This window comes from Nonomuraea ceibae, from assembly GCF_019396325.1.
Taxonomy (GTDB): Bacteria; Actinomycetota; Actinomycetes; order Streptosporangiales; family Streptosporangiaceae; genus Nonomuraea; species Nonomuraea ceibae.
This window is the reverse complement of the sequence record NZ_JAHKRO010000010.1, coordinates 1-53,890: the sequence shown is the minus strand read 5'-3', so window position 1 is coordinate 53,890 and position 53,890 is coordinate 1. Positions and strand designations below refer to the sequence as shown.

The window sequence follows — 53,890 nt, the reverse complement described above, 5'->3', positions numbered from 1 at the left end:
CCGACGCAGAAGCCGGCGCCGAGCTCGGCCCGGACCGCGGCCACCGCCTCGGCCGTCAGCCGGACCCGGTTCGCGACCGGGCCGCCGTAGGAGTCGGCGCGCCGGTTGGTGTAATCGGTGAGGAACTGGTCCAGCAGGTAGCCGTTGGCTCCGTGAAGTTCGACCCCGTCGAAGCCGGCATCCCGGGCCCGGACCGCCGAGGCCACGAAGCCGCCGATCGCCGCCTCGATGTCGGCCCCGGTCATCTCCCGGGGCGTGGGCCAGCGTCCGGACCCGCCGTACTCGGGCAGCATCTCCCCACGCGGCCGCACGGCGGACGGCCCGGCCGTGCCGGCGCGGTACGGGTTGCCCTGCGACAGCGCGCCGGCGTGCATGAGCTGGAGCACGACACGGCTCCCGGCGGCCCGCACTCTGCCGGTGACGTCCTGCCAGGCCGACACGTGCCGGGCGGAGACGATGCCCGGCTGGTTGAGGTAACCCTGGCTGTGGACGGTGTCGGTATAGGTGCCTTCCGTGATCACCAGCCCGAAGCCGCCCGCCGCGTACCGCTCGTAGTATTCGGCCATCTCCAGGGTCGGCGTGCCGTCGGGGTCGGCGGACACCCGGGTCATCGGCGCGACGGCGAGCCGGTTGGGCAGGTCGAGACCGCCGACCCGGACGGGCAGCAGCGCGTGGTGGTTCGTCATGGAGGTACTCCCTTGATGGGTCGGAGGTCTGTTGCGGATCGGCGGCGTCAGCGCGCGGTCGCCACGGCGGTCGCGTCGACCTCGATCTGCCAGTCGGCCTGGGCGAGGCGGGAGATCTGGATCAGGGTGTCGGCGGGGTAGGGCTCGGTGAAGAACTCTTTGCGCAGCTTGATGATGGTGTCGAGGTTGGGTTCGAGGTCGGTGACGAGGATGGTGACCTTGACGGCGTCGGCGAGGCTGGATCCGGCTTCTTTGAGGACGCGGTCGAGGTTGGTGAAGGCTTGGCGGGCCTGGGTCTCGAAGTCGTGGCTGACGGTGACGCCGTTGTCGTCGAAGCCGGCCTGGCCGGAGGCGAAGACGAGGTCGCCGACTTTGATGGCTTGTGAGATGGCGTAGGGCTCGTACCAGTCGGGGGTGGTGCTGATGCGTTCGCGCTTCACGACATCTCCTTGCATGTACGTACATGTTTTGTCCGTGCAAGAAGATGTTGCATGTACATGTATGCACTTGTCAAGCCGCGATCAAGCGGGAGGTGTGCCGAAGGCGTGGGTGCCCGGCGCCGCAGGGTCGTCGCCTGCCCAGAACTCGCCCCAGTGGAGGACGAACTCCGCCCGGTGAGATCCGGCCGTCGCTGTCCTCGTCGATGGCGTCGAACATGGCCTCGGCGGTGGCGTCCACGACGGTGAGCACGTCGTCGAGCGTGACCGACTCGGGGTTGCGGCCATGCGCGGCGAGCGTCCGCCCGCCGCGCATGGCCGCGGTGAGGCGCTCCGCGTCGCCCGCCCTGCGGATGGCCGCCCAGCGGCGTGCCAGGTCGTCGAAGTCGCTCTCGCGCAGTGCGCCGTCGCCGTCGGCGTCCATCGCGCTGAATACGAGCTGGACTCTGCCCCGCTGGAATGTGCTCGCCATGCCCCGATGGTCTCCAGCGTCGCAACCGGCAACTACTGTCGCTATGGTGCCCTCCTTTCGTCGGACCGTGACAGTAGTGTCACTGTGGGTTACGGCCAGGATGTTGCGCAGCACGGCCACATGTGTGGTAGCTTGGGGTCAGTTGCAGTTGTGGTACCCATAAAAACTTGTGTGCACCTGACGGTATGTAGCCTCAGGTGCATTTTTGTTTGCCGGTCATCTCCGGGTGTGTGGTCCTATCGCGGCGACGCGAAATCCGTTCGTTGCGGATTTCGGCTTTGCACCCCATCAAAAGGAGATCAATATGGCTTCCGGCACCGTGAAGTGGTTCAACGCGGAAAAGGGCTTCGGCTTCATCGAGCAGGACGGCGGCGGCGCCGACGTCTTCGCGCACTACTCCAACATCGTCTCCCAGGGCGGTTACCGCGAGCTGCGCGAGGGCCAGAAGGTCGCCTTCGACATCACCCAGGGCCAGAAGGGCCCGCAGGCCGAGAACATCGTTTCCGCCTGACATCGACGCACCACGTAGCTGGGGCCCGCGCTGTACGGCGCGGGCCCCAGCTACGTTGCTCCGGGGCATCCGGTCCTGTCCGGTCATAAGCCGGCTCCAGCCCCGACCGGCATCGCAGCCGCCGTTCTTTCGGCGCATGCCGACCATTTCGACGCACCAGGCCAGGTGGCTTTCCGCCGGCCCGGCTCGTCTTTCTTCGGCTCGTGCTCGCCATTCTTGTGCCGCCCGTCGCGCCTGAGAATCACTTGACACGTGCCGCATCGAGGAAGGTTCTGCGTGAACCACGCAACTCGCAAGCACGACCGCTTCTCCTCCACCCGCACGGGCGGCTCCGCCGGCTCCGGCAGAGGCAGCCGATCCGGCTCGTCGGCTCCGGGCCGTTCCGGCAACCCCCGGCGGTCCGGTGGCCACGGACGGCGTCCCGCCGCGCTCCAGGGCGAGTTCGCCCTGCCGGTCACCGTCACCCCCGGCCTGCCCGCGGCCGCGACGTTCGCAGAGCTGAACATGCCGCCCGCGCTGATGAAGACGCTCACCGGCCTGGGCATGAACGAGCCGTTCCCGATCCAGTCGGCCACCCTGCCGAACTCCCTGGCCGGCCGGGACGTCCTCGGCCGGGGACGCACCGGATCGGGCAAGACGCTCGCCTTCGGCCTGGCCCTGCTCGTCCGCACCGCAGGGCAGCGTGCCGAATCGCGCCGGCCGCTGGCCATGATCCTCGTGCCCACCCGGGAACTGGCCCAGCAGGTCACCGACGCGCTCACCCCGTACGCCCAGTCGCTGAAGCTGCGACTGGCCACCGTCGTCGGCGGCATGTCGATCAGCCGGCAGGCCAAGGCGCTGCGCGACGGCGCCGAGGTCGTCGTCGCGACCCCTGGACGGCTCAGGGACCTCATCGAGCGCGGCGACTGCCGCCTGGATCAGGTCGAGATCACCGTGCTGGACGAGGCTGACCAGATGGCCGACATGGGGTTCATGCCGCAGATCACCCACCTGCTCGACCAGGTGCGCCCCGGGGGCCAGCGGATGCTGTTCTCCGCCACGCTGGACCGCAACGTCGACCTGCTGGTACGCCGCTACCTGACCGACCCGGTGGTCCATTCGGTCGACCCCTCGGCGGGCGCGGTCACCACGATGGAGCACCACGTGCTGCACATCCACGACGCCGACAAGCATGCCACCACCGTGGAGATCGCCGCGCGCGACGGCAAGGTGATCATGTTCCTGGACACCAAGCACGCCGTGGACCGGCTCACCCAGGACCTGCTGCACAGCGGCGTCCGCGCCGCCGCGCTGCACGGGGGCAAGTCCCAGCCCCAGCGCACCCGCACCCTCGCCCAGTTCAAGACCGGGCACGTCACGGTGCTGGTGGCGACCAACGTCGCGGCCCGCGGCATCCACGTCGACAACCTCGACCTCGTCGTCAACGTCGACCCGCCGAGCGACCACAAGGACTACCTGCACCGCGGCGGCCGCACCGCCCGCGCAGGGGAGTCCGGCAGCGTCGTCACCCTCGTCCTGCCGAACCAGCGCCGTGACATGTCCCGCCTGATGGCCGCCGCCGGCATCGTCCCGCAGACCAGCCAGGTCCGCTCGGGCGAGACCGAGCTCCGGCGCATCACCGGCGCCCAGGCTCCCTCGGGGATACCCGTGACCATCACGGCCCCGGCGGCCGGCCGCCGAACGGGCCGGAACGGCCGCCGCTTCAGGTAGCGACGGCTGCCCCGCCCACCGGCCTCGGCTGGGAGCGACCACGGCCAGGACCGTGACCATGCGGTGGACGGCGAGCTACAGTGCTCCGTGTGGGGAGTGACTCCGCGGTGGGGCTGGGCGTGCTGGACTACACGGCGCTGCTGCGCCACATCACCGCACGCGCCGCCGACCTCCCGGGCCCGATGCCGCGCGATCCGGCGGGGGAGCGCACGTGACGGGTGGGGCGGTCGTGTTCGACCTTGACGGCACCCTGGTCGACACCATGACCGTGGTGCCCGACGCGTACGCCGGCACCGTCCGCGCGCTCGGCGGTCCCGACGTCACACCGGAGCAGGTCGTGGCCGCGTGGCGGCTGGGCTCGACCCCGGCGGTGCTGGCCCATTTTCTCGGCCGCCCGCCCACGGCCGAAGACCTGGAGCACTTCCACCGCCGCCTCGACGCCGCCGCGGCGACCGTCCGGCCGTTCCCCGGCGTCGTGGAGCTGCTCGGCGACCTCGCCCGAGCGGGCCGGCCGCTCGGCGTCTTCACCGGCGCCACGCGGCGCGCGGCCACGATGATGCTGGACGCCGCCGGCCTGACCGGTCTGTTCGCGGTCGTGGTGTGCGGCGACGAGGTCGGCCGGGCCAAACCGGCGCCCGACGGGCTGGAGCTCGCCTGCCGCCTCCTCGGCGTACGCGCCGCCGACGCCGTCTACGTGGGCGACGCCGAGACCGACCTCCAGTGCGCCCGGCGGGCGGGAGCCCGAGCCGTCCACGCGTCCTGGGGCCTGCCCACCGGCCCGTACCCCGGCCCGGTGGCCCGGCACCCGAGAGACGTGCTGGCCCTGGTCTGAGGACCGCGCGCACCGGATCGGCCCGGGTGGCGTCGGCTCGATCAGGGTTCGCGCACCTCGACGCGGAGGATGCGGTCGTCGCCCGGGCGCGGGGCGGTGCCGCCCCAGGTGGCGCGGTCGGTGTTCGACGTGACGAGCCAGAGGGCTCCGTCGGGGGCCACCTCGACGGTGCGGATCCGCCCGTACTCGCCGGCGAAGTGGTCGATCGGCTCGGCCGTCGCGGCGCCGCCCTCGACGGGAAGCTGCCAGAGTCGCCGGCCGCCCAGCGCGCCGATCCACAGCGACCCCTCGGCGTACGCGACGCCGGAAGGGCTCGCCTCGTCGGGGTGGATCGTGGCGATCGGAGCCTGCCCGGTGGACCCGGCGATCCCCTCGGTCTCCGGCCAGCCGTAGTCCGCGCCCGCGCGAAGGACGTTCACCTCGTCCCAGGTGCGATGACCGAGCTCCGACGCGTACGGGGTGCCGTCGGGCCCGAACGCGATGCCCTGGACGTTGCGGTGGCCGCTGGAGTAGATCGGCGACGAGCCGGGATTGTCCTCGGGTACGGAGCCGTCGACCGCGATGCGCAGGATCTTGCCGTTGAGCGAGTCGTCGGCGGCGGCGTTCCCGGGCTCGAAGGCGTCACCCGTGCCGATCCACAGGTGCCCGTCCGGCCCGACGGCGATGCGGCCGCCGTGGTGCCGGTCGGCGGTCCGGATGCCGTCGAGCAGCACCCGGTCGACGGAGAGGGAGCCGTGGTCGCCGGCGATGGTGAGCGCGACGATGCGGTTCTGGTCCTGCCCGGAGGCGGAGGCGTAGACGGTGCGGTCGGTCGCGAACCGGGGGGAGACGGCGATGCCGAGCAGCCCGCCTTCCGAGCTCACGTGCACACCGGGGACGACGCCGACCGTACGCGGGTCGCCGCCCTTCGCGGGGATGCGGACGATCTCGCCGGAGATCCGCTCCGAGACGAGCGCCGACCCGTCGGGCAGGAAGGCGAGCCCCCAGGGGGCCTCCAGCCCCGTCGTCAGCTCGACCGGCTCACCGAGGGTCGCGACCGGACCGGCCGGTGCGGTGCCCGGGGGCGCGGACGGGGAGGACACGGACGGGGAGGGCGCGGACGGGGAGGGCCCGGGCGGGGAGGGCGCGGTCACCGGCTCGTCGGGCGGGCCCGAACACCCGCTCAGCGCGACGGCGAGCGAGGCCGCGACGGCCGCCGCGCGTGATCGTGAACGTCGGGTCACCGGCCGTTTCGTGGTCAAGCCGCGCCGCCGTTGACATGGAGAACCTGGCCGTTCACCCAGCGCGCGGGCCCCGCGAGGAAGGCGACGGCCTCCGCGACGTCCTCCGGTGCGCCGAGCCGGCCCATCGGGTTCATGGAGGCGATCCGGTCGATCGTCTCCTGGCTCTTGCCCTCGAAGAACAGCGGCGTCGCGGTGGGGCCGGGCGCGACGGCGTTGACCGTGATGTCCCGGCCGCGCAGCTCGCGCGCGAGGATCAGCGTCAGCGCCTCGACGGCTCCCTTGGACGCGGCGTAGGCGCCGTAGCCCGGGATCTGCAGCCGGGTGACCGACGTGGAGAAGTTGATGATCGCGCCCCCGTCGCGCAGGCGGCGGGCGGCGAGCTGGTCGACGACGAACGTCCCGCGAACATTGGTGCGCTGGACGCGGTCGAAGGTGTCGAGATCCATCTGGGCCACGGGTGCGAGCGGCATGATGCCCGCGGTGTGGACGACGACGTCGAGTCCGCCGAACTCGCGATCCGCGACGTCGAACACCGCGGTCATCGCGTTCTCGTCCGCCACGTCCCCACCGGCGACGGCCGCGCGGCCCCCGGCGCGGGTGACCGCCTTCGCCGTCTCCTCGGCGCGGTCCCTGCTGCCCGCGTAGTGCACCACGACGGCGAAGCCGTCGGCGGCCAGGCGCTCCGCGCTCACCCTGCCGATGCCGCCGGATCCGCCGGTGACGAGCGCGACGCGCTCTGTGCTGTTCACCATGTCATGCGCCTTCGCTAGGATATGAACGAGTTGTTCACATATGACGGTAGCACCGAAATGAACAGATAGTCCATAAGTGGAGTGACGATGTCCGAGAGCGTTGCCGACCGACGCGGCCGAGGCCGCCGCCCCGCCGCGGAGGTGCGCGCCGCGGTGCTCACGGCGGCCGGGCGCATCCTGCTGCGAGACGGCATGCAGGCGGTCACGTTCGACCGCGTGGCGATGGAGGCGGGATCGAGCAAGACGACCCTGTACAAGTGGTGGCCGTCGCCGGGCGCGCTCGCGGCCGAGGCGTACTTCGCCCATAGCCGGCGGACGCTGGACTTCCCCGACACCGGGGACGTGCGCGCCGACCTGATCACCCAGCTCGGCGCGTTCGTCCGGTGGCTGAAGGACGAAGGGGCGGAGAAGCCCGTGTCCGAGCTCGTCGGCGCGGCCCAGATGGACGCGAGCCTCGCCCAGGCGTGGTCGGAGAGTTACGCGCTGCCCCGGCGCGAGCTCGCCCGGGAACGGCTGCGCATCGCGCAGCGGGACGGTCAGCTGCGCGAGGACGCGGACCTGGACGTCATCGTGGACCAGCTGTGGGGCGCCTGCTACCACCGGCTGCTCGTGCTCCGGGTGCCCTTCGACGAGTCGATCGTCGAGCGCCTGGTCGACCATGCGCTCTACGGGGCGGCGCCGCGCTCGGCGGGTGCGGGATGACCACCGCGGCGAGGAAGGCACTTTACAAAAGACATCGGAGAGTTATCGTCTGATTACGTGGAGAATCGTGATTCTGGTCAGCCTCCCACCGGAGGAGAGGGCACGGGCGGTTCGGAGCCCGATGTGCGCTTCACCTTCGCCAACGAACGCACGATGCTGGCGTGGAACCGGACCGCGCTCGCCCTGGTCGTCGCGGGCCTCGCGATCGTGCAGCTACTGCCGCCGTTCGCCGGGTTACCGGGGGGCCGGCGGCTGCTGGCGCTTCCCCTGATCCTTCTCGGCGCCCTCCTGCCGGGCGGCGCGTACCTGGAGTGGCGCCGCAACCAGCGCGCGCTGCGCCACGGCCGCCCGCTGCCGAGCTCGCCCCTGCCCCGGATCCTGGTCCTCGTCCTCATGTGCGTGGCGGTGGCCGCCGGCGTCCTCGCGCTGAGGCAGGGCTGACATGGCAGGTTCCGCTCCCCGTGACGGCGGGACCGATGCCTCGGAACCGGAACCGGACCCGGGTCTGGCGCGCGAACGCACCCACCTGGCCTGGATCCGCACCGGCATGTCGTTGATCGCGTTGTGCGTCACCCTGCTCAAGGCGGCTCCCCTGCTGGGCGTGGTGGCCCTGGCCGCCGGCGTTCTGGCGTGGACCCTCGGCCGCGTGGCGTACTCCGCCGGACGGCGGCCCGCTCGCGGGCGCCGCCCGCTGAAGCCGCTGACCGTGCTGGTCACTCTGGTGGGCGTGGCCGGGATGCTGCTGGCGGTCAACCCGGGCGGGCAGCAGCCGCCGGTCAGGCCCACGCACTCGACGTATCGCGGTGCCGGCGTCGTCCAGCCCGGCCACGATCGTCAGCCGCGATCCGCCCCGGCGCCGTCAGGCCGACGAGCTCTCCACGGCGTCCCGCTCCTCGGCCGCCCGCCTCCGGAGCGGCACGCCGTACCGGCGATGGATCACCAGCCATACGGCCAGCGTGGCGGCGACGGCCGCCAGGACGACCGCGGTCACGGCGGCCGGGCCGAGGCCGGACATCTTCGCGGCGGAGGCCAGCAGCAGGAAGGTCAGAAGCAGGCGCAGCGGCCCGGCGGGGGCGCGTGAGGAGATGCGCGCCCCGAGGTAGATGCCGGGAAGGGAGCCGGCCAGCAGCGCCGTGGTGATCTCCAGCCTGAAGTCACCGAACAGCAGGTGTCCGATCGCGGCGGAGATCACCAGCGGCACGGCCTGCAGCAGGTCGGTGCCGACCAGCTGGTTGGCCTTGAGCATCGGGTAGAGCGCCACGAGCGCGACGATGATCAGCGAGCCGGAGCCCACCGACGTGATGCCGACGACGAGCCCGCCGAGCGCGCCGACGGCGGCGGTGGGGACAGGCCGCACCCGGAGCGGAGCGGTGCTCCGGGCACGGTGCCCGGCGGGCGCTGCGCCGCTGCTGCGGCCGGCCTTGTCGAGCGCGGCCCCGTAGCTGCGGTGCGCCAGCGTGGCGGCGGCGATCAGCAGCGCCGCCGCCATGGCGATCTCGATCACGTCGTGAACGCGCTCGCCGTCCCCCAGAGCCCTCGCGACCAGCACGCCGCCGAACGCGGCGGGCACCGAGCCCGCGCACAGCCAGGCCACCAGCCGCAGGTCGATGGTCCCCCGGCGGTAGTGCACCGCGCTGCCGACCGGCTTCATCACCGCGGCGGCCACCAGGTCACTGGAGACCGCCGCCATGGGTGACACGCCGAAGAACGTCACGAGCATCGGCGTCATCAGCGCGCCCCCTCCCATACCGGTGAGCCCGATCATCAAGGCCACCGCAAAAGCGCCGAATGCCATGGCGAAATCGAATTGCACAGCAGTGTCCTTCGCTCGCGGGAGGGGACGAATGTCGGGAGGCGGCCGCCGTATTCGGTCTGCCCCTGGCGTTGATTTGGCTAACTGAAATGAGAAAACGCTAATCAGTGCCGACCGGCGAACGCCGCCATTGCTGCTTTTGCCCCGAGCGGTCTCGGTATCAGGTGAGCGAATGGCCCCGGGGCCACATCGTGTCGATCCGGGCCGCCGTGATCCGGTACGCCTCCTCCACGGCCGAGGTGAGCACGACGTCGCCGCCCGGCCCGGCGGCGGCCAGATACTCGCGCAGCACGATCGACTCGGCCGTGTCGGCCAGGTCGAGCAGGCCGCTGATCCGCGCGGCCACCGCCACGAGGTCGCCTTTCGCCGGCACGCCGCCGCCCTCGGGCTCGCGCAGCGCGATGGCGCCGAGCGCGGCGGCGGCCGCCGACAGGGTGGCCACGTCGACCGGGTCGACGTCGACCAGGCGCAGCGGCACGTGCTCGATCCGGCCGCACGAGGCGTAGACCCGCCCGGCCAGTCGCGCCTCGACCGCCCGGCGTCCCTGGGTGAGCGCGACCGCCCGCTACAACCGCCGTAGCGCGGCCAGCGCCGCGCCGTCCGCGAGAGGTTCCGGCAGCGTCGCCCCGGCTCGCTCAGCGGCCCGCAGGGACAGCAACAGCCGCTCCAGCCGCCCGACGGCCCCGGCCAGTTCGTCGCCCAGATCGGGCACCAGAACCGCGCGGGGACCTGGATCCAGCCCCATGACCGTGACGCTACACAGAACGCCCGGCCCCGTCACCGCCCGGCCGCGCGGGGCCCGTCAGCCCGGAAGCGCGTCCAGCTCGTCGGCCCTGCGCAGATCCTTGGGGCGGCCCAGCGCGCGACGCATCCGGATCAGGTCCTCCCGGCAGACGTAGCGGACCACCAGGCCGTCCGGGCCGGCCGCGACGACCGCGCGGTCGAGGCAGTCCCCGACCTGGAGGCCGCCCCAGGCCAGCGCCGGGGTGCAGCAGTCGCCGTCGGCCCCGGCCGAGGTGAACTGCGTTTTGGGCCGGAGCAGGGAGTCCGGGCGAGTCGGCAGGGGCCTGCCGCTCTCGTCCATGAGCCGGGCGCCGACGGCGGCGAGCGCGGCCGTCAGGGCGGGGGCGTGGGCCGGGTCGCCGTCCCAGAGCAGGTCCAGGTCGCGGGTCGGTTCGGTGGAGCCGTGCATGATGCCGGCGACCTGCCCGATGACGACGGCCCGGGCGCCGTGGCGGTGGAGGGCTTCGAGCAGGGGGAACGGGTCGAAGGCGGGGGCGTCGTCCGTGCCTGCCAGGTCACGGGCGCGCCGGGTGGCGCCGCGGAGCCTTTCCAGCGGTGTGTCGATCATCCGTTCCATCCAACACCCACCCGCCCCGCGGCGTCGATGGCGGCCTCTTCAGGACGGCGGCGCCGGGCTGCTCGCGCTGCCGGTGACGAGGCGCACCGCGGTGTCGACGGCGGCGAGGTGATCCCGGTGGACGCCGCCGGGGCGCATCAGGATGGACCACATCAGCCCGTCCATGATCGTCAGGACGAGCTGGGCGAGCGCGTCGTGGTCCTGTCCTGGCCGCAGTTCGCCGACGGACTCGGCGTACGCGAAGGCGGCGCGCAGGTTGCCGCGCGCCTCGCGGTTCAGCTCGTCGATCACCGCGGCGAACTCCGGGTGGACGGCGGCCCTGGCGTAGAAGGCGGCCCAGATGCGCGCCTCGCCCTCGCGCCGGGCGTCCAGGGGGAGCAGCTCCAGCAGCGTGGCGCGCAGGGCGTCGGGGAACGGCATCCCGGCCGGTCCCAGGCGGATGTGCCGGATGCGTTCCCGTTCCGCCTCGACGACGGTGCGCAGGGCGAAGTGCAGCATCTCGTCCTTGGTGCTGAAGTAGCGCTGCACCGCGCCCACGGAGCAGCCCGCCTCGGCCGCCACCGTGCGGACGCTGACGGCCTCCAGGCCTTCGCGTTCGGTGATCCGGAGCAGGGCGGCCGTCACGTGGCGACGGCGTTCATCATGATCGACGACTTTGGGCACGCCTCCAGTGTCGCGCATTCCCGCTTTCCGGGTACAGTCGTATTAAATACAGTCGTATTCGATCCTGTGAAGCGAGGCACGCATGGCCGATCGGCGAGAGAAGAGACGATCGTGGGGACGCCGGCTTGCGATGGCGGGCGCGGCGCTGGCCGCCGTCATCCTGTTGCCGGCGGCCGCCACGGCGCTGCTGCCGATGCCCAGCCTGGAGCTGTGGGCGATCGGGCTGCTGGTGCTGGAGTTCAGCCTGGTCTTCGCGGTGATCGCGGTGGTGGGCGTCGTGCTCGCGTGGCTCGCCGCACGACGGACCTCCGGACGCCGAGTCGCGGTCGTGCTCGCCGTGGTCAACGCGGCGATGCTCGTCGCCGCTCTCCTCCCGGCGGTCTCCGCGTGGGGGACGGCTCGCGCGTACGGGGTGCCGCTCAGCCTGGCGGGATACCTCGACGGGTTGTCCACCTCCGCCGGGCGCGGCCCCGACGAGACGGTCCGCTACGCCCGCGCCGGGGGCGAGGACCTGATGCTCGACGTCTGGCGGCCCGAGGCGGCGTCCGGGGCCGGACGGCTTCCCGTCGTGGTCAACGTGCACGGCGGGGCGCAGGACGCGCCGCAGAGCCCGTTCCCCCGGTGGGACGCCTGGCTGGCCGACTCGGGGTACGTCGTGTTCGACGTGGACTACCGCTTCTTCCGGCCGTACGACTGGAAGTCCTCGCCCGGCGACGTCAAGTGCGCGCTCGGGTGGGTGGTGCGCAACGCCGAGCGGTACGGCGCCGACCCGGCGCGCATCACGCTGATGGGCCAGTCGGCCGGCGGCTACCTGTCCATGCTCGCCGCCTACACCACGGCCGCCGAGGTGCCGCCGTCCTGCGACGTCCCCGAGGTGAGACCGGCCGCAGTCATCGCCTGGTTCGCGCCGGGGGACGCGACCGCCGAGGTGCCCTCGCCGTTCCGGCTGTCGGAGACGGTACGGCGGCAGCTCGCCGAGGAGACGTGGCCGCTGGCCGACGAGGACTGGAAGCGCGCGTCGCCGAGCACGTACCTCCGGCCCGGGCTGCCGCGGACGCTGCTGATCCAGGGCGGCCGCGACATCCTCCAGACCGCCGGGTACACCAGGGACTTCGCCGCCCGCCTCGCCCAGGCCGGGGTGCGGCACGAACTCGTGGAGATCCCGTACGCGGACCACCAGTTCGACCTGGTCTGGGGCGGTTTCGGCAGCCAGATCGCCCGGCACGTCGTCCGGGACTTCCTGGACGCGGGCTGACTAGCCGAGCAGGCCGCGGCGGTAGCCCTCGCCGACGGCGGCGGCGCGGTCGCGGACGCCGAGCTTGTCGTAGATGTGCAGCAGGTGGGTCTTGATGCTGGCCTCGCTGATGAAGAGCTTGGCGGCCGCCTGGCGGTTGGTGGCGCCGTCGGCTACGAGGGTGAGGACCTGGAGTTCGCGGTCGGTGAGCGCGGCCTTGGCCGGTCGGCGTACCTGGCCCATCAGGCGGCCGGCGACCGAGGGGGACAGGACCGGCTCGCCCGCGGCGGCGGCGCGGACGGCGCGCAGGAGCTCGTCGGTGGGGGCGTCCTTGAGGAGGTAGCCGGTGGCGCCGGCTTCGATGGCGGGCAGGACGTCGGAGTCGCCGTCGAAGGTGGTCAGGACGAGGGCCTTGATGTGCGGGTGGGAGCGGCGCAGGGCGGTGATGGCGCTGACGCCGTCCATCTCGGGCATGCGCAGGTCCATGAGGACGATGTCCACGTCGAGGGCGGCGGCGCGTTCGAGTCCTTCGCGGCCGTTGGCGGCCTCGCCGGCGACGTCGATGTCCGGTTCGGCGTCGAAGGCCGCGCGCAGGCCGTCGCGGACGATGGGGTGGTCGTCCACGATGAGGAGGCGGATCATCGCCGGTCCCCCTGGATGGCGGGGACGGTGGCGCTGACGGCGGTGCCCTCGCCGGGCGTGGTCTCGAATTCGAGGGAGCCGCCGACGCCGCGTACGCGTTGTCTCATGCTGCTGAGTCCGAATCCTTCGCTGTTGGGGTGGTGGATGCCGGTGCCGTTGTCGCGGATGTCGAGGAGCACGACCGGTCCGGTGTAGGAGAGGGTGAGGCCGGCGCGGGTGGCGCCCGAGTGCTTGGCGACGTTGGTGAGGGCTTCCTGCGCGACGCGGAACAGGGTCACCTCGATGGCGGGGCTGAGGGGGACGCGGTCGCCGGTGACCTCGACGTGGAGGTCGACGCCGGTGCTCTCGGACCAGCCGCGGGCCAGGGTGGTCATGGCCTCGGGCAGGTGGGCGTCCTCTAGCTGGTGGGGCTGGAGGGCGGAGACGGAGCGGCGCGCTTCGGTGAGGCTGTCCTGGGCGAGGGTGAGCGCACGGGCGATGTGGGCGTCGGAATCCTCGACGCGCTGGGCGGCGCGGAGCTGGGTGATGATGCCGGTGAGGCCCTGCGCGAGGGTGTCGTGGATCTCGCGCGCCATGCGCTGGCGCTCGTCGAGTATCCCGGCCTGGTGGGCCTGGGCCAGGAGCTGGGCGTGGAGGTCGGCGTTCTCCGCCATGGCGGTCTGCAGGTCGCTGGCGGCCTTCCGGTACTTGCGCTGCCGCTCCTCGATCTTGAGGCCGGCGATGGAGCCGCCGCCGATGGCGATGGTCTGCACGGCGATGATCACCAGGTAGAAGGCGATGAGCTGGAGGGTGGCCTGGCTCCAGTCGAGCGTCGACCCGTACAGGATGCAGGAGGTGGTGGCGACGGCGGCGAAGGTCCACCTGGAGGGCGCGAAGTGGGCGGCGAGGAAGAAGCCGGAGATGCAGTAGATGACGAAGATGGGGTCGTGGAAGGTCAGCAGCGCGGCGGTGGCCAGGACGCCGAGGAAGTGAACGGTGACGTGAATCCGGCGCCGGCGCACGGCGGCGGGGAGAAGGGCGCGGGTCCCGACGATCCAGGCGAGGGCCAGGGCGGCGAGCCCGAGGGTGCGGGCGATCCCGCCTGGAGGCTGGTCGGGGGAGGCCAGGCTGATGACGAGGGAGACGGCGAGGGTGACGTAGGGGACGATCTCGACGGCGTTCTCGAAGCGTCGTTCCCAAGGGGAGAGCGGGAAGGGGTCGTTCATCCGGAGCATGCCCTCCTCTCGGGAAACGTACGGATTTCAGCTGGTAGGGGCCGTTGAGGAAGAGCTTAGGCGCATGGGGATCAGGAAGGCGTAGCCGTACATGAGCAACCCGGTGGCGATCATGGCGATGATCGTGGGCCACTGCCACATCGACGGGAGATGAAGGGCGAGGAACCATGAGGGGCCCTCGACGCCGAAGATCTTCATGAACAGGGGCGCGACCCCCTGGGGGAACAGGGGAAGCCAGGCGATGAGGTGGCAGATCATGACGCCGATGCGGTGCTGGACGGGGAGGTCCGCGGTGGTGGGCTTGTCGGGCGTGGGCGCCGGGCCGTGCTTCATGAGGTTGAGCAACTCGATCCCGCGGGACTCGAGCCTGCGGTAGGCGATCCTGCCGAATCCCCACATGCTGAGGGCGCCGGTCAGCAGACCGGCGGCGATGCCGGCCAGCGGGTGATACAGGATGGCCCCGGCCGCGGGCAGGGCGGTGGTGGGGACCGCGATGAGCACGAGCCAGGCGATGCCGGTCTCGGCGGATTCGTCGGCGCCGGTGCTGAGCGGGTTGCCGCCGCGCTTGTGCGGGTCGGTGCCGGGGACCAGCGAGGTGACGCCGAGCAGGACGATGAGCCCGGCCCCGCCGCCGAGGAGGGCGGGGAGCAGGCCGAGCACCCACGGCCAGGCCCAGCTCTCGCCGCTGACGAGCGTGCCGGCCAGGGAGAGGAGCACCGCGGGCGGCCCGACGGCGAGGAGCCAGGCGAGCTGGCGTCCGCGGACGTCGGAGCGCTCCGCGCCCGGGGTCATGAGGGTGAGCCAGAGGGCGGTCCCGTCGGCGCCGTAGAGGTTGGCCGAGGACGAGGCGGCCATCACGATCGCGATGAGCCCGGTGAACGGGACCATGATCCACGCGTCGATGGCGAGAAGCAGGAGAGGCGTGACGATCGCGTAGGAGAAGGCGGTGGCGAGGAGCTGGATGCGGACGAGGTCGCGCCACCAGGCGCGCAGTTCCTTGGCGGCGGTGATCCGGGCGCCGCTGGTGGTGGCGGGGAGGGGCCGGGGCGTGCCGCGGCGGGACGGCACACCGCCGCGCACGGCTGAGACGACACGCCGCGACAGCAGCCGGGCCCAGACGGCCAGGAGGAGGCCGATCACGCCGGCGCCCGCGACGAGGATGGCGAGGGCGAGGGGCCACGAGGCTTCGACGGCGGCCACGCCCCATCCGGACGGCAGGACGCGGAAGACGGTCTCGAACCACGCGGCGGTGTCGGTGCCGCCCAGCGCCGCCGCGAGCGCCCAGCCGTTGCTGCACAGGGCGATGGCGGTGCCGATCAGCACGCCGACGGTGGTCGCCGTGAGCCGGGACCTGACGAACAGCCCGATGAGCGCCACGAAGACGCGGGAGATCATCACCATGATGATCAGCGTGCTGACCGCGGCCACCAGGCCGACGAGCACTCCGACCGGGCCGAAGCGCCACCCGTACACGGGCAGGGACATCAGGGCGAGGAGGTTGACGGCGGGCGCGGGGCCGGCGAACGCCCCGGCGAGCAGCGCCACCGCGACCTGGCGCGGCGTGGCCGGGAGCATGGAGAAGTACTCGGGGCGGAGAGCCTCGCTGCCGCCCCCGAAGAGGAGGGGACCGAAGATCCAGCCGGAGAGCCAGCCGGCCAGCGTGAGAGGCAGGTAGGCGGGCCACAGGACGGCGACGGCGATCGTTCCGATGGCCAGGAGCACCCCGAGCGAGACGCCGGCGGTGAGGTTGGAGGCGTCGTCGCCGCGCAGGGAGTTGCGCATGATTGCCAGCCGCATGCGGACCATGTGCTGGGCGGCCACCGGGGCCGGGGTCAGGAGGTGAGCCATGCCAGCCCCTCCGCTCCTCCGGTGCGGGCGCCGACGAGATCGACGAAGGCGTCGTCCAGGCTCCCGCCGCCGCGTACGTCGGCCAGCGGCCCGGCGGCCACGACGCGGCCGTCGGAGATGACGCCCACGTGGTCGCAGAGCTGTTCGACGAGGGCCATGACGTGGCTGGAGATGATCACCGAGCCGCCGTTGCCCGCGAACCTGCGCAGAATGGTCCTGATCGTGGCCGCGGAGACGGGGTCGACGGCCTCGAAGGGCTCGTCCAGGACGAGCAGGCGGGGCGCGTGCAGGAGGGCGATGGCCAGGCCGATCTTCTTGCGCATGCCGGTGGAGTACTCGATGACCAGCGTCCGCTCCGCGGAGTCCAGCTCCAGGACCCGGAGCAGCTCGTCGGCGCGCTCGGCGACGACGGCCGGCTCCATGCCCCGCAGCAGCCCGAGGTAGGTGAGGACCTCACGGCCGGTGAGCCGTTCCGGCATGGCGTTGCCGTCGGGCAGCACGCCGATCAGCTCCTTGGCGCGCACGGTGTCACGCCAGACGTCGACGCCGAAGATCTCGGCGCTGCCGGCGTCGGGGCGCAGCAGGCCGACGGACATGGCCAGGGTGGTGGTCTTGCCGGAGCCGTTGGGCCCGACCAGACCGTAGAACGATCCGGCGGGCACGGTGAGGTCGACGTCGTCGACGGCCACGTGGTCGCCGAAGACCTTGCGGAGTCCGGTGGTGCGGAGAGCGGGCTCCCGGGTGGTTGGCATGACTTGAGCTTCGCCCGGATGCCGGGGCGGCGGATCGTCCGGGCGGAGAGCGGGGTGGTGGATTCCGGCATCAACCGATCGGTTGATGCCGGGCCCGTTCACGGTGTGGCGCGGCCCCGGGCGACGTAGGCGGTCATGCCGGTGAAGTCGAGGGTGACGTGGTAGGGCTTGAAGAAGCTGTGCGAGAAGCTTGCGTGCACGTCGAAGCCCTCTCGGCCGAGCGCAGGCCGGTCGTCGGCGTAGCAGTAGACGTCGTGGGCGGCGGCGCTGCCGAGGCGGACCTCCTCCGGGTAGCAGGGATGGCTGACAACCGGCTGCCCGCCGGCGAAAGCCTCCACCGGGCGGTCGTGGTCGGTACGGATCCGCAACCGTTCGACCGTGTCCGCGGGCATGCTCACGGCCATCTCGCCGGTCCCGCCGAGGTTCAGGGCCACCACGCGCGGGCCGGAGCCGATGGCGCCGGTGATGCTGCCCCGGGTGAACAGCAGGTGCTCGGGGGCCAGCCACAGCGGCAGCGGCTCGGCGCCGGACCGTGCGGCGGCGGCGCGGGCCGCCCTGGCCGTTTCGGGGGTCCTGCGGCGCAGGATCAGCGACCGGCCGGCGTAGTCGACGGTGGTCAGGAAGTGGTACAGGATCCACGTGCCGATCAGTCCGTCGCCGATGCCCGGGCCGTCGTCGTCCGACCAGCCCACGGGGATGTTGCGCAGCTCGATGCCGCCCAGCCGGAAGGAGTCCAGGATCCCGGACCAGATCGTCATGGTCCTGCCCTCGTACTCCAGCTTGTCCTCGGTCACGGCGCGGATCCCGGCGTCCTCCGCCGCCTTCTGCGACACGCCCAGTTGCGCGACGCGCGTGTAGAACGACAGGTTGATCGGCGGTCCGCCGTTGAGCGACGCCTGCAGCATCGGCGCCGGGTCGAGCTGCCGCCACGGCACCCGGCCGACGTCGCCGTGGATCTGGTACGGCTCGCCGCGGAACGCCGCGAACAACGTGGCGTAGCCTTCCTCACCGGCGGCCCGCCATCGCGGCACGGCGAGAGAGAACTTGTCCTGCCGGGTGTAACAGTCGGCCAGGAAATGGTTGGCCTCCTTGTCGTCAGGCGCCAGCTCGACGGCTCTCCTGAGATATTTCTCCGCGTCTTGGAACTGGTTGGACAGCAGCGCGACATAACCGCGCCGGCGGGCCGCGTGCACATTCTCCGGGTCTTTCTTCAGCATTTCCTCGTACGCGCGGCCGGCCCTTTCGAACTCCCCGGCCCGGAACAGCGCGTCCGCGTCACCGCCGTCGGCCAGCGCCGGCGCCGCGCCGCCCGCCAGTGGCGCGGTCGCCGCAGCACCGGCCAGTACGGCGGCGCCCCGCAGCAGCGAACGCCGGTCCCATTCTCGGCCATTGCGCAAGGCATTCTCCTTTTTCGATTCAGGCCCCTTCACTATCGACCGGCCTTGTGCGCGCCGGGTCAGCGCCGTGTCATCGTCATGTCACGGCGCACGCGCAGCCGCACCGCTTGTAGCCTTGCGTCGTGACCGGCGAACTGTTGCGCGAACAGAGGGAGCTGCAGGCCGCGGCGGACGCCGCCTATGACGATCTGGGCCTGGCCGCGGCCCTCGGGAAGATCGGCGCGCCGGCGCGGGTGGGCAGCGCGGCGCTGGGCCTGATGGTCACCCGCGACCTCGACATCGACGTGACCTGCGCGGCACTCGACGAGCACACCATCGCGGACATCTCACGCCTCGGCGCAGGCCTCGTCCTGCACCCCCGGGTACGCCAGGTGCAGATCCGCGACGACACGGGCGCGTGGAACGTCGATCCGCTCTATCCCGACGGGGTCTATCTCGGCGTGCACTACCGGGCCCCGGACGGCAACGACTGGAACCTGGACGTGTGGTTCATCGACCAGCCCGACCGCCAGCCCAGCACCGTCCACCTGCGCACGCTGCGACCCCGCCTCACCGACGAGAGCAGGGCCGCGATCCTGCTGATCAAACGTGCCCTGGCGGCTCGGGGCGGGCCGCGTGTCAGCAGCTACGACATCTACACGGCGGTCCTGGACGACGGCGTCCGCACGCCCGACGAGTTCGACAGGCGCGGGACGGGCTCGCCTGGGCCGCGCTCTTAGGTCCGGGGGATGATCCGGAAGGACGGCCGGTCGTCCTCCATCTCCGCGTCGAGGGTCTTGTCGTCCAGGAACGAGGCGGCGCTCGGTTCGAGGTACACCCGTACGCCCTCCGCCTCGAGGATCTGATCCTCCGGGTGCGGGCCGCCCGAGACCGACAGCTCCAGAGATCTGTCGGAGCCGTTGGTGGAGGAGGCCGCGATGCGCAGCCCGGTGTCCGGCGGAGTTTCGGGTTGTGTGGTCAGATCGCGGATCGCCGCGACCGCGTCGGTGGTCAGCGTGAGCACGGCCACTCCTCCCGGGTTGTCCGCTCGCTACTGCTTCTGAAGCCCTGCCCGCGCTGGAGAGGCCAATAACCCCAAGTGGGGGCAAATGGTGTCAATTACGACACGCGGGTGACGCGGCCTCGGCGCGCCGCCGCGCCGAGACCGTGCCTCAGGAACCGGCTACACCCAGTTCTTCACCCTTTCCCCGGCAGCCTTGGAATGCCTGCCCGCGATGATGTCCGGGGTGCTCGAAGCGCTGCCGGCCAGGAGCCCGGTCTCCGCCGTGCGCGTCACAGCCACTCCCGGCTCGCCGGCGGCGCCGTCGTACGTGACCGGCCCGGTCAGCAGCACTCCACCGCCGACGGCGGCGATACCGAAGCCGGCCACTGTGATCATTATCTTCAGCTTGCGCATGATTCCTCCTGCGTACTCGGGATGGGGCAGGCCCCCGCAAGACGGGTCTCGCGGAGCTCTTCCTGAGCAGGCCGCCCCACCGGGTCGAGCTTGGCAGCGCGAGCGCAGCAAGATCCATACCGCCTGCGCTACCTCCGGCGGTAGCGCTGCCTGTCGGCCGGACGCGCTGGGCGGATCCTGTGCCGATCGCTCAAGGACGCCGGGCCGCGCCCTCGGCCTGGCGGAAGCGGTCGATGATCTCCGGCGGCCTCGGGGCCTGCTCGAACAGGACAGGCCCGCCTCCTCGGCGATGCGGCCCGACGTGCCGGGCGAAAATGCGAGCCGCCGCCTCCTCGATGCGCCGGCGGGTCTCCCGGGCGCGCTGCTGACGCGGCGTCTTCCTGGGGCGATGGGGCGAGCGGGCGGAGGGCGTCGGACGCCTCCAGAAGCGAGTACAAAAAGCGAGGGATTCCTCATAGTCTGGCCGCCCAGCTCAGCAAACCCCCAGGAGGTATCCCGTGGCCATGTCCGCTGTGAACGAAGGCTCGCGCGAGGTCGCGCCGATCGGCGGCGTCCTTCCCTTCCTGCTGCCGTTCGGCGTCTACGTCCTGCACACGCTGGAGGAACTGCCCGGCTTCGCGGCCTGGGCCACCCGGCACTTCGGCCCGGAGACCACCGGCATGTTCGCCGCCTACCACATCCCGCTCGTCCTGCTGGTCCTGGCGACCTCCTGGCGGGCCGTGCGCCAGGGCCGGCACGGCGTATGGGTGGTGCTGGCGACCGCCTTCCAATGGCAGTTCGCCATGAACGCCCTGTTCCACCTCGGCGCCTGGGTCGCCCTCGGCGAATACTCCCCGGGGGCCGTCACCGCCAGTGTGGTCTCCCTCCCCGCGACAGCCGTCTATCTGGCCTGGATCAGGCGCGAAGGACGGGCGGACACCCGGGAGATCGCCCTCGCCCTCCTGCTGGGGACGCTCATCGCCGCCGCGGCGGTCGGCTTCCTGTTCCTGTGAGGCCGGTCATCGTGCTGGGCTGACGACGTCGTCGCCGAAGACGGCCGCGAGGGCCCTGCCGATCAGGGCGGGCAGATCGGTCCGCCCGTCGTCCTCGGCCCAGCGCACCATCGCCGTGTGGAGGGCGGCCAGGCAGGCGCTCGCCGCCGCCTGGGCCCGGAACGCCGCGTCGGGGTCGGCGGGATCGTTCGCCAGGGCGCCGATGATGGCCTGCTGGAGGGCGTACTGGTTGTCCAGGTGCCTGGCCCGCAGGGCGGGCGTGGAGATCATGAGCTGGAGGCGGGCGAGCAGGAACTGCCGGTCCGCTGCCATGTCGTCGCCGGTCAGGGCCGTGGCGGCGTCGACGAGCGCGCCGCCGATGCGGCGGGCCAGGGGCAGGCCGGCGGGTGACGCGGCGATCCGCTCGGCGATGAGCCTGCCGTGCTCGTCGACGAGCACGAGGTCTTCCTTGGTGGGGAAGTGCCGGTAGACGGTCATGGGCGAGACTCCGGCCGCGTCGGCGACGTCGTTCATGGTCGTGGCGTCGTAGCCGCGTTCGCTGAACAGCCGTATCGCGTGCCCCTGGATCGTGCGCCGCGTCTGGGCCCGTCGTCGTGCTCGCAGGGTTGAGTGCTGCTCCGGCATGTGTTAGACACTACCATCGTGATAGTCACTACCAAATCGGTAGTCGCTAACAGTAAGGAGTGGTGGACATGAGTGATCTCATCGGCAGGACGGCCCTGGTGACCGGCGCCTCGCGCGGCATCGGCCAGGCGATCGCGACCCGGCTGGCGGGCAGGGGAGCGATGGTGATCGTGCACTACGGCACGGACGCGGACGGCGCGACGGCGACGGCCGGCCGGATCGAGCGCGACGGCGGGACCGCCGTCACCGTCCGGGCCGAGCTGGGCGTGGACGGCGACGTCGACGAGCTCTTCGCGGGAGTCGAGGCCGTTCTGGCCGGGCGGCCCCTCGACATCGTGGTCAACAACGCGGCAGCGCAGCCGGCCGGTCCGCTCGGCGCCACGACGCGGGCCGAGTTCGACCACCTGTTCGCCGTGAACGTACGGGCGCCGTACTTCATCATCCAGCGCGCCCTGCCCCTGATGCGCGACGGCGGCCGGATCGTCACGATCTCGTCCGTCGCGACCCGCATGGCCAACCCCGCCCAGACGTCCTTCGCCATGACCAAGGGCGCGATCGAGACCATGAGCCTGACCCTGGCCAACGAGCTCGGCGTCCGGGGCATCACCGTGAACGCCGTCGCCCCCGGCGCCACCCGCACCCCCGCCAACGCGGCCGTCTTCGACGCGCCCGGCCTGGCCGGCTTCATCGCTGGATCCACGGCACTCGACCGCCTCGGCAGCGCCGACGACGTCGCCGACGTGGTCGCCTTCCTCGCCTCCGACGCCGCCCGATGGATCACCGGCCAGGTCGTCGACGCCAGCGGCGGCCTGTTCCTGGGGCCGCGCGCCTGACCTCGCCGCGCCGGCCTCAGGCGCTTCCGGCCAGCATGAGGTTCATCAGCGGGCCGGCGAGCGCCGCCTTGCCTCGGCCGGGGAGGGCGGCCAGGCGAGCCGTCCGCGCGGGCAGCAGACGCAGGTCCTCCTCCGTCACCGTGCGGGCGACGGCCAGCGCCGCGGCAGGATGGTTGTCCAGGATGCTGTGCGCCAGCCCGTCGAAGGGCACAAGCACGCCGTGGGGAGTCAGCTCGCTGATCCGCTGCGCGACGGCCGGTATGGACCGCAGGTCCCTGGCTCCGGACACCACGGCGACAGGCCAGGTGAAGCTCCGCAGGGCCGCGGGCGCGTCGACGGGCTCACCGGTGAAGGCGGGGAACCGGCCGGCGATGGAGGCGTACGGCAGGGCGGAGTCCAGGGGCAGGCCGTCCGGCTTCAGCGCGTAGGCCTCACGGAAGTTGATCACCCCGGCGAGGTCGAACTCCATCACGTACGGGCGCACCCGGGTCGTCTCGCCGGTGACCAGGGCGGCCAGCCGGTCCCAGAGCCCGCGCCTGCCCTTGTCCACCGCCATGAGCAGCTTGGACAGCAGCGGAACCCCGCCGAGCTCGTAGGCGAGCGGGACCACGACGGCCGTGTCCTCGTCCGTGACCTTGCCCGACTCCACCAGGGCGCGCAGCGCCGCCGCCACGCCCCTGGTCTCGGGCTCGTCGCCGTCCCACAGCAGCCTTCGCAGGTACGCCCGGCAGAGGTCGAAGTCGTCGGCCGAGGCGTAGGTGGAGTCGAGCACCATGCCGGACACGCGCTCCGGATGGGTGGCGCCGAGCACCTGCGCGAGATAGCCGCCGTAGGAGGTGCCGTAGACGACGGCCCGGTCCACGCCGCACGCGTCGAGCACCGCCACCAGGTCCTCGACCGCCGCCGTGACGGTGAGATCCTCCCACCGCAGATCCATGCCGGTACGGTCACGCCGGGAGAAGCCGACGCCCCGGTGCTCGACCATGATCACGTCGAATCCCCGGTGGGCGGCCAGGCGCCTGAGCCGGCGATACGGGACGACCGAGCCCAGCCCCGGCCCTCCCGGGATCACCAGCAGCGGCGTCGCCCCCCGCCGCCCCGTACGCACGTAGGCCAGATCGAGGCTGCCCCGCGGGACACGCCGGACGCCGTGGCGCCGATCAGAGCGGATCTTCATGGCCCTCATGAAAGACCTTGACGTTACGTCAAGGTCAAGAGCCCCGCGCCCCGGGCTCAGGCGGGCGGGTCCGTGGGGCCGGTGAGGCCGTGGAGGATCTGGTCGGCGACCAGGCGCATCCTCGACCCCGGCGCCCCCGAGCCGGCGTACGCGGGCCTGTACTCGGCCTCCGGCGTGGCCGACGGCCCCGACGTCGAGCCCGGGACGTTCAACCTGGTCTCCTGGCCCGCGCGCTCGAGCGCGCCGACGTCCCCGACGCCCTGGCCGACTACGCCCGGCGGCGCCGGGCCCGCATCGCCAAGATGGCCAGGTCCGCCGCCGCCAACCGCGACGCCAAGATCGCCGGTCCCGTCGCCCGCCGGCTGCATAACCTCCTCATGCCGGTGGCCCTACGGCACTTCTACGAACGCGGCACCTCCTGGCTGTACACCACGACGTCACCGCCTAGAGCCCGGGCGCTACTGCCGCCACTGCTCCGCCGGTGACACCCCGGGCAGGGGCTTGCCGATGAGGGCGAGCGGGAGGAAGAAGCAAACCTGGCCGATGGCCATGATGAGCGTGGCCAGAGCCTGGTCGTCGTAGTGCTCGGACGCCCTCGCGTACAGCTCGTCGGGGACGCGCTCGCCGGCCGGGTTCGGCGTGAGCACGGCTTCGACCAGCTCCAGCGCGACGCGCTCGGCGTCGGTGAAGTAGGGCGCGTCGCGCCAGGAGGCCACGGCGGTGATGCTCTCCTCGGCGGCGCCGGCCTTGCGGAGGTTGCCGGTGTGCAGGACCGTCAGGTACGTGCTGCCGGCGAGCTGACCGGCGCGCAGCTGGACCAGGCTGATGGTCGTCTGCGGGATCGTGCCGTTGCCGGTGGCCTTGTACAGGGCGCCGCCGATGTCCTTGAGCTCGGGGACGAGCACGGCGGGGTTCGGCAGACGCGACTGGGTGGTGGTCACGGGGATTTCCCTTCTCGGTTCCAATGCTGGATCACTGCTGCACTGACGGAGCGCAGGGGACGAAGGTGACCGCTCGGCCCAAGAATGTGCGCGCCGCGGCCCTCGCCGCCACCCACCGGGCGTCACGAGGACAAGGGCGCTTTCACGATCGTCGGGATTCCCCCTCGGCACAGCGGAACTAAAGTCGATCCAAAGCGGTCATCCGTAGCTTCATCCGCATGACTCTTCGACGCATCATCAGCATCGCCGCCGCCGGAGCGACCGCCGCCGCTCTGGGCCTCGCGATGGCGCCCGCCGCAAGCGCGGACGACGCCGGCGACTGCAACTACCGCTACGTCTGCTTCTACAGCGGCTCCGGCCTGACCGGCACGCTCAAGCTGGAGAAGGCGGGCAACTGGAGCGGCAACGTCTCGGGCATCCGCTCCTTCTTCAACAACGGCGCCCCCGAGCCGAACGGCGCCGACCACGTCATCGTCACCTACCAGTACTACACCGACAGCGGCAGCGGCCCCGAACTCAGCAGCAAGCAGCGCAAGTGCCTGCACTACGGCCGCGCCGACGCCGGCTCGATGCCGGGCGGCTGGCGCAACTGGGGCTCGGTGGTCACCAACATCGAGTGGGTGAACCGCTGGCACAGCCTGTGCGGCGGCTGATCAGCCATCTGGGGGATGCGGGCGAGACCCCGCCGGCAGGCGCCGGCGGGGTCTCGCTCAATCGCTCTACCGGCCCTGGTCAGGGGCGGTGAACGAGATCCACACGTCCGGGGGGACGGCCGCGGGCTCCTCCTTCCACGCGTCACCGGCGATCTCCGTGGCGACGCGACGCCAGAACGCCGCGCCCGCCGTGTTGGCCTCCTGGAAGGCGATCCTCCAAGGCCCCGGATGCCGGGAGATCACGTCTCGCACGACTTCCATCCCGACCCCGGAACGGCGCGCGCCGCGTACCACGAAGAAGCTGTTGAGCACGCGCGCCGGGCCGGACAGCGCGCGCACGAACGCGAACCCGACGGGCCGGTCCCCGCTGGTGAACAGGTACGCCGTCCACTCGTCGTCCTCGAGCGCCGTGCGCAGCCGGTCGCTGTGATAGGTGCCGTCGGGGCTGGGCAGCCCGCCCTGGAAGTCCGCCATGTCGTGGCGGAACATGAGCCAGAGGCGTTCGATGATGGGGCGGTCCGCGGCGTTGATGGGCCGCACGGTTGCCTTGATAGTGGTCATACATAGACCTTCCGGCCGGAATCAACATCCGACCGGAAAGCAGACACTAGCAGATTCGATCATGGCCCGCCCACCGCGGCCGGACCATGACGGACGTGCCTTGGGGGGAGATCGGGGCTGGTGCTGGTGATCCCGCCGTGCCTGCTCCTCGTCCCCGGCATGAGCCACCTGCGCGGCACCCGTACGCCGAGGAGAACGTCATGACTGCACGCGAAGCGGCCGGACGGCGACAGAATCGGCGGAGAGCGTCACCTCGATGGTGATGCGGGGATTGTCCGGCCGGGGGAGCCGAAGCCCGCGCTCGAACTCCTCTGCGTCGTCCGGCATCGCCTTCGGCTGGATCGTGACCTTGACCTGGCCGGTCTCCTCATCCGTGTGCGAGGTCATCGTGGCCACCTCGGGCCGGGAACGGAGCCAGGTGACGACCGTGTCGTGGGCCTGCTGGAGGTCGGCGGACGAGAATCCCTTGCCGCCGATCAGCGTGACCTCCGTGGGAAGGGTCCTGGCCAGCTCGATCGCGCGAGCCGGGACGCGCCCCTTGAAGCCGATGCGCAGCCCTCGGTGGTCGTCGACGTACCTGATGCCGGAGAGCTCGCCGGGGAACTCCTTGTGGAGCTTGTCGAGCACCCGGTTGTTGGCCGTCTGTGAGCCGAAGCGGTCGATGGCCTCCTCGTAGGAGATGCCCTGCGATCTGGCGACGTTCACGAGGTCGACCAGTTCGGCGTAGGGGATGCCGTCGATCGTCACGTCCGGCTCGGTCACCGCGGGGTCGTACCCGTCGAAGTCCGTCGGCCTGGGCGACGAGGTGGCGGCCAGCCGGGTCGCGTACCGTTTGACGACCTCCTCCAGGGGGCGGCCCGACGACGCCGCCTCTCGTTCGAGCCGTTCCAGAGTGGGCCGATGCGGTGCGGGCTGATCGGCCCTCGGTAACACGATCGTCTCGGTCCCGGCCGCCGTGGGCGCCGCGCCGGCACCGGGTTGACCGCAGGCGCACAACGCCGCGAGCAGCGCGATGACGGTCCAACGTGATCCCTTCATATCTGAGGGACGCGCCGACGGCCTGAAGGGTTCATCCGGTCAGGGGTGCGAGTGGATCTCGTCGTGTGCCTCTTCGAGCGAGGATCCCGACAGGAGCGCCGCGATCCCGCCGGTGAAGTTGGCGCATTCGAAGAGGTCCTCGTGCGGGCAGGCCAGGCCGTGCGCGATGGCGGTGCGCGCCACCTGGGCCTGGGCGATCCGCTGGTCCAGCTCGGCGAGCTTGCGCCGGGAGAGCTCGCGCCATCCGTCGTCGGACGGTGCGCGTGAGGCGACGAACGCCCTGATCTCCCGCAGCGTGAAGCCGGCGTCGCGCAGCAGCAGGACCACGCCGACCAGCTCGACCGCCGACGGCGGGTAACGCCGCCGGCCCGAGATCCGGGCCGGCGCCGGCAGGAGGCCGAACTCCTCCCAGTAGCGCAGGGCGGAGGTGGCGACACCCGTGCGGCTCGCCAGCTCGCCGATCGTCAACTGCTCGCCCATTGACTTCAAGCATACTTGAAGCCGTTGACTGGCGATCATGCGAACAGCGGATACGTCTTTCAAGCAGCGCGTGATCAGATACCTGGTGGGCCAGGCCCATCGTCCCCGGGGCGTCGTCGGGTGGGCGACGAGCTGGATGTTCGCCCTTCGCCCCTCCAACCGGCAGCGCAACAGGTGGGCGGTGTCGCTGCTGGACGTGCGGCCCACCGACCGGGTGCTGGAGATCGGGTTCGGTCCCGGCATCGCCATCGCCGAGCTCGCCCGCCGGGCCACCCACGGCCAGGTCTTCGGCGTCGACCACTCCCTGACCATGGTCCGGCAGGCCGCCCGCCGCAACGCCGCCGCCGTCCGCGCCCGCCGGGTGCGCCTCACACAGGCCTCCGTGGAGCGGCTGCCGAGCTTCGGCGACCCGCTCGACGCCGTCCTCGCCGTCAACTCCGCGGGGTTCTGGCCGAACCCGGTGGAGCGGCTCGCCGAGCTGCGCCGCCTGCTCCGCCCCGGAGGCCGCATCGCGCTCGTCAGCCAGCCGCGCAGCCCGGGCGCCAACCGGGACACCACGGCCCGGGCCGCCCAGGAGCTCCAGGACCTGCTCACCCAGGCCGGCTTCACCCGCCTCCGGGTCGAGACCCTCGACCTCGACCCGCCCGTCGCCTGCGTGCTCGCCGACAACCCGGCCGGCACCGGCCGTCACCCATGACGGCCGCGGCCCGCCGTACGAGGTCGACCAGGGGAGGGACGCCGTGCGGGCGGATGGTCCGCCACTCCACGCCCGCGACCGCACCCAGCTCGTGATCGCCGCCTACCGGTCCGGCCTCGCCACGGTCACCGCGGAGGCAGAAACCCGGAGATTCAGAGAAACGTCCCTGTCGGATCGGGCCGGGGCTGTTCGTTGAAGGTGTGAGAGGGCGCCCACGAGGGATGTCCCCAGGGTCGAGGAAGAGAAGGATGACGAGCATGAAGCTGACGACCATCACGAACGTATCCGTCGACGGCGTGATGCAGGGACTCGGGCAGTCGGACGAGGACCGCAGGGGCGGGTTCGAGCGCGGCGGCTGGGCCCTGCCGTTGTTCGACGGTGAGGCCGAGGCGTTCCTCGGGCAGATCTACCAGCGCGCCGACGCGTTCCTGTTCGGCCGGCGGACGTACGAGATCTTCGCCGGTTCCTGGGGCGTGATGCCGGATCCGGAGAGCAACCCCATCGGCGGCCCCCTGCACGCGCGGCCCAAGTACGTGGCCTCGGCCACGCTCACCGACCCGGGATGGGCGGGCACGACCGTCCTGTCCGGCGACGCCGTGGACGCCGTGCGGGAGCTGAAGGCCGAGCGGGACGGTGAGCTGCAGGTGCACGGCAGCGGTGCGCTGGTCCGCCGGCTGCTCGACGAGGGCCTGGTCGACGAGATCACCCTGTTCACCTATCCCGTGGTCGTCGGCCAGGGCACGCGGCTGTTCCCCGCCACGGGCCCGGACCTGGCGCTGGACCTGGTCGGCTTCCGGGCGTTCGCGAGCGGCATCACGTGCCAGGTCTACCGCCCCGCCGGGCGCCCGCGGTACGCCGGCCCGGACCTCGCGTCATAGCCGCCCCTCGTACGACCGACCGTCACGCAGGAGATGACCTGACATGCAGTACCTGGTTTCCGTGATCGACGACAGGACCGCCTCGGCCACGCCGGACGAGATGTCCGCCATCAACGCGTTCAACGACCGGCTGGTGGCCGAGGGCCACTGGGTGTTCGCCGGCGGCCTGGCCTCGCCCGGCACGGCCACCGTGATCGACAACCGGGGCGGGGAGGCGATGCTCACCGACGGGCCCTTCCTGGAGTCGAAGGAGTACCTCGCCGGCCTCTGGATCATCAGGGCTCCCGACCTCGACGTGGCGCTCAAGCTCGCCGCCGAGGGGTCCAAGGCGTGCAACCGGAAGGTCGAGGTACGGCCGTTCCTGGGCGGGTGACCGTGGCCGGCGTCCGTGAGGCGATCACCAGGGCCCACCACGAGGAGTGGTCGCGCGTGGTGGCCGCGCTGGCCAGGCGGTTCGGGGACCTCGATGTCGCCGAGGAGGCGGCGGCGGAGGCGTTCGCGGCCGCTGTCGAGCGGTGGCCGGCCGACGGCGTGCCTCCCAGCCCTGGCGCCTGGCTGGCCACCACGGCCGGCCGCAAGGCCATCGACCGGGTCCGGCGCGAGAGCAAGCGCGCGGACAAGCAGAAGGAGGCCCAGCTGTTGTACGACGACGACCCGGCCGAGCCTCTCGGAGCCATCGACGACGACCGGCTCCGGCTGATCTTCACCTGCTGTCATCCGGCGCTCGCGATGGAGTCCCGCGTGGCGCTGACGCTGCGCCTGGTCGGCGGCCTGACCGTCGCCCAGATCGCCCGTGCCTTCCTGGTGCGGGAGACCGCGATGGGGCAGCGGATCACCCGCGCGAAGGCCAAGATCAAGGCGGCTCGCATCCCCTACCGGGTGCCGTCCGCCGAGGACCTGCCGGCACGCGTCTCCGGCGTGCTCGCCGTCCTCTTCCTCGTCTTCAACGAGGGCTACCTGGCGACCGGCCCCGACACCGATCCCGTACGCCCCGACCTGACCGCCGAGGCGATCCGGCTCGGCCGCCTGCTCCGCACCTTCATGCCGGAGGACGGCGAGGTGGCCGGGCTGCTGGCGCTGATGCTCCTCACCGAGGCGCGCCGCACCGCCCGGGTCTCGGCGGGCGGCGAGCTGGTCGCCCTCGACGAGCAGGACCGGGGGGCCTGGGACGCGGCGCTGATCGCCGAGGGCCATCAGCTGGTGCGCGAGCGTCTCGCCGCTGCCGCCGCCGGGGCGGCTCCGGGCCGCTACCAGATCCTCGCGGCGATCAACGCCGTGCACACCTCCGCCAGGGACGTGCGCGACACCGACTGGTCGCAGGTCGTCGCCCTGTACGACCAGCTCGTCCGCCTCGACCCCTCGCCGGTCGTCGCCCTCAACCGGGCCATCGCGGTCGCCGAGCTCGACGGCCCGGAGGTGGCGCTGGCGGCCGTCAACCGTCTTGAGCCCGAGCTGGCCGGCTACCACGCCTACCACGCGACCCGCGCCGACCTGCTGCGCCGGCTGGGCCGGGGCCGGGAGTCGCGCGCGGCGTACGACAGGGCCATCGAGCTGGCGGGCAACACCGCCGAGACCGCGGCCCTGACCCGCCGCCGCGACCGGCTCCGGTAGCGCCCGCGGGCGCTGTGCCGGCGCCCGGGGATCCGGCCCGTTTTCTGGCAGACATTCTACGTTCACCATCTGTTGTGACATCCGACGTTGGACGTAGGATGTCTTCTCCCCCAGCTACTCCAGCCAGAAGGGCGAAGACATGCACGATGGCTATCCCCCGGAGAGCCGTACCGGGCGCTTCCTGCGGCGCCGGGCGGGCGCCGTGATGGCGCTCGCAGGCTTACTCGTCGGCGCGTTCGCCGCGCCGGCCGCCGCGACCGGCGACAGCGCGCCGTTCGTGGACGAGCAGGTGATCTACAACCGGGGCGACTCCGGCTACAGCTGCTTCCGGATCCCCGCCGTGGTGCGGGCGGCGAACGGCATGGTCCTGGCGTTCGCCGAGGGGCGGGTGAAGGACTGCGGCGACGACGAGGACATCGACCTCGTGCTGCGCCGTTCCGCCGACGGCGGCCGGACCTGGGGACCGATCCAGGTGATCTCGGAGGGCAACGGCACGACCCACGGCAACCCGGTGCCGCTCGTCGACGGGCGCACCGGCCGGGTCGTGCTCGTGAGCACCCGCAACGGCGCCGAGCCGTGCCCGAACGGCTGTGACCGCGACCCGTGGGTCCAGTTCAGCGACGACCACGGGGCCACCTGGTCGGCCGCCAGGGAGATGACCGAGGGCAAGCGCCCGGAGTGGAACTTCTGGTACGCCACCGGCCCGATGCACGGCATCCAGCTCACCTCCGGCCCGCACGCCGGCCGGCTGGTCGTCGGGGCCAGCTTCGAGAGCTGGGACCGCGTCGGCAAGCACGTGTACGGCACCCACCTGCTCTACAGCGACGACAGCGGGGTGACCTGGAACATCGGCGCCGAGACGGCCCGCGACGACGGCACGGTCATCGCCCAGGAGGTCACCGTCGTCGAGCTCGCCGACGGGCGGATCTACGCCTCGGCCCGCGAGCGCGGCACCGACGAGGGCAGCCGGGCGTACGCGACCAGCAGCGACGGCGGCAGGACGTGGGACGCGCCGTTCCGCACCGTGCCGGCGCTGGCGACGACCGACGTCCAGGGGTCGCTGCTGCGCTTCGACGACGAGCGCATCCTCTTCTCCTCGCCGATGCACCCGGGCGCCCGGGAGGCGATGGGCATCAAGTCGTCCTACGACGAGGCCCGCAGCTTCGAGACGTGGGACGAGGGCAAGGTCTTCCACTGGGGACCGTCGGCGTACTCGGACATGGTGCGGCTGGACGGTGACGAGGCGGCCCTGATGTACGAGGCGGGCAGCGTCTCGCCGTACGAGCAGATCCGGTTCGCGCGGTTCAACGAGGCGTACCTGGAGACGCCGAACGGCACCCCGCCCGGCATCCCCGGCCCGCCGGAGCCCGGCCCGACGACGCCGGACACCTCGCCGCACCGCAACGCGGCGTACGTCCGGGGCGGCGCGCAGCCCGCCGACGGGCGCTTCGGCGGCGGGCTGGCCCTGGACCGGGTGGACGACCGGGTGGAGGTGGCCTTCGACGACTCCATCGACCTGGGCGGCAAGGACTTCACGCTGACCACCTGGGTCCGCTACACGGAGAAGACCGGCTCGCACGCGATCCTCTGGTTCCACCGGGTGGACCGGGGCACCAACCCGCCGGGGCTGTGGCTGCGGGCCGAGCCTGCCAGCAACCGCATCCGGGCGGTGCTCTCCGTCGACCGGTACGACGTGACCGTCCAGTCGCCGAGCGCGTACAACGACGGGCAGTGGCACTTCGTGGCGCTCCAGCGGGCCGGCGGCGAGCTGCGGCTCATGGTGGACGGCGTGCAGGTCTCGGCGGCGGCGGCGCCGGCCGGCTCGCTGACTCTCGGCAAGGAGTTCGGGATCGGCGGAATCCACGTCGGCCAGCGGATGGACGGCGCGGACCGCTTCCGCGGGACGCTGGACGAGCTGCGGGTCTACCGCCGCGCCCTCAGCGGCACGGAGCTGGACCTGATCCGCGAGCGGAACCTGCCGATCGGCGGCCGGCTCGGGCTGCGGCTCCCGTTCGACCACGTGAACTGAGAAAGCGAGTCATCGCCCCGCGCAGGACATCCCATGTCCTGCGCGGGTGGTGAACGACCGAGGCTCACCCGGTGGCCAGGCCGTGCAGTCGTCGTAAACTTTCCGTACCGCCTGGCCGTCCGGGACCGAGAGGTGGGATGTTCGACCACAACGTCTTCCGAGCCTGGAGGCAGCATGCCTGCGCGTGACGGCGCGTCGCTTCAGGAGCGCATCGTCGCCCTGATCCACGAACGCGGGCTGGCCCCCGGATCCCCGATGCCGACCGAGGTGCAGCTGATGGAGCTGCTCGGCGCGAGCCGCAACAGCGTCCGCGAGGCCGTACGGGCGCTGCGGGCCCTGGGCATCGTCGAGATCCGGCACGGCCACGGGACGTTCGTCGGGCACGCGTCGCTCGACGTGCTGACGCCGTCGCTCGCCTTCCAGGTGCGCTCGGGGCCGGGCGGCGGGATCGACGCGCTGCGCGATCTGGTCGAGGTCCGCGAGCTGCTGGAGACGGGGCTGATCGGCCAGGTGGCCCGCACCGCCAGCGCCGCCCGGCTCGCCGCGCTGGACGCCCTGGTGAACGGCATGGACCGCGACCGGGAGGCCGATCGGGCCTTCCACGCGCTGCTGTACGAGTCGAGCGGCAACGAGCTGGTGCTGCAGCTGATCGGCCTGTTCTGGGACGTCTACCACGAGGTCGAGCCGACGCTCGGCCCGCCGGAGGAGCGGACAGAGGAGATCGTCGTCAACCATCGCCGGATCGTGACGGCGCTCCGGGCGCGGGACGCAGAGGCCGCCCGGGAGGCGATGCGGCTGCACTTCCGCGACGTGAAGGCGCGCATCGCGCGGGCGAAGGCGCCGCCGTCGCCCGCGCCGACCTGACCCCCAAGGCCGCCCGCCGCCCCGCCGCCGGGCGATTCAGCGGATAGCTCGACGAAACGCGAGTCGTCTTCCCCTCCCGCCGTCGATCGTGACCGGGCCGCCGGGCGTCTCGACGGTCAGCTCGGAGCCCGAGATCGCGACCTCGGGGGCGGCGGCGCCCGGCACGATCAGGGTCAGGACGTCGGCCGCCTCCGCCGACTCCACGGTGACGGTCCCGGCGGTGCGCAGATAGCCGGGCGAGACCGTCCCGGTGCGCAGCCGCAGGCCATCGGCGGGGAACTGCAGGAGCGTCACCCGCCAGTCCCCGTCGCCCAGCACCACCGCGCCGCCGGTCCGGGAGACGACCGTGAGCGCGGGATCGAAGTGCCACAGGCTGCGCAGGGACCCGGCGGGCACGCTGTCGTGCACGGCCAGCAGGTCCGGCGCGTGGCTGACCAGGACCCGCCTGGTTCTGGGCACCCCGTAGGCGTCGTCGGACAGCTCGAAGCACTGGCGGGCGGGCCCGATCGACGACTCCAGGAGATGGGTGCGCGTGCCCGGCCGGAAGACGCCCGTGACGACGGGCACGTTGTGCGCCTCCGGCGAGCGCGTCCAGTCCACGTACGGAGTCCGCTCGTAGGAGTGGAAACCGGCCTCCACCAGGATCCGGTGCCCTTGGGCGCTGTAGGTGACGCCGAGGTGGTCCTCGTGCCCGTGCAACGCGCGTCCCGGCCCGAACCGGATCGAGTAGTAGGCCGAGTCTGGATCGTTCCAGGCCGTGCGGCCGAAGACGTACCCGGCGTCGAACACCCGCACCACCGGCCCCTCCTGCGCAAACCCGGTCGCGCGGGCGTCGGCCGGGCTGTCCCCGATGGGGACGAGGCGGCCGTCGGGCTGGGTGGCGTGGGCCACGTACGCCTCCAGCGCGGACCTCCTGGCCACCAGCCGCGGGGGCGGTTCGGCGCCGCTCTCCCTGATGGCCCGCAGCGCCACGCCGAGCCGCCGGTGCACGTACAGGCCGTAGCGGGGAGCCTGCTCGTGCAGCGCGCCCTGGTCGTCGACGGCGAGCTCGGCGGAGGCGGTCATCCTGTGTATGGCGAGGTCCCGCCACTTCGCCCGGCCGAGGCGGCAGCCGACGACCAGGAGCGCGATGTCCTGGTCGAGGCCGTGGTTGTGGCCCGCGCGGTAGAGCGCCGGATCGGCCAGGACCTCGCCGTGCTCGGCCAGGCAGTCCAGGAGCCACCGGGCCCGGACGTGCTCGCTCAGGCAGACGAGCACCGGGGCGCGCAACGCCACCGGATGCTCGGCCCAGGCCCACGGGCTGACCCCGCGGCCGCCGCGCGGGTTCGCCCGCGCCCACTGCCCGGCCAGGTCGGTGGCCCGTCGCAGGTACGCCGCTTCCCCCGAACGCTCGTACTCGGCGACCAGGCGGCCCGCCCAGCGCAACGCGTGCAGGTTCAGCGCCCAGGAGCGGTTGCCGTGCGGGTTCGCCGTCCAGTCGACGACCGCGCCGAGGTCGACCGGCGGCTGCCCGGCGAACGTGACGCGCCCGAGCATCACCTCCTCCACGTTGCTCAGCGGGAACTGGTCGCTCAGGCAGATGGCCTTGCCTGAGGTCGTGCGGGCATGCCAGAACACGTCATGGCTCCTGATTTCGGGCACGCGGCAGCCACGCGCCGCGCGGGGATGAGTCAGCGGGGGCCTTGGTCCGTCCAGCCGGCCACCAGGACGATCTCGGAACGTCCCGCCCGGTCGTCCGTGCTCGACAGCACCTGCGAGGTGGCCGGGTCGATGATCAGCGTGCGCCGGGCGCCCGACGGCAGCCCGAAGGAGAACGCCGCACCGCGACGCCCTCGCGCGTCCGCACGCTCGCCCAGGTAGCGAACGCCGGGCAGGTCGGCGAGCGCGCGGTAGGCGGCGGCGCGGACCTGCGGCGGCGACGGCTTGGTCCAGAGCAGCCCGCCGAGCGCGTCGGCGAGCAGCCCCGCGTCCGGCAGCATCGCGGCCACCCGCTCCCGCAGCGCCGCCGGGTCGGCCGGCAGGTCCCGGATCTGCGCGTACGTCATGGCCCGCCCCGCCATGCTGAACGGTGACCCGCCCTCGACCCGGGTCACCCGGCCGCCCTCCGAGATCCACGCCCGGCCGTCCCTGGTCGCCCAGAGCTCGGTCTCCCTCGTGCCGTCGCGCAGCTTCCTGACGTGCCAGTACGTGCCCTCCGCCGACGTGGACGCCGCCGTGGTGGCCGCCGCGAGCAGGATCGACCGGCCGGGCAGCGGCTGCTCGGGCGCGCCGGGGACGATCAGGAACAGCGCGAGCGCCGCCGCCACGACCGGGACCGCCAGCCACGGCAGCCGCCTGCGCCTGCGCCGGGCCGCCAGCTGCCGCCACACCCTGGCCTGGGCCTGCGGGTCCGGGCGAGGCTCGCCGTACAGATCGCGTACGAGGTCATCCACGGTCGGCCACCCCGCCCAGCCGGGCCCGCAGCTTCTTCCTCGCCCGGTTCAGGCGGGAACCGACGGTGCCGTACGGGATGCCGAGCGCGTTGGCGACCTCCTCGTGGCTCAGCCCGGCCAGGGCGACCAGCAGCAGCGCGTCGCGGTCACGCAGAGCCAGCTCGGCCAGGGCGGCGGCCAGCTCCGGGCGCAGGCTCTGGGCGCTGACGCGGACGGCCACGGAGTCCTCGTGCCCCGGGGAGTCGGCCTCGGGACCGAGCCGGCCCAGGGCGCGCAGGGTGCGGGCCTCCAGGCGGCGGTGCTTGCCGATGAGGTTCGTGGCGATGCCGTACAGCCAGGCCCGGACGCTCGCGCGGTCCGGGTCGTACTGCGCCCGCTTGCGGTACGCCGTGAAGAACGTCTCCGCGACGATGTCCTCGGCGTGGTCCTGGCCGAGCCGCTGGGCGACGTACGTGTGGATCTCCCCGTAGTACGTGCCGAACACCTCCTCGAACCGTTCAGCGTCGAGCGCCCCTCGCGCGCGGGCCGCCCAGGGCACAGGGGTCAGGATGGCCTCCGCCGTCATGTGCTGCCTTCCGATGCATCAATGGTCATCGTTTATCACCCGATGCCCCGGGTTCCTTTCACGCGGGTCGCTTCATGCGCCGATCACCGGGACTCGGGAGGACGGGCGGGATAGCCTGCCGGGATGACGGCAGAGCGACCGATGCCCACACAGGACGACGTACTCGGCTACTTCGACACGCTGTCGAACTGGGGCCGGTGGGGCGACGACGACGAGCTCGGCACCCTGAACCACATCACCGACGACGTCCGGCTGGCGGCGGCCCGGGCCGTGCGCCACGGCAGGAGCGTGTCCTGCGCATGGGACGTCGCCGTGCCCGAGGACATGGAGCGGGCGACGACCGCGTGCCCGTGCGCCGCCGACATGCCGGGCGCCGAGAACATGCCGGCGCCCGGATTCCGCAACGACCGGCGCTGGGGCTTCTCCACCGAGCGGCTCGGCCTCATGTTCCACGGCAACACCATCACCCACGTCGACTCGCCGTGCCACATCCTCTGGGACGGCACGATGTACAACGGGCGCCCGCACGCGCTGGTCGACGCCGCGACCGGATCGGCGTGGGCGTCCGTCACCGCGGCGGCGAACGGGATCGTCACCCGCGGCGTCCTGCTGGACGTCGCCGCCGTCCGCGACGTGCCCTGGCTCGAACCCGGCCAGGGCGTCTTCCCCGACGACCTCGAGGCGGCCGAGCGTCGCCAGGGCGTGCGCGTACGAGCCGGCGACGCGGTGCTCCTGCGGACCGGCTACGGCCGCTTCCGGCACGAGAGCGGCGTGGCCGGCGGCTTCACGCAGGCCGGATGGCACGCCGCCAGCCTGCCGTGGCTGCACGAACGGGAGGTCGCGCTGATCGGCGCCGACACCCCCCAGGACGTGCAGCCGTCGGGGTACGACGACGTGCTGATGCCGGTTCACGCCGTGAGCCTGGTCGCGATGGGGCTGTGGATGCTCGACAACTGCGACCTGGAGGCGTGCGCGGCCACGGCCGCCGAACTCGGCCAGTGGGACTTCCACCTCGCCGTCGCCCCGGTCCGCTTCGCCGGCACCTCCGGCAGCCCGGTCAACCCGATCGCCACCTTCTGACGCCGCACTCCCACAGCCCGACGACCACACCACTTCTGCGGGGATGAGCCGTGGGCGGCTACGTCGTCAGCCTCCTGAAACACCCGGTCTACTTCGACGTGCACACCGAGACTTCGGGGACGGGGGATGGTCGCCGCGCGGGGTTCTCGTGCGGGGACGTTCGGCTGTCGCCGGGGTTAGGCGCAGGTCTTCTTTTCCGGGGTGCAGAACGTGACCTCGGGGTAGCTCGCCGAGGGCTTGTCCAGCAAGGGCTGCGGCTTCTTGCGCAGGTGCTGGTCGAAGAAGGCCGCCACGTACTGACGGGTGATGGCCAGGGCGCGGACGCCGGAGGTGTCGGAGCCGTCGTCGAAGCCGATCTGGTCCGCCAGCACGCCGAGGTCGGTGAAGGACGTGTGGGCGGCGCCGGTCACGAGCAGCCAGCGCTTCCAGCCGTGCAGCCCCGCCCATACGCGCTCCCAGCTGGCGGCGGAGCCGGGCCGTCCGGGCGTGAACGTGGCGGGCTTGCCCAGCAGGAGGAACGGCCGGGACAGTCCCGCCTTGGGGAGCACGGTCTCCACGCTGCCGTCGACGTCGATGCCGGCGCGCAGCCGGCGGTCGGCGGCCAGGGCCGCGAGTGCGCTCGCGCCGCCCACGGACTGGCCGGACATGGCGATCCTGGAGGTGTCGATCAGGCGCGCCCTTTTCCACTTCGGGCGTGCCCCGGTCAGCTCGTCGAGGACGAAGGAGACGTCGGCGGCCCGTCCCTTCTCCAGCTTCTGCCAGACGGCCGGGTCCTTCTTCATCTCGCAGGTGACGCAGGTGGTGACCCGGCCGTCGGGGAAGGTCTGGGCGACGTTCTCGTACGTGTGGTCGACGGCGGCCACCACGTACCCCCGGCTGGCCAGGTCCTCGGCCAGGGCCGTCAGCTCGGACCTGGGCTTGCTGTGCCCGGGGGACAGCACGACGAGGGGCAGGCTGCGGGCGCGTCCCGCGGGGCGGGCGTCGGTGAAGGCGTTGGTGCGCACCTTGCTCAGCGTGTCGGCGGGGATGCTGGTGAGGCCGCCGTCCTTGAGGAGCAGTTCGGACTCCTTGGGCGTCATGTACTGCGCGCGATGGCGGCCCGGGGCCTTGGCCGGGTACCACAGCGAGACCATCAGCTCGCGGGCCTTGGCGCTGGGGACCCAGGGGTCGGCGCGCGAGGTGTCCTTGAGGTGCAGGGACGTGGTGCCGACCGGCCGGGAGCCGGTGGGCGCGGGCAGGTGCGGCTCGGCGGCGCTCGCGGCCCTGCCGGCGAAGGCGGGGGCGGCGAAGGCGGGGCCGGTTAAGGCGAAGGCGGGGGCGGCCGGGCCGACTCCGAGACCGGTGGCGGTGATGGCGAGGACGAGCCCGGCGGCAGCGGTGAGCCGCCAGGGCCGGCGCGCCGCGCGGGGGGTGGCCCGGGTCTGACGGTCGTTCATCTGACTCATGCCGAGCGACTATACCTCAGGGTTATACACTCGATGTATAGACGGCATCCCGCTAGGCGGGCCAGCGGCCGGTGGCCTTGGCGGCCTCGATCGCGGCGCGGCCCGCCGGGCGCATCCGGCCGGCGGCCGTCAGCGCCTCGGCCTTGGCGACGTTGATGCGGGACCACGGGCTGCGGCGGGCGCGCGGCGAGTAGCGCTGCAGGTAGTAGTCGCCGTCGTAGGCCCGGCGGTGGCTGTCGATCCAGCCGTGGCACAGCGCCTCGTCCAGCGCCTCGTCGAGGGTGACGGTCCTGGCGCGGCTGTTCTTCTTGGCGATCAGCAGCCAGACGTCGCGGGCGCTGTCGTGGTGCTCGGCGAGCCAGGCCCGCCAGGCGGCGGCGTCGTCCAGGATCAGGGCGTTCAGTGTCGGGGCGTTCAGCGTCTGGGCGGTGTCGGTCATCGTGCTCAGCCCTTCCGTCCCGTGAGGACGTCCGTTCGGCGGCTTGTGAGATCCATGCTTCCAGGCAAAGTGCTCAACGAGTGAGCACTTTGCCTGGGCGAATCTCAGGAGCAGCGCCAGACGGCCGCGGCCGGCAGGTGGTTCGGGCCGGTCGTCGCACCGCCGATGGTGTCGTCGTCCCCGACCGTCGTGACGGAGGCCGCGCCGGGCAGCTCGCCCACCGGCGTCCCGAACCGCCAGACCTGGTACGGCGTGGCCGTCAGCGCGCTGACGACGAGCCCGTTCCTGTTGATCTGCTCGGCCCGCGCGCCCTCGGGCATCAGGTGCGGCTGCCCGTCCCGGTCCCAGTACGCCGGGCGGTTCGGCTCGGAGCCCACCCGGAGCGACCCGGCCACGAGCCCGTCGGAGATCGCCAGGGCGTACCCGAACTGCAGGTCCGGCGGCTCCGACAGGCGGATGAGCCGGCCGTCACGCCACAGGTGCGGCCACGGATCGGCCGAGCTGCGCTCCATCAGCAGCGTGCCGTCGTGGTCCACGCCGACCACCCTCATGTCCTCGGGCAGGCCCGTCACCTCCTCGACGACGCCGGGCCGGTCGTACGGCCAGCGCACCACCACGTGGGTCATGGTCCTGCCCTCCCAGACCACGGCGCGGCCGTACACGTCGCCGTTGCCGGTGATCCCGAAGGCCCGGCTGTTCAGCTCCGCGCCGGGCAGCGGGGTCAGCCGCTCCCGCCGGCCGTCGCGGATGCGGAAGGAGATCGCCGAGGCCTGCCACAGGCCCGTCACGGACAGTCCCGCGATGGTGCCGTCGCCGTTCTGGGCCACGACCCGGTCGGCGCCGTGGCCGGACGACCCGTAGTCGATGACCTGGCCGTTCTTCCAGGAGATGATGTGCCAGCCGGAGTCGGGGAAGTAGGCGCTGCCGGAGTAGCCGCCGTGGTGGTCGGTGGCCTGGACCTGGTGCTGCGTCGAGCCCGCGGGCGCCGGGAGGGCCTGCATCCGCCAGGTGCACGCCGATCCGGACGCCGCCGCTGCCTGGGGCGTGGCGACGAACGCGGCGACGACCAGCATCGCCGCCATCACGATTCTGCCTGTCATGACACCAGTCGATCGCGATCGGCGACGGCGGGCATCTCCCTGAATGCGCCGATCTCGTGGCCGGATGTCGAGAACCCGGCGGCGGCTCCGTCCCTGAGCCGGACGTGGCCGCGGCATCCCGGACGAGGCGCGGGCCCGCGACGCCCGATGGACGTGGCGCACATCACATTCTGACCGAATGAGCGAAATGGTCAGTCGGTCGTACCGTGGAATCATGGACATCACGAAGCAAGATCGCCGGGTCCTGGTCGTCGGGCTGGGCATCAGCGGGATCGCGACCGCGCTGCGGCTGCGGCAGATCGGCTGGAAGCCGGTCATCGTCGAGCGCGCCCGGGAAAGGCGGCAGGGCGGGCACTTCATCGCGCTGTTCGGCGCGGGCCGGGCCGCCGCCGGCCGCCTGGGCGTCCTGGACGCGATGACCGATCGCGGCGCCGACGGCGCCAGCTACGACATCGACCGCTCCGGCAGGCGGCGGCCCGGGCTGAGCTTCAAGGACTTCCCCGGCCGGCCGTGGGTGATGATGCGCGGCGACGTGGAGGAGGCCGCGTTCGCCGCGCTGCCGCCGGACGTGGAGATCCGCTACTCCACCGTCCCGGCGCGCATCGAGCAGGACGCCGGCGGGGTGGACGTGACGCTGACCGACACCGTCACGGACACCTCGACCGTCGAGCGCTTCGACCTGGTCGTCGGCGCGGACGGGCTGCGCTCCACCGTGCGCCGGCTGGTGTTCGGACCGCACGAGGCGTATCTGCGCCGGATGAACTACATGGCCGTCGCCTTCCAGCTGACCGGCCCGCTCCCGGGGTTCGGCCAGGGCGACTCCGTGGTCCTGACCGAGCCGGGGCGGTCCATGTGGATCTTCCCGTTCCGGCACCGGCCGCCGATGGTGCTGCTGAGCTACCGTACCGACGACGTGGACGCCGAGTTCACCTCGACGGTCGCCGAGCGCGTACGCGCGGCGTTCGGCCCGGAGCCCGCCGGCCCCGCGCTGGGAGCGGTCCTCGACAGGCTGGAGTCGGCCGATCAGGTGCTGTTCGACTCGGTCGAGCAGGTGCGGATGGACCGCTGGCACCGCGGCCGGGTGGTGCTCGTCGGCGACGCGGCCTGGTGCGTGAGCCTGTACGCGGGGATGGGGGCGTCGGCCGGGATGGCGGGGGCCGACCTGCTGGGCACCATGCTGGCCCGCCACCCCGGCAGCGTCACCGAGGCGCTGACCCGCTGGGAACGGCGGCTGCGTCCCACGATCGAGTACTTCCAGGGCAACGGGATGCAGATGCGCAGCCTGTTCGTTCCCGCCACCCGGTACGAGCTGGCGCTGCGCCGCGTGATGCTGCGGGCGAGCAAGCTGCCGGTGACCTCCTCGCTGTTCGTCCTGTGGCAGTCCAGGGGCAAGGCCGCCCGGACGAAGGAGACGGACTTCGCCCACCCCGGCCTCGTCCGGCAGCCCCTCGGCGGGCGACGACCCGCGCGGGTGTGACGCCGATGGCGTGCGAGCGCGTGCCGGCACGGCACAATCGTTCGCACACCCCTTCGGCAGCGGCAACGGGAGCGAACGATGAAACGCCCGGCGGACCACGACTCGGACAAGGCCGCCCGGATCCTGGCCGTCACCCGGGACCTGGTGCTCCGGCGCGGCGTCAAGGGCGTGACCGTGGCCGAGATCGCGGAGAAGGCGCACGTCGGCAAGGGCACCGCGTACCTGTACTGGGCGACCAAGGAAGACCTGCTCATCGACCTGTTCGCCCGGGAGTTCCTGGAGGTGCTGGAGGCCGACATCGCGGCCCTGAGCGCCGACCCGGACCTGGCCCGGCCGCAGCGGTTCTGCCCCCGCCTGATCCGCAACGCCGTCGAACGCCCGTTCATGCGCGCCCTCCAGGCGAACGACGGCGACCTGCTCGGCGTGCTGGCCGGGCATCCGCGTACCAAGGAACTGCTCGTCCACGTGGGCCCGGCCGCGCTGATGTACACGGTGCTGCCGGTGTGGCGCGAGCACCGCCTGGCCCGCGCCGACTGGGCGCTGGACGCGCAGGCGTACGCGCTGCGGGCGGTCATGGCCGGGTTCCTGGACTCGGCCACCAGCGGGGGCGCCCCGGGCGGCATCACCGTCGCCGACGCCGACGCCGTCATGGCCGCGACGGTGACGGCCCTGCTGGGGGGCGAGCGGGCGAGCGCGGCCGACGTCCACGCGACCGCCGCGGAAGGGCTGCGGCTGCTGCGCGAGAAGCGCGAGATCCTGCTCTCCCTGCTCGCCGTCAAGCGCGAGTAGGCGCGTCCGGGTCCGGCGCCACGCCCAGGGCCAGCAGCGCGGTGTCGTCGTCGACGCCCTCGCCCAGCTCCTCCAGCAGCCCCGTCATGGCCGCGATGGCCGCGGCGGGCGTGGCCGGGGCGATGCGTCCGGCGAAGGCGAGCAGGGCCTGGTCGCCGTAGCGGCCGTCGTCGCCGGAGCCGTCGGCGGTGCGCGCCTCGATCAGCCCGTCGGTGTAGAACAGCAGCGTGTCGCCCGGCCGCAGCTCGGCGTGCACGGTGACCGAGGGCGCCTCGGGCAGCAGGCCGATGAGCACCCCGCCGGTCGTCGGCAGGTAGTCGGCCCCGCCCCCGGCACGCAGCAGGATCGGCGACGGGTGACCGCCGCCCGCGAACGTCACCGCGAACCCGTCGCCGGTGCGCGTGAGCATGCCCGCGATGACCGTGCAGTAGTACGTCTCCTCGTCGACCTGGCGGTCGTACATGGCGGTGTTGAGGATGGCCAGGAGGCTCGTGGGGTCGGGGTCGTGCATGGCGGAGGCCCGCAGCGTGTAGCGGGCCAGCGACGCGACGGCCGCGGCGCCGGGGCCGTGACCGCTCACGTCGCCGAGGAAGAACCCCCAGCGCCCGTCCCCCAGCGGGTAGAGGTCGTAGAAGTCGCCGCCCAGGTCGTCGGGCGAGGCCGTGTGGTAGTGGGCGACGGCCTCCAGCCCCGGCACGTCCGGCAGCGCCGGCGGCACCAGGCTGCGCCGGAGCGTGGCGAGCACGTCCTGCAGCCGCCGCCGCTCGGCCTGGGCGGCCTCGCGCGCCCGGTCGGCGAGGGCGCGGGCGGTCTCGGCCTCCTCGCGGGCGCGCAACAGCTCGATCTCGTACGCACGCCGGTCGCCCCCGTCGAAGACGGTGCTGCGGATCAGCAGCGGCCTGCCGTCGGGGCCCACCCTGACCTTGGAGGTCACCAGGACCGGCAGCCGCCCCCCGGCCGCGGTCCTGAGCTCCAGCGCGATGCCGCCGATCTCCCCCTGCATGCGCAGCAGCGGGGCGAAATGGGTCTCGTGGTAGAGCTTGCCGCCGACGGTGAGCAGGTCGGCGAAGCGCATCCGGCCGACGACCTCGTCACGGGCGCGGCCGAGCCAGGTCAGCAGCGTTTGGTTGATCTTGACGATCCGGCCGTCCATCAGCGTGGACACGTAGCCGCAGGGGGCGTTCTCGTACAGGTCCACGGGGCTGTCCTCCAGCAGCGCCGCGAACTCCGGTTCTTCCGGATGGTCTTTCGCCGTCACACCGCGTCACATGCTTTCACGGGTGAAGGCGGCGATGGCCGCAGCGGTGGCGTCGGGGGCGCTGAGCTGCGGGCAGTGGCCGGTGGCCGCCAGCGTGACGAGCCGGCTGCCGGTGATCGCCTGGTGCACGTACGCGCCCACCTCGCGCGGGGCGATCATGTCCTCGGCGCAGTCCAGGATCAGCGTCGGCACCTGGACGCCGGCCAGGTCGGCGCGGCTGTCGCTGAGGAACGTGGCGCGCGCGAACGCCCGGGCGATGTTCGGGTCGGTGCGGCAGAAGCTGTTGGTCAGCTCTTCCCCCAGCTCCGGCCGGTCCGGGTTGCCCATGATCAGCGGCGCCATGGTGGCCGACCAGCCCAGGTAGTTGGCCTCCAGGGAGGCGAGCAGCTCGTCGATGTCCTCGGCGCTGAACCCGCCCCGGTAGCCCTCGTCGTCGACGTAGCGGGGCGAGGGGACGAGCAGCACCAGGCCCGCGAACCGGCCGGGCTCACGCGCCGCGCTCATCACGCCGACCATGGCGCTGACCGAGTGGCCGACGAACACCAGGTCGCGCAGGTCGAGATCGCGGCAGATGTCGAGCACGTCGGCGGCGTAGCCGTCGAGGGTGGCGTACCGCTCCTCGCTCCAGGCGGCCAGGTCGGAGCGGCCGGAGCCCACGTAGTCGAACAGCACCACCCGGAACTCCTGGGCGAGGACGGGCGCGACCAGCCGCCACAGGTTCTGGTCGCAGCCGAATCCGTGGGCGAGCATGACGACCCGCCCGTCCTGCGGTCCGATGACCCGGACGTTGTTCCTGCTCCGCACGTCCATAACCCGAATTATCACATCCGCGCACGTCAGAGCCCACGGAAGGAGCGCCGGTAGGCGGCCGGGGTGGTGCGGACCAGGGCGTGGAAGCGCCTGCGGAGGTTGGCGGCCGAGGAGAGGCCGACGCGGGCGGCGATCGTCTCCACGGGCAGGTCGGTCTCCTCCAGCAGCGTCCGGGCGGCCGTGACGCGCTGCTGGAGCAGCCAGCGGCCGGGGCTGACGCCGAGCTGGCCGGCGAACCTGCGGGCCAGCGTCCGGGGCGCGATCCCGGCATGTCCGGCCAGGTCGTCGAGGGTGAGGGGCTCGTGCAGGCGTTCGGCGGCCCAGTCGAGGACGGGGGCCAGCGACTGCGACGGGGGAGCGGCGGGCGGCACGGTGCTGTACTGGAGCTGCCCGCCTTCGCGGTGCGGGGGCATGACCATGTGCCGGGCGAGGTGCGTCGCGTAGGCGGCGCCGTGGTCGGTCCGCGCCAGGTGCAGGCACAGGTCGATGCCCGCCGCGGTGCCGGCGCTGGTGGCGACGTCGCCCAGGTCGACGTAGAGCGTGTCGGGCTCGACCCGCACGTCGGGGAAGCGGGCGGCGAGCGCGCCGGCGAGCCTCCAGTGCGTGGTCGCCCTGCGGTGGTCCAGCAGCCCGGCCTCGGCCAGGAGGAAGGCGCCCGAGCAGATCGCTACGATCCGGGCGCCACGCCGGTGCGCGCCGCGCAGCGCGTCGAGCACGGCGGGCGGGGCGGCCTCCCGGTGGCGGTGCCAGCCCGGGACCACCACCGTGTCCGCCGCGCCGAGTGCCGACAGGTCCTGGCCGACGACCATGTCGTAGCCCGCCAGGGTCGGCACCGCCCCGGGCCGTTCGGCGCACACGGTGAACGCGTACCGCCCCGGCAGGCCGGGGCGCGACAGGCCGAACACCTCCGCCGCGCACGCCAGCTCGAACGTGGACTGCGGCGGCAGGACCAGCGCCACCACCCGATGCATCCGCATGGCAAGAAAATACCTGTAGGAGACAATCGTGACACTGGCCCCTATGCGGTTGCCTTCACCACGATGGGGACATGACGCACGACTCCCCTGACATGCAGGTCCTGAACGTAGACGAGGTCGAACCCGTCGAGGTCGTCCCCGGCATCATCCGGCGGCGGCTCCCGGCGACCGCCTGGGCCCGCGGCTGGATGTACGACTTCGCCCCCGGCGCCGAGTGGCCCGAGGTCGACGTCCACGAGAGCGAGGAACGCTACTACGTGATCTCGGGAGAGTTCGTCGACCGAGGCCGGCGGCTCGGGCCGGGCAGCTACGTGGTGTTCGCGCCGGGCAGCACGCACCGCCCCCGCACCGAGACGGGCGCCCGCATGCTGGGCATCAGCATCCTCGCCGGCCCCCTGGATCAGGCGGGCGTGAGCGGCCTCGACTCCGGCGCCAGCCGGCCTCCGGCGTAGCGGGCGGGCAGGATCAGCAGCGGGTTGTCGTCGAGAAGCACGTCCGGCGGGCCGAACCGGGCGGCGACCTCCCGCAGGTCCGGATCGTCGAGGAGGAGCAGGCGTCCCCGGTCCACGAACGGCTCGCCGTCGAGGTGGACCGTCGGCCGGTCGATCTGGCAGTCGCAGTGCGCGAACCCCGGAGCGGTGGTCTCCGCCACGCCACCGGTCAGGGCGTCGAGCCCGCAGTAGAACGCGCCCGCGTGCTTCTCGCGCTCGAACTGGGTGCCGCCGGCGATCCGCACCTTCGGGTTGAGGCCGATGAGCGCGTGCCGCATGTAGTAGCCGCCCGGCGCGCGGCGGCGGATCTGCTCGGCCGCCGCCCCGCCCTCGATCGCACTGACCCGGTTGTCCCGCAGCGTCACCCGTACGGGCTCGTCCGGGACCCCGGTGAAGGTGGAGTCCTCGACGACGAGCACGCCCTCGGTGTGGGTCGGCCAGAAGTTGGCGCCGCCGTACGGGAAGGGCTGCCAGGTGCCCGTCTGGATAGGCCCGCCGTCGGGGGCGAAGGTGAGCCCCGACATGGTCAGGTCCGTGCCCGAGGCGGAGGTCACCCGGATCGTCCCCGCCTCGGTGAGGCGGCTCAGCGCGCGCTGCTTGAGCGCGTAGAAGAGCTCGTTGGGGAACCGGGCCCCGGTGAGGAACGCCCCCGCGGTGGCGGCCATGTGCAGCGACGCGAAGCGCACGGGCATGGCCATGACCTGGTCGAAGAAGAGCGGCGCTGTGTGCACCTCGGCCCACCAGGTGGCGCTGATGACCACGTCGGCCTGGCCGACCGCGGCCACCTCGACCTGCAGCGAGGGCTCGGCGTCCCACCCGCCGGGGCTGAACGGCGGCACCGACAGGATGCGCACGTCCGCGCCCTCGTAGGCGGCGCCGGCGGCGACGGCCTGGATCACGACCGGGTCGGCGGTGTGCTCGGTCAGGATCAGGACCCGGTCGTCCGGCCGGAGCTGGACGTGCCGCAGCAGGTTGCGGACCCCCGGCATCAGCTCCGCGATCGCGTTGGGGGCGGCGGGCGGCTCGGAGACATAGCTGAACGGCGACGATGCGTACGGAGTCGTGGTCACCCGGGTTTCCCCTCTTCGCGGCCGGTCCGGTGGTGGCGGGGGAAGCCCGGCGAAACTACTCTTCGTGGTTGTCATCTTACGGTACGCGTTAGGGAGCCGGGGTGCCGAAGACCTCGGCGACCAGGCGCTGGGTCGCCTGCTGGAAGGCCGGGCCGAGCGACAGGGCGGCGTCGTCCACGTAGTTGAGGGCGGCGGTGAGGGTCGTGCCGCCGTCGGGGGTGCTGTACATCAGCGCCGCGTGCCCGGCCATGCCGCCGTTGTGGGTGATGACGGTGCCGCCGCCCGGCACCTCCTGGACGAACACGCCCAGGCCGTAGCCGGCCTTGGACTCCGGCGTCAGCATCTCGGCCAGCAGCTCGGCGGGCAGGAGCCTGCCGCCGACCAGCGCGGAGATGAACGTGTGCAGGTCGGCGGTGGTGGAGATCATGTCGCCGCCGCTGGAGATCCACGACGGGTTCTGCGCGGTGACGTCGACGGTCCGGGCCTGGCCGTCCTCCTCGTAGCGGTAGTAGGCGTGGGCGTGCGGGGCGGGGACGCCGGTCTCGGCGGTCGGCTGGAGGGTGCCGGTCAGGCCGAGCGGGTCCAGGATCAGCCGCCGCATCTCCTCGGCCACCGGGCGGCCGGTGACCTGCTCGATCAGCAGCCTGGCCAGCACGTAGTTGGTGTTGGAGTAACTCCAGCCGGCGCCCGGCTCGAACCGGGCCGGCTTGGCCAGCGCCACCCGTACCAGCTCCTCGGGCGCGTAGGTGGTGAACCGGCCCTCCACCCACTCCTGGCCTGCGGTGGTGGCGGGGATCCCGGGCACGTACGTGCCGTCGGGGTCGAAGTCGCCGGTGAAGTTGAAGATCCCGCTGGTGTGCTGGAGCAGCATCCGCACCGTGATGCGCCGGTCGAGCCCGAACTCCGGCAGGTGGTCGTCGACCGGGGTGTCGAGGGCGATGCGGCCCTCGGCCACCAGTCCCAGCACCACGGTGGCGGTGAAGGTCTTGGTGTTGCTGCCGATCCGCACGTGTCCGCCGGCGGGCGGCCGGGCGGTGCCGCCCAGCTCGCTCGCTCCGGCGCTGCCGGTCCACGTGCCCCGCTCGTCGTGTACGCGCAGCGACACTCCGACGAATCCGGAATCGACCATCTCCTGGATGACCTTCCGCAGCTCCGGGCGGTCCTGCTGGATGGGGGAAGACATGGCGGTGTGGCTCCTTCGCGTGGGGTGAAGTCAGGCGGCGTCGAGGGCTTGGGTGATCTTGCGGGCCATGTCCGCCAGGGCGGGGCTGGGCGTGCCCTTGTGGATCTGGGCCGCCGCGTCCACGGCGACGAGGACGGTGCCGCGGAAGTTGGCCGCCTCGGCCGGGTCCTGCCGGTCGAGCAGGCGCATCGACTCCGTCAGCGCGGGCAGCACCTGGTCGGCCAGCTCGGCGACGGTCCTGCCGTACTTGACGCCCTTGGGGGCCTTGGCGAGCACGTGCCCGACCGGGCCGGTCGCCGAGGTCAGCGCGATGGAGCCCTCGGTGGCGACCCTGTGGGCCGAACCGGCGGCGCCGGCGGCGGACATCAGCGAGACGGCGCCCCAGGCGGCGACGCGGAGGGTGAGCTGGTCCTGGTCGGTGAGGGTGATCGACATGGTGGCGGGTTCCTTTTCCTGGGGTGGTTCCGGGTGATGGCTCAACCATCGCGGGCCGCCCTGACAGCGGGCCGCCTTCGCGCTGACACGGCCGCTGACAGCCGGGATCGCTGCCATGCTGTCGGTGTGGTGCCGATGGACACGGGCCCGGGGCCCAGGCTGATCCTGCTGTGCGGGCTGCCCGGCGCGGGGAAGACGACGCCGGCCAGGCGGCTGGAGCGGCGGTTCTCGCGGCACGCCGAGGAGCTGCTGAGGCTCGGGCAGACCGTGGTGCTGGAGTTCGGCTTCTGGACGCGGGCCGAACGCGAGGAGAAGCGGGACCCGGCCGCCTGACGCTTCATGCGGGCTGCAGGCGGCGCGCAAGCGACGGCTGGTCCACTGCCGGTGTCGGATCGGACAGGGCCGGCCCCCGGGCCCCGCCCTTCAACGTGAGGGATGGACGATGGCGTCGACCGTCTTCGGGATGTTCGCCGTGATCGCGGTGATCGTCGCGGTGGTGATGTTCCTCGTGCTGAGGCGGCGTCCGCAGACCCGGGTCGGCGCGTACGTCACGGCCCTGTTCTCGCTGCTGGCCGCGGGGATCCTCGCCCTGGGGCACTTCTCGTTCGCGAGCCTGGAGTCGGCCGCGCTGAGCGCCTTCACGGCGGAGGAGCGCGTGGCGGCGCTGCCGTGCGAGGCGGCGGTGCTGCGGGCCGACCAGACCGACAACAAGCTCAACGGGCGCTACATCTGGTGGCTGCGGCTGCGGGTCACCCCTCGGAACGGCAGCCCGTACGAGATCGACCGGACGGCCCGGCTCACCTCGTCGACGGGGGAGCGCCTGGAACGGGGGAACGTCGTGCTGCCGTGCCTGACGGCGCCCGCCGACCGCACCCGGATCGAGATCGCCGCCCTCGCCTGAGCCCCGTCAGGCGGCGCCGGGGGAGAGCGGGCCGGCGACCTGGTGCAGCTCGGAGCGCATCGTCCGCTGGTGGTCGTCGCGCATCGTCCGCTGGTCGTCGTCGCGCTGGGTGAACATGTCGATCAGCGCCTGGACGGGCATGCCTGCCTCGGTGGGGTGCCGGAACTGCCGCTCGGGCCTGAGCCGGTAGTGGTTGCGGCGGCCGACCCGGATGCGCTCCAGGTAGCCGCCGTCCTCCAGGTCGCTCACGATGCCCTGCGCGGCCCGTTCGGTGATGCCGATCCGGGCGGCGATGTCGCGCATGCGAAGCTCTGGGTCCGCCGCTATCGCCAACAGCACGCGGGCGTGGTTGGTGAGGAACGTCCAGGAGGAACGCCTGCCAGCATCGTGGTCCATCGCCAGAACATGGTACAGGAGGAAGCTTCAACGACAGAAGGATGTCTACGGAAAATTTTTTCCGGTAAACTTCTCCCTATGACGGTGAACGGAATCGGCGAGCCAACGCGGTCTGGCGAGTGCGTTGCCGTCCGTTCCCTGGTCCCGCCCGAGCAGGTGCTGTACGTCGACCACCAGCTGCGCATCACGTGCAGCCTGACGCCCGAGTCGACGGTGATCCGGCTCGCCGGCGAGATCGACGTCACCAACAGGCGCGAGGCGATGTCCACGCTGACCCAGGCCCGGCGCATCGACGACCAGCTCATCGTCGACCTCGGCCGGGTGACGTTCGCCGACATCTCGGTCGTCAGGGCCCTGACCGCTTTCGCCGCCGACGGCGCGGCCCACATCCGCAACGTCCCCGCCCAGATAGCCAGGCTGCTGGACCTGCTCAACCTCCCCGCCTTCGACTGACCCCCTCCGGGGCGCTGCGGAGCAGGAGGAGGGCGGTGTCGTCCGTGCGGGGTCTCGTGACCTGGCCGATGAGCGATTCGGCCAGGCTGTGCAGGGGCCGGCCGGGCGCCGGGGTGAAGCGGGCGGCCAGGGCGGCGATGGCGTCGCCGAGGTCCTGGCCGGGCTCCTCGACGAGGCCGTCGGTGTAGAGGGTCAGCGTGGAGCCCGGCGGCACGTGCAGGTCCAGGGTCGTGTACTCGGCGTCGGGGTCGATGCCGAGCAGCAGGCCGGGTGGGGCGTCGATCACCTGGGTGGGGGCGCCGGGGCGGCTGATCAGGGGCGGCGGGTGCCCGGCGCTGGCCAGGCAGGCGATGTGGCGGTCGAGGTCGAGCGTGAGGTAGAGGCAGCTGGTGAAGCGGTCGGGGGCGAGCTCGGTCATCATGCGGTTGGTGTAGGCGAGCACGTCGCCGCAGGTGGCGCCGGCGGTGCCGTGGGTGCGGATGGCGGTGCGCACCTGGCCCATGAGGGCGGCGGCGGTCATGTCGTGGCCCTGGACGTCGCCGATGACGGCGGCGGCCTGGGAGTCGCCGAGCCGGATGAGGTCGTAGAAGTCGCCGCCGATGTCCATGCCGGGGGTGGCGGGCACGTACCGGGCGGCCACGTCCAGCCCGGGGATCCTGGGCAGCGCGTGCGGCAGCAGGCTGGCCTGCATCGACTGGGCGAGCTGGTGCTTGTTGTCGTAGAGCCAGGCGCGCTCGAACGCCTGGGCGATCAGCCCGCCGAGCGCGGTGAACGCCGCCCGCTCCTCCTCGCTGAACCGGTGCGGACGGTCGAAGGCCAGCACGCAGGTGCCGATGGGGCGGCCCGAGGTGACCAGCGGGAGCACCGCCCAGGCTTCCATGACGGCGGACTCGGGCAGGTCCGGGTACGCCTGGAAGAGCTCGTCCCTGGTCGCGTAGAAGGACGGCCTGCCCGGGTCGGAGCCGCCTGGCGGGCTGACGCGGCGCAGCGCCGGGCGGCCGTCGAACTCCTCGATGAGCTGCCGGGTGTAGCCGCGCGCGGCGACCACGCGCATGCGGCCGCTCTCCCAGGTGATGATGGCCAGGCCCTGCGCCCCGTAGACGGGCACGACGTGGTCGGCGACGAGGTCGATCACGTCCTGGGCGCTCGTCGCCTGGGCCAGGCTGGTCGCCAGGTGCAGCAGCTCGTGCAGCCCGGCCGTGCGCAGCGGCTGCCCGCCGCCGGCGGCCGGGGGCAGCGCGGCCGCCGCGGTCGGCGTGATGCGCAGGGTCATGCCCGGCACGCTCGGGAACCACTGCAGCAGCAGTTGCCTGCCGTCGGGGCGGCGGGCGGTGACCCGGGTGGGCTGGTGGCTGACGACCGCGAGGCGGTACTGCTCCTCGTAGACCGGGTCGCCCAGCCAGGGCACGGCCACGCCCAGCCGCCGGCCCACCAGCTCCGACGGGGTCGCGTCGAGCAGTTGCGCGCCCTGCGCGGTGACGAACGCCACGCGCGCCTGGGCGTCCAGGTGGCAGTAGCCCTCAGGCAGGGCGTCGAAGGCCCGCAGCGCGGCCTGCGCGGCACGCGGTTCGCGCTGGTGGGCGCGTACCGGGTCGAGGATCCGGGGATGGTCCCCAGCGGTGATCGGACGGCCGCGCTCGCTCGCCCGGCGCAGCAGGTCGCCCATCGCGCCGCAGCAGTCGTCGATGACCTTGAGCTGGCGTACGGTGAGGTCGGCCGGGTGACCGGCGGGCCAGGCGAGGACGATCCCGCCCCACACGCCGCCCCCCGAGCCGAGCGGCGCGGTCGCCATCGCGAACGGGTACGGCAGCGTCAGCGCCACCCCGGGGAACTCCCTGGCCAGCGCCTCCCGGTCGCCGAACCACAGCAGCCGCCGGTCGCGCACCGACACCGAGACCGGCGCCGCGTCGTTGAGCCTGATGCTCGCCCACACGCGGGCGATGGAGACCGGCAGCCCCATGGCCGACACCATCCGCAGGACCTGGCCGTCCTCGTCGAGGACGTACGCGATGCCGATGTGGGCTCCCGCGCCGAAGACCGTCTCGATCAGCACCTCGTCCAGGCGGGACGCCTCGGTCGCCGCACCCGGAGCCGGGCCGTCGCCGTCGTGCCGCGTCACGGCCAGCCGGGTTCATTCCACCGCATACCGCCAGGTTAGGAGGATGTGGGCATTGGGCTCTTTAACGCCGGGTTCGGATTCCCCCACGAGCCGGACGGCGAGCACCAACCACACGTCCGCTATCCCCGAAATCGTATCTATGCCCGATGCCGGAAATGCCGCAGAATCACCGCGGGGGGACACGATGCGATAGGGGAAGTCATGCGCACCGGAAGCCGGTCTGCGGGAGCGGTCCTCCTCACCCTCGGGTTCGTCACGCTGGCGCTGCTCGTCGCCTTCCTGGCGATCGGCCCGGCAGGCCAGGCCGCCGCCGCCCCGCCCCACCTGGCCGCCGCCGCACCGGCGCCCACCGGCGCGCAGCCCGGCCCGGCCGCCGGGGAAGCCGCTGACGGGGAGGCCGTCGACACGACGCCGCCGACCCGGCCGGCCGGGGAGCGGCCGTGCCCGGTGCCGCTCGCGCCGTCCCCCACCGGCTACGCCTCCATCTGCTGGAACGCCTCCTCCGACGACACCGGCGTCGTCGCGTACGACCTCTACCGGCTGGACCCCGACGAATTCACCCGCGCCGCCACCACGACCGGCACGGTCGGCGGCTTCTCCGGCGAGCTCGGCCGCGCCTACACGATGTACGTCGTCGCCAGGGACGCCGCGGGCAACGTCAGCCGCCCCTCCGGCCTGATCACGGTGACCGCGGTGACCGGCATGTCGCCCACCTCGACGCCCACCCCGCCGCCCGGCGACCGCCTGCCGCCGAGCAAGCCGACCGGCCTGCGTGACGCCTGCCTCCAGGACTACCACGGCGTCACCTTCTGCTGGCAGCCGTCGACCGACAACGTGGCGGTGACCGCGTACGACGTCTACCGCGAGAGCGTCACCGGGTACGTCAAGGCCGGCACGCTCGCCGCCTCGACGTTCCCGAACTTCGCCGAATCCGGCCTCGTCACCGGGCAGCGCTACACGTACGTGGTGGTGGCGAGGGACGCGGCCGGCAACCTCAGCGCGCCGTCGGACCCGCTGTCGGCGCTGGCGAGGCCGGGCCTGCCCTCGCCCACCTCGTCACCCGGCCTGGAGTGCGCGGTGTCCTACCGGGCGGCGACGTGGGGTCCGACGCTGAGCGCCGAGATCACCGTGCGTAACACCGGCACTGCGGTGATCGACGGCTGGACGCTGACCCTGGACTACCCGGAGCCGGCCCCGCGCCTGGTCGCCGGCTGGTCGGCCGACTGGACCCAGAGCGGGGCGCGCTTCTCCGGCGCCGCGCGGTCGTGGAACAAGGTGCTGCGCCCGGGCTCGTCCACCCAGGTCGGCTTCACCGCCTCCCACACCGCCCCGGCCCCGGCCCCGGTGAGCTTCACCCTCAACGGCAGGCCCTGCACCGCGGCCTTGGTGGCGTGGTGGGCCGGGTACTTCACCCGGGCGGTGTGGACGCCGTCCCGGCCCCGCTTGAG

At 72.5% G+C, this 53,890-nt stretch carries 63 protein-coding genes and 1 pseudogene (1 of these 64 cut by a window edge); 26 read left to right on the top strand and 38 right to left on the bottom strand.

Features of this window, described 5'->3' with window-relative positions; all coding sequences use genetic code 11:
- The 3 genes from KME80_RS09685 to KME80_RS09675 all read right to left on the bottom strand — a co-directional run.
- On the bottom strand, nt 1-686 hold the 5' portion of the coding sequence (locus KME80_RS09685) for an oxidoreductase (RefSeq protein ID WP_219502861.1). 436 nt of this gene lie to the left of the window's left edge; 686 of the gene's 1,122 nt are visible here — the first part of the coding sequence; it begins with the start codon at nt 684-686; its stop codon lies off the left edge, out of view.
- Nucleotides 687-733: 47 nt separating this feature from the next.
- Nucleotides 734-1,126, bottom strand: a complete 393-nt coding sequence (locus KME80_RS09680; RefSeq protein WP_308125687.1) for a RidA family protein — start codon at nt 1,124-1,126, stop codon at nt 734-736.
- Between the two features lie 70 nt (nt 1,127-1,196).
- Nucleotides 1,197-1,595, bottom strand: coding sequence for an EF-hand domain-containing protein (locus tag KME80_RS09675; protein WP_219502856.1), 399 nt, complete (start codon nt 1,593-1,595; stop codon nt 1,197-1,199).
- 304 nt (nt 1,596-1,899) lie between these two features.
- Here KME80_RS09675 and KME80_RS09670 point away from each other — a divergent pair, with 304 nt between their 5' ends.
- From KME80_RS09670 to KME80_RS09660, 4 genes are all read left to right on the top strand, one after another.
- Nucleotides 1,900-2,106, top strand: coding sequence for a cold-shock protein (locus tag KME80_RS09670; protein ID WP_219502854.1), 207 nt, complete (start codon nt 1,900-1,902; stop codon nt 2,104-2,106).
- Between the two features lie 276 nt (nt 2,107-2,382).
- Nucleotides 2,383-3,816: a DEAD/DEAH box helicase gene (locus KME80_RS09665; RefSeq protein WP_308125686.1), complete on the top strand. Its 1,434-nt coding sequence runs from the start codon at nt 2,383-2,385 to the stop codon at nt 3,814-3,816.
- Between the two features lie 89 nt (nt 3,817-3,905).
- Complete coding sequence (locus KME80_RS51750; protein WP_281426912.1) at nt 3,906-4,031, top strand: hypothetical protein; 126 nt, start codon at nt 3,906-3,908, stop codon at nt 4,029-4,031.
- A complete protein-coding gene (locus KME80_RS09660) occupies nt 4,028-4,648 on the top strand; it encodes an HAD family hydrolase (protein ID WP_219502852.1) in 621 nt (206 codons plus the stop codon). Before KME80_RS51750 ends, KME80_RS09660 begins: the two co-directional genes overlap by 4 nt.
- A 41-nt stretch (nt 4,649-4,689) precedes the next feature.
- On the opposite strand, the gene KME80_RS09655 is transcribed toward KME80_RS09660, so the two are convergent.
- Both KME80_RS09655 and KME80_RS09650 read right to left on the bottom strand, forming a co-directional pair.
- A complete protein-coding gene (locus KME80_RS09655; protein WP_219502850.1) occupies nt 4,690-5,871 on the bottom strand; it encodes a PQQ-dependent sugar dehydrogenase in 1,182 nt (393 codons plus the stop codon).
- Between the two features lie 14 nt (nt 5,872-5,885).
- Nucleotides 5,886-6,623: an SDR family oxidoreductase gene (locus tag KME80_RS09650; protein ID WP_219502848.1), complete on the bottom strand. Its 738-nt coding sequence runs from the start codon at nt 6,621-6,623 to the stop codon at nt 5,886-5,888.
- A gap of 87 nt (nt 6,624-6,710) precedes the next feature.
- Between KME80_RS09650 and KME80_RS09645 the strand changes: the two genes are divergently transcribed.
- From KME80_RS09645 to KME80_RS53150, 3 genes and pseudogenes are all read left to right on the top strand, one after another.
- Entirely contained in the window at nt 6,711-7,325 is a 615-nt protein-coding gene (locus KME80_RS09645; protein ID WP_219502847.1) for a TetR/AcrR family transcriptional regulator, read from the top strand.
- A gap of 123 nt (nt 7,326-7,448) precedes the next feature.
- A complete protein-coding gene (locus KME80_RS09640; RefSeq protein WP_308125685.1) occupies nt 7,449-7,766 on the top strand; it encodes a YidH family protein in 318 nt (105 codons plus the stop codon).
- 1 nt (nt 7,767) lies between these two features.
- Nucleotides 7,768-7,983 (top strand): annotated as a pseudogene (locus tag KME80_RS53150) (DUF202 domain-containing protein); the annotation flags it as partial.
- A gap of 201 nt (nt 7,984-8,184) precedes the next feature.
- Here the strand turns inward: KME80_RS53150 and KME80_RS09635 are convergent.
- The 5 genes from KME80_RS09635 to KME80_RS09615 form a co-directional block, all read right to left on the bottom strand.
- A complete protein-coding gene (locus KME80_RS09635) occupies nt 8,185-9,072 on the bottom strand; it encodes a sulfite exporter TauE/SafE family protein (protein WP_246644419.1) in 888 nt (295 codons plus the stop codon).
- A gap of 226 nt (nt 9,073-9,298) precedes the next feature.
- Nucleotides 9,299-9,616 carry a hypothetical protein gene (locus tag KME80_RS09630; RefSeq protein WP_219502843.1) on the bottom strand — a complete coding sequence of 106 codons (318 nt, stop codon included), beginning with the start codon at nt 9,614-9,616 and terminating at the stop codon, nt 9,299-9,301.
- Nucleotides 9,617-9,703: 87 nt separating this feature from the next.
- Nucleotides 9,704-9,883: a hypothetical protein gene (locus KME80_RS09625; protein ID WP_219502841.1), complete on the bottom strand. Its 180-nt coding sequence runs from the start codon at nt 9,881-9,883 to the stop codon at nt 9,704-9,706.
- 57 nt (nt 9,884-9,940) lie between these two features.
- Entirely contained in the window at nt 9,941-10,489 is a 549-nt protein-coding gene (locus KME80_RS09620) for a hypothetical protein (RefSeq protein WP_246644405.1), read from the bottom strand.
- A gap of 48 nt (nt 10,490-10,537) precedes the next feature.
- Nucleotides 10,538-11,161 carry a TetR/AcrR family transcriptional regulator gene (locus KME80_RS09615; RefSeq protein ID WP_308125684.1) on the bottom strand — a complete coding sequence of 208 codons (624 nt, stop codon included), beginning with the start codon at nt 11,159-11,161 and terminating at the stop codon, nt 10,538-10,540.
- Nucleotides 11,162-11,243: 82 nt separating this feature from the next.
- Between KME80_RS09615 and KME80_RS09610 the strand changes: the two genes are divergently transcribed.
- Nucleotides 11,244-12,416 (top strand): alpha/beta hydrolase, encoded by a 1,173-nt coding sequence (locus tag KME80_RS09610; protein WP_219502832.1) that lies wholly within the window; start codon nt 11,244-11,246, stop codon nt 12,414-12,416.
- Here the strand turns inward: KME80_RS09610 and KME80_RS09605 are convergent, their stop codons facing one another.
- From KME80_RS09605 to KME80_RS09585, 5 genes are all read right to left on the bottom strand, one after another.
- A complete protein-coding gene (locus tag KME80_RS09605) occupies nt 12,417-13,037 on the bottom strand; it encodes a response regulator (RefSeq protein ID WP_219502830.1) in 621 nt (206 codons plus the stop codon).
- The gene (locus KME80_RS09600) at nt 13,034-14,242 is read right to left on the bottom strand and encodes a sensor histidine kinase (RefSeq protein WP_246644404.1); all 1,209 of its coding nucleotides are present in this window, start codon (nt 14,240-14,242) and stop codon (nt 13,034-13,036) included. Before KME80_RS09600 ends, KME80_RS09605 begins: the two co-directional genes overlap by 4 nt.
- 36 nt (nt 14,243-14,278) lie before the next feature.
- Nucleotides 14,279-16,099: a hypothetical protein gene (locus KME80_RS09595; protein WP_219502824.1), complete on the bottom strand. Its 1,821-nt coding sequence runs from the start codon at nt 16,097-16,099 to the stop codon at nt 14,279-14,281.
- On the bottom strand, nt 16,084-16,851 hold the full coding sequence (locus KME80_RS09590; protein ID WP_219502821.1) for an ABC transporter ATP-binding protein: 768 nt from the start codon (nt 16,849-16,851) through the stop codon (nt 16,084-16,086). Before KME80_RS09590 ends, KME80_RS09595 begins: the two co-directional genes overlap by 16 nt.
- Before the next feature lie 98 nt (nt 16,852-16,949).
- A complete protein-coding gene (locus KME80_RS09585; protein ID WP_219502819.1) occupies nt 16,950-18,248 on the bottom strand; it encodes a tetratricopeptide repeat protein in 1,299 nt (432 codons plus the stop codon).
- Nucleotides 18,249-18,370: 122 nt separating this feature from the next.
- Between KME80_RS09585 and KME80_RS09580 the strand changes: the two genes are divergently transcribed.
- The gene (locus KME80_RS09580; RefSeq protein WP_219502817.1) at nt 18,371-18,967 is read left to right on the top strand and encodes a hypothetical protein; all 597 of its coding nucleotides are present in this window, start codon (nt 18,371-18,373) and stop codon (nt 18,965-18,967) included.
- Here the strand turns inward: KME80_RS09580 and KME80_RS09575 are convergent.
- Complete coding sequence (locus KME80_RS09575) at nt 18,964-19,251, bottom strand: Fe-S cluster assembly protein HesB (RefSeq protein WP_219502815.1); 288 nt, start codon at nt 19,249-19,251, stop codon at nt 18,964-18,966. The genes KME80_RS09580 and KME80_RS09575 overlap by 4 nt on opposite strands.
- Before the next feature lie 159 nt (nt 19,252-19,410).
- On the bottom strand, nt 19,411-19,644 hold the full coding sequence (locus KME80_RS09570) for a hypothetical protein (protein ID WP_219502813.1): 234 nt from the start codon (nt 19,642-19,644) through the stop codon (nt 19,411-19,413).
- Nucleotides 19,645-20,147: 503 nt separating this feature from the next.
- On the opposite strand from KME80_RS09570, the gene KME80_RS09565 reads away from it, so the two are divergent.
- Entirely contained in the window at nt 20,148-20,636 is a 489-nt protein-coding gene (locus tag KME80_RS09565) for an HXXEE domain-containing protein (RefSeq protein WP_219502810.1), read from the top strand.
- Nucleotides 20,637-20,642: 6 nt separating this feature from the next.
- On the opposite strand, the gene KME80_RS09560 is transcribed toward KME80_RS09565, so the two are convergent.
- Nucleotides 20,643-21,260 (bottom strand): TetR/AcrR family transcriptional regulator, encoded by a 618-nt coding sequence (locus tag KME80_RS09560; RefSeq protein WP_219502809.1) that lies wholly within the window; start codon nt 21,258-21,260, stop codon nt 20,643-20,645.
- Nucleotides 21,261-21,328: 68 nt separating this feature from the next.
- On the opposite strand from KME80_RS09560, the gene KME80_RS09555 reads away from it, so the two are divergent.
- On the top strand, nt 21,329-22,093 hold the full coding sequence (locus KME80_RS09555; RefSeq protein ID WP_219502807.1) for an SDR family NAD(P)-dependent oxidoreductase: 765 nt from the start codon (nt 21,329-21,331) through the stop codon (nt 22,091-22,093).
- Between the two features lie 16 nt (nt 22,094-22,109).
- On the opposite strand, the gene KME80_RS09550 is transcribed toward KME80_RS09555, so the two are convergent.
- The 3 genes from KME80_RS09550 to KME80_RS09540 form a co-directional block, all read right to left on the bottom strand.
- On the bottom strand, nt 22,110-23,270 hold the full coding sequence (locus KME80_RS09550; RefSeq protein ID WP_219502804.1) for an alpha/beta hydrolase: 1,161 nt from the start codon (nt 23,268-23,270) through the stop codon (nt 22,110-22,112).
- A 56-nt stretch (nt 23,271-23,326) separates the two neighbouring features.
- Entirely contained in the window at nt 23,327-23,482 is a 156-nt protein-coding gene (locus KME80_RS09545; protein ID WP_219502802.1) for a hypothetical protein, read from the bottom strand.
- A gap of 246 nt (nt 23,483-23,728) precedes the next feature.
- Nucleotides 23,729-24,211 (bottom strand): carboxymuconolactone decarboxylase family protein, encoded by a 483-nt coding sequence (locus KME80_RS09540; protein WP_308125683.1) that lies wholly within the window; start codon nt 24,209-24,211, stop codon nt 23,729-23,731.
- Between the two features lie 218 nt (nt 24,212-24,429).
- On the opposite strand from KME80_RS09540, the gene KME80_RS09535 reads away from it, so the two are divergent.
- Complete coding sequence (locus KME80_RS09535; RefSeq protein WP_219502800.1) at nt 24,430-24,864, top strand: hypothetical protein; 435 nt, start codon at nt 24,430-24,432, stop codon at nt 24,862-24,864.
- A gap of 66 nt (nt 24,865-24,930) precedes the next feature.
- Here the strand turns inward: KME80_RS09535 and KME80_RS09530 are convergent, their stop codons facing one another.
- The 3 genes from KME80_RS09530 to KME80_RS09520 all read right to left on the bottom strand — a co-directional run bounded on the left by KME80_RS09530 (nt 24,931) and on the right by KME80_RS09520 (nt 26,943).
- Complete coding sequence (locus KME80_RS09530) at nt 24,931-25,425, bottom strand: GNAT family N-acetyltransferase (RefSeq protein ID WP_246644403.1); 495 nt, start codon at nt 25,423-25,425, stop codon at nt 24,931-24,933.
- A gap of 198 nt (nt 25,426-25,623) precedes the next feature.
- Nucleotides 25,624-26,463 carry a hypothetical protein gene (locus KME80_RS09525; RefSeq protein WP_219502798.1) on the bottom strand — a complete coding sequence of 280 codons (840 nt, stop codon included), beginning with the start codon at nt 26,461-26,463 and terminating at the stop codon, nt 25,624-25,626.
- A 39-nt stretch (nt 26,464-26,502) separates the two neighbouring features.
- Entirely contained in the window at nt 26,503-26,943 is a 441-nt protein-coding gene (locus tag KME80_RS09520) for a MerR family transcriptional regulator (protein ID WP_219502795.1), read from the bottom strand.
- A gap of 70 nt (nt 26,944-27,013) precedes the next feature.
- Between KME80_RS09520 and KME80_RS09515 the strand changes: the two genes are divergently transcribed.
- The 6 genes from KME80_RS09515 (at nt 27,014) to KME80_RS09490 (ending at nt 33,022) form a co-directional block, all read left to right on the top strand.
- The gene (locus KME80_RS09515) at nt 27,014-27,640 is read left to right on the top strand and encodes a class I SAM-dependent methyltransferase (RefSeq protein ID WP_219502792.1); all 627 of its coding nucleotides are present in this window, start codon (nt 27,014-27,016) and stop codon (nt 27,638-27,640) included.
- A gap of 257 nt (nt 27,641-27,897) precedes the next feature.
- Nucleotides 27,898-28,518: a dihydrofolate reductase family protein gene (locus KME80_RS09510; RefSeq protein WP_219502789.1), complete on the top strand. Its 621-nt coding sequence runs from the start codon at nt 27,898-27,900 to the stop codon at nt 28,516-28,518.
- 43 nt (nt 28,519-28,561) lie between these two features.
- Nucleotides 28,562-28,891 (top strand): YciI family protein, encoded by a 330-nt coding sequence (locus KME80_RS09505; protein ID WP_219502786.1) that lies wholly within the window; start codon nt 28,562-28,564, stop codon nt 28,889-28,891.
- Nucleotides 28,888-30,129, top strand: a complete 1,242-nt coding sequence (locus KME80_RS09500) for an RNA polymerase sigma factor (protein WP_219502783.1) — start codon at nt 28,888-28,890, stop codon at nt 30,127-30,129. The genes KME80_RS09505 and KME80_RS09500 overlap by 4 nt, the downstream gene beginning before the upstream one ends.
- 139 nt (nt 30,130-30,268) lie before the next feature.
- The gene (locus tag KME80_RS09495; protein WP_219502779.1) at nt 30,269-32,158 is read left to right on the top strand and encodes a sialidase family protein; all 1,890 of its coding nucleotides are present in this window, start codon (nt 30,269-30,271) and stop codon (nt 32,156-32,158) included.
- Nucleotides 32,159-32,332: 174 nt separating this feature from the next.
- Nucleotides 32,333-33,022 carry a FadR/GntR family transcriptional regulator gene (locus KME80_RS09490; RefSeq protein ID WP_219502776.1) on the top strand — a complete coding sequence of 230 codons (690 nt, stop codon included), beginning with the start codon at nt 32,333-32,335 and terminating at the stop codon, nt 33,020-33,022.
- A 36-nt stretch (nt 33,023-33,058) separates the two neighbouring features.
- Here the strand turns inward: KME80_RS09490 and KME80_RS09485 are convergent, their stop codons facing one another.
- The 3 genes from KME80_RS09485 to KME80_RS09475 are packed head-to-tail and all read right to left on the bottom strand — an operon-like array spanning nt 33,059 to nt 36,019.
- Nucleotides 33,059-34,639, bottom strand: a complete 1,581-nt coding sequence (locus tag KME80_RS09485) for a heparinase II/III domain-containing protein (RefSeq protein ID WP_308125682.1) — start codon at nt 34,637-34,639, stop codon at nt 33,059-33,061.
- 53 nt (nt 34,640-34,692) lie between these two features.
- Nucleotides 34,693-35,454, bottom strand: a complete 762-nt coding sequence (locus KME80_RS09480; protein ID WP_219502773.1) for a CU044_5270 family protein — start codon at nt 35,452-35,454, stop codon at nt 34,693-34,695.
- Nucleotides 35,447-36,019 (bottom strand): RNA polymerase sigma factor, encoded by a 573-nt coding sequence (locus KME80_RS09475; protein WP_219502770.1) that lies wholly within the window; start codon nt 36,017-36,019, stop codon nt 35,447-35,449. The genes KME80_RS09480 and KME80_RS09475 overlap by 8 nt, the downstream gene beginning before the upstream one ends.
- A gap of 123 nt (nt 36,020-36,142) precedes the next feature.
- Between KME80_RS09475 and KME80_RS09470 the strand changes: the two genes are divergently transcribed.
- Nucleotides 36,143-37,099 (top strand): cyclase family protein, encoded by a 957-nt coding sequence (locus KME80_RS09470; protein ID WP_246644402.1) that lies wholly within the window; start codon nt 36,143-36,145, stop codon nt 37,097-37,099.
- A 176-nt stretch (nt 37,100-37,275) separates the two neighbouring features.
- Here the strand turns inward: KME80_RS09470 and KME80_RS09465 are convergent, their stop codons facing one another.
- The 3 genes from KME80_RS09465 to KME80_RS09455 all read right to left on the bottom strand — a co-directional run bounded on the left by KME80_RS09465 (nt 37,276) and on the right by KME80_RS09455 (nt 40,083).
- On the bottom strand, nt 37,276-38,544 hold the full coding sequence (locus tag KME80_RS09465; RefSeq protein ID WP_281426910.1) for an alpha/beta hydrolase family protein: 1,269 nt from the start codon (nt 38,542-38,544) through the stop codon (nt 37,276-37,278).
- 52 nt (nt 38,545-38,596) lie between these two features.
- On the bottom strand, nt 38,597-38,983 hold the full coding sequence (locus KME80_RS09460) for a YdeI/OmpD-associated family protein (protein ID WP_219502768.1): 387 nt from the start codon (nt 38,981-38,983) through the stop codon (nt 38,597-38,599).
- 104 nt (nt 38,984-39,087) lie between these two features.
- Complete coding sequence (locus KME80_RS09455) at nt 39,088-40,083, bottom strand: hypothetical protein (RefSeq protein ID WP_219502764.1); 996 nt, start codon at nt 40,081-40,083, stop codon at nt 39,088-39,090.
- A 214-nt stretch (nt 40,084-40,297) separates the two neighbouring features.
- Between KME80_RS09455 and KME80_RS09450 the strand changes: the two genes are divergently transcribed.
- Nucleotides 40,298-41,560 carry an FAD-dependent monooxygenase gene (locus tag KME80_RS09450; protein ID WP_219502761.1) on the top strand — a complete coding sequence of 421 codons (1,263 nt, stop codon included), beginning with the start codon at nt 40,298-40,300 and terminating at the stop codon, nt 41,558-41,560.
- Nucleotides 41,561-41,638: 78 nt separating this feature from the next.
- Nucleotides 41,639-42,349, top strand: coding sequence for a TetR/AcrR family transcriptional regulator (locus KME80_RS09445; protein WP_219502758.1), 711 nt, complete (start codon nt 41,639-41,641; stop codon nt 42,347-42,349).
- Here KME80_RS09445 and KME80_RS09440 read toward each other — a convergent pair.
- From KME80_RS09440 to KME80_RS09430, 3 genes are read right to left on the bottom strand one after another with little or no spacing between them, the layout of a single operon-like run.
- Complete coding sequence (locus KME80_RS09440) at nt 42,336-43,607, bottom strand: SpoIIE family protein phosphatase (RefSeq protein ID WP_308125681.1); 1,272 nt, start codon at nt 43,605-43,607, stop codon at nt 42,336-42,338. The two genes, KME80_RS09445 and KME80_RS09440, sit on opposite strands and share 14 nt — an antisense overlap.
- A 6-nt stretch (nt 43,608-43,613) precedes the next feature.
- A complete protein-coding gene (locus KME80_RS09435) occupies nt 43,614-44,417 on the bottom strand; it encodes an alpha/beta fold hydrolase (protein WP_219502756.1) in 804 nt (267 codons plus the stop codon).
- A 26-nt stretch (nt 44,418-44,443) separates the two neighbouring features.
- Nucleotides 44,444-45,388, bottom strand: a complete 945-nt coding sequence (locus tag KME80_RS09430; RefSeq protein ID WP_443681178.1) for a helix-turn-helix domain-containing protein — start codon at nt 45,386-45,388, stop codon at nt 44,444-44,446.
- Between the two features lie 77 nt (nt 45,389-45,465).
- Between KME80_RS09430 and KME80_RS09425 the strand changes: the two genes are divergently transcribed.
- On the top strand, nt 45,466-45,846 hold the full coding sequence (locus KME80_RS09425) for a cupin domain-containing protein (RefSeq protein ID WP_219502750.1): 381 nt from the start codon (nt 45,466-45,468) through the stop codon (nt 45,844-45,846).
- Here the strand turns inward: KME80_RS09425 and KME80_RS09420 are convergent.
- The 3 genes from KME80_RS09420 to KME80_RS09410 all read right to left on the bottom strand — a co-directional run bounded on the left by KME80_RS09420 (nt 45,795) and on the right by KME80_RS09410 (nt 48,573).
- The gene (locus KME80_RS09420) at nt 45,795-46,955 is read right to left on the bottom strand and encodes a 2,5-dihydroxypyridine 5,6-dioxygenase NicX family protein (protein WP_219502749.1); all 1,161 of its coding nucleotides are present in this window, start codon (nt 46,953-46,955) and stop codon (nt 45,795-45,797) included. The two genes, KME80_RS09425 and KME80_RS09420, sit on opposite strands and share 52 nt — an antisense overlap.
- A gap of 88 nt (nt 46,956-47,043) precedes the next feature.
- Complete coding sequence (locus KME80_RS09415) at nt 47,044-48,138, bottom strand: serine hydrolase domain-containing protein (RefSeq protein ID WP_219502747.1); 1,095 nt, start codon at nt 48,136-48,138, stop codon at nt 47,044-47,046.
- Between the two features lie 30 nt (nt 48,139-48,168).
- Entirely contained in the window at nt 48,169-48,573 is a 405-nt protein-coding gene (locus KME80_RS09410; RefSeq protein ID WP_219502745.1) for a hypothetical protein, read from the bottom strand.
- A gap of 135 nt (nt 48,574-48,708) precedes the next feature.
- Here KME80_RS09410 and KME80_RS09405 point away from each other — a divergent pair, with 135 nt between their 5' ends.
- Both KME80_RS09405 and KME80_RS09400 read left to right on the top strand, forming a co-directional pair.
- Nucleotides 48,709-48,906, top strand: coding sequence for a P-loop nucleotide/nucleoside kinase family protein (locus KME80_RS09405; RefSeq protein ID WP_219502743.1), 198 nt, complete (start codon nt 48,709-48,711; stop codon nt 48,904-48,906).
- Between the two features lie 109 nt (nt 48,907-49,015).
- Nucleotides 49,016-49,474 (top strand): hypothetical protein, encoded by a 459-nt coding sequence (locus KME80_RS09400; RefSeq protein WP_219502741.1) that lies wholly within the window; start codon nt 49,016-49,018, stop codon nt 49,472-49,474.
- 6 nt (nt 49,475-49,480) lie between these two features.
- Here KME80_RS09400 and KME80_RS09395 read toward each other — a convergent pair whose 3' ends face one another.
- Nucleotides 49,481-49,870, bottom strand: coding sequence for a helix-turn-helix transcriptional regulator (locus KME80_RS09395; RefSeq protein ID WP_219502739.1), 390 nt, complete (start codon nt 49,868-49,870; stop codon nt 49,481-49,483).
- A 78-nt stretch (nt 49,871-49,948) separates the two neighbouring features.
- Between KME80_RS09395 and KME80_RS09390 the strand changes: the two genes are divergently transcribed.
- Nucleotides 49,949-50,323, top strand: coding sequence for an STAS domain-containing protein (locus KME80_RS09390; RefSeq protein WP_219502737.1), 375 nt, complete (start codon nt 49,949-49,951; stop codon nt 50,321-50,323).
- On the opposite strand, the gene KME80_RS09385 is transcribed toward KME80_RS09390, so the two are convergent.
- A complete protein-coding gene (locus tag KME80_RS09385) occupies nt 50,301-52,442 on the bottom strand; it encodes a GAF domain-containing SpoIIE family protein phosphatase (protein WP_219502733.1) in 2,142 nt (713 codons plus the stop codon). The two genes, KME80_RS09390 and KME80_RS09385, sit on opposite strands and share 23 nt — an antisense overlap.
- Nucleotides 52,443-52,643: 201 nt before the next feature.
- Here KME80_RS09385 and KME80_RS09380 point away from each other — a divergent pair.
- Nucleotides 52,644-53,890, top strand: a 1,247-nt coding sequence (locus KME80_RS09380; RefSeq protein ID WP_219502730.1) for a cellulose binding domain-containing protein, incomplete at its 3' end; no start/stop codon positions are given.

Coding starts and splice junctions, on each gene's coding strand:
- KME80_RS09670 (WP_219502854.1), top strand. CDS start 1,900: ATGGCTTCCGGCACCGTGAAGTGGTTCAACGCGGAAAAGGGCTTCGGC.
- KME80_RS09605 (WP_219502830.1), bottom strand. CDS start 13,037: ATGATCCGCCTCCTCATCGTGGACGACCACCCCATCGTCCGCGACGGC.
- KME80_RS09430 (WP_443681178.1), bottom strand. CDS start 45,388: ATGCATCGGGTGGTGGCGCTGGTCCTGCCGCCGCAGTCCACGTTCGAG.
- KME80_RS09470 (WP_246644402.1), top strand. CDS start 36,143: ATGACGGCAGAGCGACCGATGCCCACACAGGACGACGTACTCGGCTAC.
- KME80_RS09475 (WP_219502770.1), bottom strand. CDS start 36,019: ATGACGGCGGAGGCCATCCTGACCCCTGTGCCCTGGGCGGCCCGCGCG.
- KME80_RS09510 (WP_219502789.1), top strand. CDS start 27,898: ATGAAGCTGACGACCATCACGAACGTATCCGTCGACGGCGTGATGCAG.
- KME80_RS09390 (WP_219502737.1), top strand. CDS start 49,949: ATGACGGTGAACGGAATCGGCGAGCCAACGCGGTCTGGCGAGTGCGTT.
- KME80_RS09600 (WP_246644404.1), bottom strand. CDS start 14,242: ATGAACGACCCCTTCCCGCTCTCCCCTTGGGAACGACGCTTCGAGAAC.
- KME80_RS09395 (WP_219502739.1), bottom strand. CDS start 49,870: ATGGACCACGATGCTGGCAGGCGTTCCTCCTGGACGTTCCTCACCAAC.
- KME80_RS09445 (WP_219502758.1), top strand. CDS start 41,639: ATGAAACGCCCGGCGGACCACGACTCGGACAAGGCCGCCCGGATCCTG.
- KME80_RS09595 (WP_219502824.1), bottom strand. CDS start 16,099: ATGGCTCACCTCCTGACCCCGGCCCCGGTGGCCGCCCAGCACATGGTC.
- KME80_RS09465 (WP_281426910.1), bottom strand. CDS start 38,544: ATGAGTCAGATGAACGACCGTCAGACCCGGGCCACCCCCCGCGCGGCG.
- KME80_RS09610 (WP_219502832.1), top strand. CDS start 11,244: ATGGCCGATCGGCGAGAGAAGAGACGATCGTGGGGACGCCGGCTTGCG.
- KME80_RS09450 (WP_219502761.1), top strand. CDS start 40,298: ATGGACATCACGAAGCAAGATCGCCGGGTCCTGGTCGTCGGGCTGGGC.
- KME80_RS09590 (WP_219502821.1), bottom strand. CDS start 16,851: ATGCCAACCACCCGGGAGCCCGCTCTCCGCACCACCGGACTCCGCAAG.
- KME80_RS09460 (WP_219502768.1), bottom strand. CDS start 38,983: ATGACCGACACCGCCCAGACGCTGAACGCCCCGACACTGAACGCCCTG.
- KME80_RS09455 (WP_219502764.1), bottom strand. CDS start 40,083: ATGACAGGCAGAATCGTGATGGCGGCGATGCTGGTCGTCGCCGCGTTC.
- KME80_RS09625 (WP_219502841.1), bottom strand. CDS start 9,883: ATGGGGCTGGATCCAGGTCCCCGCGCGGTTCTGGTGCCCGATCTGGGC.
- KME80_RS09520 (WP_219502795.1), bottom strand. CDS start 26,943: ATGGGCGAGCAGTTGACGATCGGCGAGCTGGCGAGCCGCACGGGTGTC.
- KME80_RS09530 (WP_246644403.1), bottom strand. CDS start 25,425: ATGACCACTATCAAGGCAACCGTGCGGCCCATCAACGCCGCGGACCGC.
- KME80_RS09410 (WP_219502745.1), bottom strand. CDS start 48,573: ATGTCGATCACCCTCACCGACCAGGACCAGCTCACCCTCCGCGTCGCC.
- KME80_RS09400 (WP_219502741.1), top strand. CDS start 49,016: ATGGCGTCGACCGTCTTCGGGATGTTCGCCGTGATCGCGGTGATCGTC.
- KME80_RS09565 (WP_219502810.1), top strand. CDS start 20,148: ATGTCCGCTGTGAACGAAGGCTCGCGCGAGGTCGCGCCGATCGGCGGC.
- KME80_RS09405 (WP_219502743.1), top strand. CDS start 48,709: ATGGACACGGGCCCGGGGCCCAGGCTGATCCTGCTGTGCGGGCTGCCC.
- KME80_RS09675 (WP_219502856.1), bottom strand. CDS start 1,595: ATGGCGAGCACATTCCAGCGGGGCAGAGTCCAGCTCGTATTCAGCGCG.
- KME80_RS09525 (WP_219502798.1), bottom strand. CDS start 26,463: ATGAAGGGATCACGTTGGACCGTCATCGCGCTGCTCGCGGCGTTGTGC.
- KME80_RS09415 (WP_219502747.1), bottom strand. CDS start 48,138: ATGTCTTCCCCCATCCAGCAGGACCGCCCGGAGCTGCGGAAGGTCATC.
- KME80_RS09550 (WP_219502804.1), bottom strand. CDS start 23,270: ATGAAGATCCGCTCTGATCGGCGCCACGGCGTCCGGCGTGTCCCGCGG.
- KME80_RS09560 (WP_219502809.1), bottom strand. CDS start 21,260: ATGCCGGAGCAGCACTCAACCCTGCGAGCACGACGACGGGCCCAGACG.
- KME80_RS09495 (WP_219502779.1), top strand. CDS start 30,269: ATGCACGATGGCTATCCCCCGGAGAGCCGTACCGGGCGCTTCCTGCGG.
- KME80_RS09555 (WP_219502807.1), top strand. CDS start 21,329: ATGAGTGATCTCATCGGCAGGACGGCCCTGGTGACCGGCGCCTCGCGC.
- KME80_RS09490 (WP_219502776.1), top strand. CDS start 32,333: ATGCCTGCGCGTGACGGCGCGTCGCTTCAGGAGCGCATCGTCGCCCTG.
- KME80_RS09435 (WP_219502756.1), bottom strand. CDS start 44,417: ATGGACGTGCGGAGCAGGAACAACGTCCGGGTCATCGGACCGCAGGAC.
- KME80_RS09535 (WP_219502800.1), top strand. CDS start 24,430: ATGACTCTTCGACGCATCATCAGCATCGCCGCCGCCGGAGCGACCGCC.
- KME80_RS09570 (WP_219502813.1), bottom strand. CDS start 19,644: ATGCGCAAGCTGAAGATAATGATCACAGTGGCCGGCTTCGGTATCGCC.
- KME80_RS09620 (WP_246644405.1), bottom strand. CDS start 10,489: ATGATCGACACACCGCTGGAAAGGCTCCGCGGCGCCACCCGGCGCGCC.
- KME80_RS09645 (WP_219502847.1), top strand. CDS start 6,711: ATGTCCGAGAGCGTTGCCGACCGACGCGGCCGAGGCCGCCGCCCCGCC.
- KME80_RS09425 (WP_219502750.1), top strand. CDS start 45,466: ATGACGCACGACTCCCCTGACATGCAGGTCCTGAACGTAGACGAGGTC.
- KME80_RS09650 (WP_219502848.1), bottom strand. CDS start 6,623: ATGGTGAACAGCACAGAGCGCGTCGCGCTCGTCACCGGCGGATCCGGC.
- KME80_RS09505 (WP_219502786.1), top strand. CDS start 28,562: ATGCAGTACCTGGTTTCCGTGATCGACGACAGGACCGCCTCGGCCACG.
- KME80_RS09635 (WP_246644419.1), bottom strand. CDS start 9,072: ATGGGAGGGGGCGCGCTGATGACGCCGATGCTCGTGACGTTCTTCGGC.